This is a genomic window from Sphingomonas sp. PvP055, assembly GCF_040546365.1.
Taxonomy (GTDB): domain Bacteria; phylum Pseudomonadota; class Alphaproteobacteria; order Sphingomonadales; family Sphingomonadaceae; genus Sphingomonas; species Sphingomonas echinoides_A.
In genome coordinates this window covers 57672-112473 of sequence record NZ_JBEPNS010000002.1, presented here as the reverse complement: position 1 = coordinate 112473, position 54802 = coordinate 57672, and the positions used below count along the sequence as shown (strand labels likewise).

The 54802-nt window shown below is 63.6% G+C and carries 59 protein-coding genes and 1 riboswitch (1 of these 60 running past the window's edge); of the genes, 26 read left to right on the top strand and 33 right to left on the bottom strand.

The window, feature by feature from the left end; all coding sequences use genetic code 11:
• From ABIC16_RS19255 to ABIC16_RS19220, 8 genes are all read left to right on the top strand, one after another.
• Window positions 1-675 carry the 3' portion of a TrbJ/VirB5 family protein gene (locus ABIC16_RS19255; RefSeq protein WP_354292474.1) on the top strand. Its footprint begins 51 nt before the window's first position, so only the last 675 of its 726 coding nucleotides appear in the window; the start codon falls outside the window, past its left edge; it ends in the stop codon at window positions 673-675.
• A 2-nt stretch (window positions 676-677) separates the two neighbouring features.
• Window positions 678-950 carry a hypothetical protein gene (locus ABIC16_RS19250; protein WP_037533493.1) on the top strand — a complete coding sequence of 91 codons (273 nt, stop codon included), beginning with the start codon at window positions 678-680 and terminating at the stop codon, window positions 948-950.
• A gap of 70 nt (window positions 951-1020) precedes the next feature.
• On the top strand, window positions 1021-2061 hold the full coding sequence (locus ABIC16_RS19245) for a TrbL/VirB6 family protein (RefSeq protein WP_209570608.1): 1041 nt from the start codon (window positions 1021-1023) through the stop codon (window positions 2059-2061).
• A 437-nt stretch (window positions 2062-2498) separates the two neighbouring features.
• Window positions 2499-3176 carry a VirB8 family type IV secretion system protein gene (locus ABIC16_RS19240; protein ID WP_354292473.1) on the top strand — a complete coding sequence of 226 codons (678 nt, stop codon included), beginning with the start codon at window positions 2499-2501 and terminating at the stop codon, window positions 3174-3176.
• Between the two features lies 1 nt (window position 3177).
• Window positions 3178-4185, top strand: coding sequence for a TrbG/VirB9 family P-type conjugative transfer protein (locus ABIC16_RS19235; protein WP_354292472.1), 1008 nt, complete (start codon window positions 3178-3180; stop codon window positions 4183-4185).
• Window position 4186: 1 nt separating this feature from the next.
• On the top strand, window positions 4187-5497 hold the full coding sequence (gene virB10, locus ABIC16_RS19230) for a type IV secretion system protein VirB10 (protein WP_107959494.1): 1311 nt from the start codon (window positions 4187-4189) through the stop codon (window positions 5495-5497).
• Between the two features lie 4 nt (window positions 5498-5501).
• Window positions 5502-6524, top strand: a complete 1023-nt coding sequence (virB11, locus tag ABIC16_RS19225) for a P-type DNA transfer ATPase VirB11 (RefSeq protein WP_354292471.1) — start codon at window positions 5502-5504, stop codon at window positions 6522-6524.
• A 13-nt stretch (window positions 6525-6537) separates the two neighbouring features.
• Window positions 6538-8460 carry a type IV secretory system conjugative DNA transfer family protein gene (locus tag ABIC16_RS19220; RefSeq protein ID WP_354292470.1) on the top strand — a complete coding sequence of 641 codons (1923 nt, stop codon included), beginning with the start codon at window positions 6538-6540 and terminating at the stop codon, window positions 8458-8460.
• A gap of 398 nt (window positions 8461-8858) precedes the next feature.
• Here the strand turns inward: ABIC16_RS19220 and ABIC16_RS19215 are convergent, their stop codons facing one another.
• From ABIC16_RS19215 to ABIC16_RS19190, 6 genes are all read right to left on the bottom strand, one after another.
• Window positions 8859-9527 carry an SDR family NAD(P)-dependent oxidoreductase gene (locus ABIC16_RS19215; RefSeq protein WP_354292469.1) on the bottom strand — a complete coding sequence of 223 codons (669 nt, stop codon included), beginning with the start codon at window positions 9525-9527 and terminating at the stop codon, window positions 8859-8861.
• A gap of 32 nt (window positions 9528-9559) precedes the next feature.
• Complete coding sequence (locus ABIC16_RS19210) at window positions 9560-10276, bottom strand: SDR family oxidoreductase (RefSeq protein ID WP_354292468.1); 717 nt, start codon at window positions 10274-10276, stop codon at window positions 9560-9562.
• A 54-nt stretch (window positions 10277-10330) separates the two neighbouring features.
• A complete protein-coding gene (locus ABIC16_RS19205) occupies window positions 10331-11005 on the bottom strand; it encodes a peroxiredoxin-like family protein (RefSeq protein WP_354292467.1) in 675 nt (224 codons plus the stop codon).
• Between the two features lie 102 nt (window positions 11006-11107).
• Window positions 11108-12205, bottom strand: a complete 1098-nt coding sequence (locus tag ABIC16_RS19200; RefSeq protein WP_354292466.1) for an alkene reductase — start codon at window positions 12203-12205, stop codon at window positions 11108-11110.
• 22 nt (window positions 12206-12227) lie between these two features.
• Window positions 12228-12848: a glutathione S-transferase family protein gene (locus ABIC16_RS19195; RefSeq protein WP_354292465.1), complete on the bottom strand. Its 621-nt coding sequence runs from the start codon at window positions 12846-12848 to the stop codon at window positions 12228-12230.
• Entirely contained in the window at window positions 12841-12996 is a 156-nt protein-coding gene (locus tag ABIC16_RS19190) for a hypothetical protein (RefSeq protein ID WP_354292464.1), read from the bottom strand. Before ABIC16_RS19190 ends, ABIC16_RS19195 begins: the two co-directional genes overlap by 8 nt.
• 117 nt (window positions 12997-13113) lie before the next feature.
• Here ABIC16_RS19190 and ABIC16_RS19185 point away from each other — a divergent pair, with 117 nt between their 5' ends.
• From ABIC16_RS19185 to ABIC16_RS19170, 4 genes are all read left to right on the top strand, one after another.
• Window positions 13114-14010 (top strand): LysR family transcriptional regulator, encoded by an 897-nt coding sequence (locus tag ABIC16_RS19185; RefSeq protein WP_354292463.1) that lies wholly within the window; start codon window positions 13114-13116, stop codon window positions 14008-14010.
• 97 nt (window positions 14011-14107) lie between these two features.
• Window positions 14108-14878 (top strand): enoyl-CoA hydratase/isomerase family protein, encoded by a 771-nt coding sequence (locus tag ABIC16_RS19180; RefSeq protein WP_354292462.1) that lies wholly within the window; start codon window positions 14108-14110, stop codon window positions 14876-14878.
• A 57-nt stretch (window positions 14879-14935) separates the two neighbouring features.
• Window positions 14936-15529, top strand: coding sequence for an alpha/beta fold hydrolase (locus ABIC16_RS19175; RefSeq protein WP_354292461.1), 594 nt, complete (start codon window positions 14936-14938; stop codon window positions 15527-15529).
• Entirely contained in the window at window positions 15450-15791 is a 342-nt protein-coding gene (locus ABIC16_RS19170) for an alpha/beta fold hydrolase (protein WP_354292460.1), read from the top strand. The genes ABIC16_RS19175 and ABIC16_RS19170 overlap by 80 nt, the downstream gene beginning before the upstream one ends.
• A gap of 283 nt (window positions 15792-16074) precedes the next feature.
• On the opposite strand, the gene ABIC16_RS19165 is transcribed toward ABIC16_RS19170, so the two are convergent.
• Both ABIC16_RS19165 and ABIC16_RS19160 read right to left on the bottom strand, forming a co-directional pair.
• Window positions 16075-16953: a hypothetical protein gene (locus ABIC16_RS19165; RefSeq protein ID WP_354292459.1), complete on the bottom strand. Its 879-nt coding sequence runs from the start codon at window positions 16951-16953 to the stop codon at window positions 16075-16077.
• Window positions 16950-18944 carry a relaxase/mobilization nuclease domain-containing protein gene (locus ABIC16_RS19160; RefSeq protein WP_354292458.1) on the bottom strand — a complete coding sequence of 665 codons (1995 nt, stop codon included), beginning with the start codon at window positions 18942-18944 and terminating at the stop codon, window positions 16950-16952. The genes ABIC16_RS19165 and ABIC16_RS19160 overlap by 4 nt, the downstream gene beginning before the upstream one ends.
• Window positions 18945-19253: 309 nt before the next feature.
• Here ABIC16_RS19160 and ABIC16_RS19155 point away from each other — a divergent pair, with 309 nt between their 5' ends.
• Window positions 19254-19514: a hypothetical protein gene (locus ABIC16_RS19155; protein ID WP_354292457.1), complete on the top strand. Its 261-nt coding sequence runs from the start codon at window positions 19254-19256 to the stop codon at window positions 19512-19514.
• An 82-nt stretch (window positions 19515-19596) separates the two neighbouring features.
• The gene (locus ABIC16_RS19150; RefSeq protein WP_502958364.1) at window positions 19597-19968 is read left to right on the top strand and encodes a VOC family protein; all 372 of its coding nucleotides are present in this window, start codon (window positions 19597-19599) and stop codon (window positions 19966-19968) included.
• Window positions 19969-20409: 441 nt separating this feature from the next.
• On the opposite strand, the gene ABIC16_RS19145 is transcribed toward ABIC16_RS19150, so the two are convergent.
• From ABIC16_RS19145 to ABIC16_RS19135, 3 genes are all read right to left on the bottom strand, one after another.
• Window positions 20410-20775, bottom strand: coding sequence for a hypothetical protein (locus ABIC16_RS19145; protein ID WP_354292456.1), 366 nt, complete (start codon window positions 20773-20775; stop codon window positions 20410-20412).
• Complete coding sequence (locus ABIC16_RS19140) at window positions 20772-21509, bottom strand: nucleotide-binding protein (RefSeq protein WP_354292455.1); 738 nt, start codon at window positions 21507-21509, stop codon at window positions 20772-20774. Before ABIC16_RS19140 ends, ABIC16_RS19145 begins: the two co-directional genes overlap by 4 nt.
• A gap of 1277 nt (window positions 21510-22786) precedes the next feature.
• On the bottom strand, window positions 22787-23179 hold the full coding sequence (locus ABIC16_RS19135) for a DUF3768 domain-containing protein (RefSeq protein WP_354292454.1): 393 nt from the start codon (window positions 23177-23179) through the stop codon (window positions 22787-22789).
• A gap of 248 nt (window positions 23180-23427) precedes the next feature.
• Between ABIC16_RS19135 and ABIC16_RS19130 the strand changes: the two genes are divergently transcribed.
• Window positions 23428-23754 (top strand): hypothetical protein, encoded by a 327-nt coding sequence (locus tag ABIC16_RS19130; protein ID WP_354292453.1) that lies wholly within the window; start codon window positions 23428-23430, stop codon window positions 23752-23754.
• 193 nt (window positions 23755-23947) lie between these two features.
• Here the strand turns inward: ABIC16_RS19130 and ABIC16_RS19125 are convergent, their stop codons facing one another.
• Window positions 23948-24112: a hypothetical protein gene (locus ABIC16_RS19125; RefSeq protein ID WP_354292452.1), complete on the bottom strand. Its 165-nt coding sequence runs from the start codon at window positions 24110-24112 to the stop codon at window positions 23948-23950.
• Between the two features lie 547 nt (window positions 24113-24659).
• On the opposite strand from ABIC16_RS19125, the gene ABIC16_RS19120 reads away from it, so the two are divergent.
• Both ABIC16_RS19120 and ABIC16_RS19115 read left to right on the top strand, forming a co-directional pair.
• Window positions 24660-24818, top strand: coding sequence for a hypothetical protein (locus ABIC16_RS19120; protein ID WP_354292451.1), 159 nt, complete (start codon window positions 24660-24662; stop codon window positions 24816-24818).
• The gene (locus ABIC16_RS19115) at window positions 24815-25066 is read left to right on the top strand and encodes a hypothetical protein (protein ID WP_354292450.1); all 252 of its coding nucleotides are present in this window, start codon (window positions 24815-24817) and stop codon (window positions 25064-25066) included. Before ABIC16_RS19120 ends, ABIC16_RS19115 begins: the two co-directional genes overlap by 4 nt.
• A 94-nt stretch (window positions 25067-25160) precedes the next feature.
• On the opposite strand, the gene ABIC16_RS19110 is transcribed toward ABIC16_RS19115, so the two are convergent.
• From ABIC16_RS19110 to ABIC16_RS19065, 10 genes are all read right to left on the bottom strand, one after another.
• Window positions 25161-25571 (bottom strand): single-stranded DNA-binding protein, encoded by a 411-nt coding sequence (locus tag ABIC16_RS19110; protein ID WP_131534417.1) that lies wholly within the window; start codon window positions 25569-25571, stop codon window positions 25161-25163.
• 815 nt (window positions 25572-26386) lie between these two features.
• Window positions 26387-26572 (bottom strand): hypothetical protein, encoded by a 186-nt coding sequence (locus ABIC16_RS19105; protein WP_354292449.1) that lies wholly within the window; start codon window positions 26570-26572, stop codon window positions 26387-26389.
• Between the two features lie 189 nt (window positions 26573-26761).
• Window positions 26762-27721 (bottom strand): DUF2493 domain-containing protein, encoded by a 960-nt coding sequence (locus ABIC16_RS19100; RefSeq protein ID WP_354292585.1) that lies wholly within the window; start codon window positions 27719-27721, stop codon window positions 26762-26764.
• Window positions 27722-27947: 226 nt separating this feature from the next.
• Complete coding sequence (locus tag ABIC16_RS19095) at window positions 27948-28094, bottom strand: hypothetical protein (RefSeq protein ID WP_354292448.1); 147 nt, start codon at window positions 28092-28094, stop codon at window positions 27948-27950.
• Window positions 28091-28282: a hypothetical protein gene (locus ABIC16_RS19090; RefSeq protein WP_354292447.1), complete on the bottom strand. Its 192-nt coding sequence runs from the start codon at window positions 28280-28282 to the stop codon at window positions 28091-28093. Before ABIC16_RS19090 ends, ABIC16_RS19095 begins: the two co-directional genes overlap by 4 nt.
• Before the next feature lie 206 nt (window positions 28283-28488).
• A complete protein-coding gene (locus ABIC16_RS19085) occupies window positions 28489-28647 on the bottom strand; it encodes a hypothetical protein (RefSeq protein WP_354292446.1) in 159 nt (52 codons plus the stop codon).
• A 50-nt stretch (window positions 28648-28697) separates the two neighbouring features.
• Window positions 28698-29510 (bottom strand): hypothetical protein, encoded by an 813-nt coding sequence (locus ABIC16_RS19080; protein WP_354292445.1) that lies wholly within the window; start codon window positions 29508-29510, stop codon window positions 28698-28700.
• Window positions 29511-29678, bottom strand: a complete 168-nt coding sequence (locus ABIC16_RS19075) for an adenine nucleotide alpha hydrolase family protein (protein ID WP_354292444.1) — start codon at window positions 29676-29678, stop codon at window positions 29511-29513.
• Window positions 29671-30282, bottom strand: a complete 612-nt coding sequence (locus tag ABIC16_RS19070) for a DUF6927 domain-containing protein (RefSeq protein ID WP_354292443.1) — start codon at window positions 30280-30282, stop codon at window positions 29671-29673. The genes ABIC16_RS19075 and ABIC16_RS19070 overlap by 8 nt, the downstream gene beginning before the upstream one ends.
• A 24-nt stretch (window positions 30283-30306) precedes the next feature.
• Window positions 30307-30942 (bottom strand): hypothetical protein, encoded by a 636-nt coding sequence (locus tag ABIC16_RS19065; RefSeq protein WP_354292442.1) that lies wholly within the window; start codon window positions 30940-30942, stop codon window positions 30307-30309.
• Window positions 30943-31071: 129 nt separating this feature from the next.
• Between ABIC16_RS19065 and ABIC16_RS19060 the strand changes: the two genes are divergently transcribed.
• Window positions 31072-31305: a hypothetical protein gene (locus ABIC16_RS19060; protein ID WP_354292441.1), complete on the top strand. Its 234-nt coding sequence runs from the start codon at window positions 31072-31074 to the stop codon at window positions 31303-31305.
• 1 nt (window position 31306) lies between these two features.
• On the opposite strand, the gene ABIC16_RS19055 is transcribed toward ABIC16_RS19060, so the two are convergent.
• The 11 genes from ABIC16_RS19055 to ABIC16_RS19005 form a co-directional block, all read right to left on the bottom strand.
• Window positions 31307-32278: a phosphoadenosine phosphosulfate reductase domain-containing protein gene (locus tag ABIC16_RS19055; RefSeq protein ID WP_354292440.1), complete on the bottom strand. Its 972-nt coding sequence runs from the start codon at window positions 32276-32278 to the stop codon at window positions 31307-31309.
• A complete protein-coding gene (locus ABIC16_RS19050) occupies window positions 32275-33198 on the bottom strand; it encodes an ArdC family protein (RefSeq protein ID WP_354292439.1) in 924 nt (307 codons plus the stop codon). Before ABIC16_RS19050 ends, ABIC16_RS19055 begins: the two co-directional genes overlap by 4 nt.
• Before the next feature lie 140 nt (window positions 33199-33338).
• On the bottom strand, window positions 33339-35402 hold the full coding sequence (locus ABIC16_RS19045) for a ParB/RepB/Spo0J family partition protein (protein WP_354292438.1): 2064 nt from the start codon (window positions 35400-35402) through the stop codon (window positions 33339-33341).
• Between the two features lie 125 nt (window positions 35403-35527).
• Window positions 35528-39748: a strawberry notch-like NTP hydrolase domain-containing protein gene (locus ABIC16_RS19040; RefSeq protein ID WP_354292437.1), complete on the bottom strand. Its 4221-nt coding sequence runs from the start codon at window positions 39746-39748 to the stop codon at window positions 35528-35530.
• A 176-nt stretch (window positions 39749-39924) separates the two neighbouring features.
• On the bottom strand, window positions 39925-40827 hold the full coding sequence (locus tag ABIC16_RS19035; protein ID WP_354292436.1) for a replication initiator protein A: 903 nt from the start codon (window positions 40825-40827) through the stop codon (window positions 39925-39927).
• 265 nt (window positions 40828-41092) lie between these two features.
• Window positions 41093-42427 carry a plasmid replication protein RepC gene (gene repC / locus ABIC16_RS19030; RefSeq protein ID WP_354292435.1) on the bottom strand — a complete coding sequence of 445 codons (1335 nt, stop codon included), beginning with the start codon at window positions 42425-42427 and terminating at the stop codon, window positions 41093-41095.
• Window positions 42428-43106: 679 nt separating this feature from the next.
• The gene (locus ABIC16_RS19025) at window positions 43107-43577 is read right to left on the bottom strand and encodes a MarR family transcriptional regulator (protein WP_354292434.1); all 471 of its coding nucleotides are present in this window, start codon (window positions 43575-43577) and stop codon (window positions 43107-43109) included.
• Window positions 43547-43936 (bottom strand): hypothetical protein, encoded by a 390-nt coding sequence (locus tag ABIC16_RS19020; protein ID WP_354292433.1) that lies wholly within the window; start codon window positions 43934-43936, stop codon window positions 43547-43549. Before ABIC16_RS19020 ends, ABIC16_RS19025 begins: the two co-directional genes overlap by 31 nt.
• A 118-nt stretch (window positions 43937-44054) precedes the next feature.
• Window positions 44055-44420 (bottom strand): hypothetical protein, encoded by a 366-nt coding sequence (locus ABIC16_RS19015; RefSeq protein ID WP_354292432.1) that lies wholly within the window; start codon window positions 44418-44420, stop codon window positions 44055-44057.
• 27 nt (window positions 44421-44447) lie between these two features.
• Complete coding sequence (locus ABIC16_RS19010) at window positions 44448-44939, bottom strand: helix-turn-helix domain-containing protein (protein WP_107959464.1); 492 nt, start codon at window positions 44937-44939, stop codon at window positions 44448-44450.
• A 230-nt stretch (window positions 44940-45169) separates the two neighbouring features.
• Window positions 45170-45481, bottom strand: coding sequence for a hypothetical protein (locus tag ABIC16_RS19005; protein WP_245337151.1), 312 nt, complete (start codon window positions 45479-45481; stop codon window positions 45170-45172).
• A 752-nt stretch (window positions 45482-46233) separates the two neighbouring features.
• On the opposite strand from ABIC16_RS19005, the gene ABIC16_RS19000 reads away from it, so the two are divergent.
• The 8 genes from ABIC16_RS19000 (at window position 46234) to ABIC16_RS18965 (ending at window position 54330) form a co-directional block, all read left to right on the top strand.
• On the top strand, window positions 46234-46587 hold the full coding sequence (locus ABIC16_RS19000) for a hypothetical protein (RefSeq protein WP_502958363.1): 354 nt from the start codon (window positions 46234-46236) through the stop codon (window positions 46585-46587).
• A 178-nt stretch (window positions 46588-46765) separates the two neighbouring features.
• Window positions 46766-47242 carry a copper chaperone PCu(A)C gene (locus ABIC16_RS18995; protein ID WP_354292430.1) on the top strand — a complete coding sequence of 159 codons (477 nt, stop codon included), beginning with the start codon at window positions 46766-46768 and terminating at the stop codon, window positions 47240-47242.
• Complete coding sequence (locus ABIC16_RS18990; RefSeq protein ID WP_354292429.1) at window positions 47242-47865, top strand: SCO family protein; 624 nt, start codon at window positions 47242-47244, stop codon at window positions 47863-47865. The genes ABIC16_RS18995 and ABIC16_RS18990 overlap by 1 nt, the downstream gene beginning before the upstream one ends.
• A complete protein-coding gene (locus ABIC16_RS18985; RefSeq protein WP_354292428.1) occupies window positions 47858-48295 on the top strand; it encodes a copper uptake system-associated protein in 438 nt (145 codons plus the stop codon). Before ABIC16_RS18990 ends, ABIC16_RS18985 begins: the two co-directional genes overlap by 8 nt.
• Window positions 48292-50439, top strand: a complete 2148-nt coding sequence (locus tag ABIC16_RS18980) for a TonB-dependent siderophore receptor (RefSeq protein ID WP_354292427.1) — start codon at window positions 48292-48294, stop codon at window positions 50437-50439. The genes ABIC16_RS18985 and ABIC16_RS18980 overlap by 4 nt, the downstream gene beginning before the upstream one ends.
• Window positions 50436-51275, top strand: coding sequence for a DJ-1/PfpI family protein (locus ABIC16_RS18975; protein WP_354292426.1), 840 nt, complete (start codon window positions 50436-50438; stop codon window positions 51273-51275). Before ABIC16_RS18980 ends, ABIC16_RS18975 begins: the two co-directional genes overlap by 4 nt.
• On the top strand, window positions 51272-53443 hold the full coding sequence (locus ABIC16_RS18970) for a TonB-dependent siderophore receptor (protein ID WP_354292425.1): 2172 nt from the start codon (window positions 51272-51274) through the stop codon (window positions 53441-53443). The genes ABIC16_RS18975 and ABIC16_RS18970 overlap by 4 nt, the downstream gene beginning before the upstream one ends.
• Window positions 53401-54330, top strand: coding sequence for an alpha/beta hydrolase (locus tag ABIC16_RS18965; RefSeq protein ID WP_354292424.1), 930 nt, complete (start codon window positions 53401-53403; stop codon window positions 54328-54330). Before ABIC16_RS18970 ends, ABIC16_RS18965 begins: the two co-directional genes overlap by 43 nt.
• 82 nt (window positions 54331-54412) lie before the next feature.
• A riboswitch (cobalamin riboswitch) is annotated at window positions 54413-54653 on the top strand.
• Window positions 54654-54802 lie beyond the last annotated feature (149 nt).

Here is a 54802-nt window from a genome sequence, read left to right as displayed (position 1 = left end):
GCGTTTACGTCGCCGGCCGCTGCACAGGGCATCCCTGTGTTCGACACCTCTACCTATGTGCAAGCGCTCGCCCAGGTCCAGAACACGATCAAAATGATCCAGCAGGGCGAGCAGCAGATCCAGACGGCGACGACAACGCTCAGCTCGCTTCAGAAGCTGACCAACGTCAACGCGCTCGCCCCGCAATTGCTCAACGCGCAGGTGCGCAACATCCTGCCCAACACGACAATCGACGCCTCGACGTTGCTCAGTGGCGACCTGTCGAAGATTGGTTCGCTCGGTTCGCTCGCATCAAGCATCCAGTCTCGTTACGCGCTGCCGGCAACGTCGTCCTCCGACGCAGACCTAGCCTACAACCAGGCGCTCAAGGATGCGACCAGCTCATCGGCCGCCACGGCCGCGCTGGGCGAGAATACGCTCAGCATCGCCCAGACCCGGATGCAAGGCCTCGACCAGCTCCGCGAGCAACTGTCGTATGCCAAAGATCCCAAGGACGTGATGGACCTCCAAGCCCGAATCTCGGTCGAACAGGCACAGCTGCAAAACGATATGCTCAAGATGCAGGCGATCCAGATGGCGCAGGCCGGTCAGGCGAACATGCAGATCAGCGCAGCGCAAGTGGCGGCCGGTCGCGATGAAGCAGCATTCTTCAGTGCCAACACGATCAGGAAGTGATCATGCGCAAGATACTATCCCTCTGCTCGTTGCTCGTCGTCTGCGGATGCCAACAGAACGTCGTGGTGCCTACCGCCAAGGAGCTGATCGCCAGTCCTCAACTCCTCTCGCAGTGGCAGGCGAAGTGCGATGCGGGGGAGTACAGCCATCTCCCTGCGGATCAGAAGGCCAAGATGTGCGCGACGACCGGAGACGCGACCATCTCGGTCGCTCAGACCAAGGCCGGCAACGAAGAGGCGGACTTCTTCAAACAGAACACGATCCGCAAGAAGTAGATTTAATCGCTGCGCCTTGAATCGCCGAAGATCGGAACCTTACTCAATGGCTGCCGGCCCACCCAACATCATGACGCTGTTCACGACGATGTATTCGTATGTGGAGACCGCCATAGCGACCTCGGTTGCGAGCTTCGGGGCGGGGCTCGTCAGTTTCGTTGCAGCGCCTTTGGCCCTGGCGGCGATCATCTACTTCCTGTTGCTCGGCTTTGCCGTGCTACGAGGGGCTATCCAGGCTCCACTTCGCGAGCTTGTATTCCAAGCCGGCAAGGTCGGGTTCGCCCTCGCGGCTGCCAGTGCGGTTGGCTATTCGGCGTTTGTGGTGAACGTGGTCACCAACTTGCCGAGCGAAATCATCGCGGCTGGATCGGGCACGCCCGTCACCAACCCGGGAACCACCTTCGATACCTATGTCGCCGATACCGGCAAGCTCTCGGAAAAGTTGGTCAATGCGAACCTGAAAGTTCAATCGCAAGAGCAAAAGGGCATCACAGACTTTCGCACACCCGTGATCCAGCTCAGCGCCACCCTGATCACCTATCTGTGCGTTGCCGTCCTCTACATCTTCGCGTTTATGTCGGCGTCGATCGGCTTTTGCATCGTCATTTTTGCCAAACTGTCGGTTGCGATCTGCGTCGCGCTCGCGCCGCTTGCGCTGGCGTGTCTGCTTTTCAACTCCTCCCGCTGGCTATTCGACGGCTGGCTAAAGCAGACCGTCAATTTCATCCTGCTGATGGTCGTCATGGCGATCATGACCAAGTTCATCACCGGCCTCCAGGAAGCCGCCATGGACGGCATCATGGGATCGATCCCCGAAGACGGCTCCTCCTTCGTCATGGCGCAGAACGGCTACATCGTTCTGAAAGCTGCCGTAATGCTCGTAGCGACGATCGCCTGCGCGGCGATCTACATCGTCGGCACGATCTTCTTCTTTCAATCGCCGGCCATCGCCGCGGGTATCTCGGGGGGTGCGTCCTCTGGCGGCCATGGCTTCCTGCAGACCGGGGCGAACATGCTGACCAACCGGCTGATGTTCCGGCGCGCGACGCAGGCGAACCGTCCCCCGCCAGGAGGGGGCGCCACGGGCGGCTCGGCCTCTCGGTCCACTTGAGGGCCGCTGGCGCGTCCAAGACCATGAACCACGGAACCGCCGGGCGCGGGACCTTACGAACGGAGACGTCATGAAAAGGCTGACCATCGTGGCGATCGGCACGCTTGTGCTTGGCGGCTGCACCGGGACTCATATCAGACCTGTCTCGGTGTGCGACGGCAAACACCGGCGTCCCGCCAACCTCTACAGGTCGATCCTGCCGAGCTTGCCGGTGCCACTGCCGGCGTCACAGCAGGGCGCAGGGCAGTCGATGGTGGCGCCGCCATCACGCGAGCTAGCACCGGCGCCTCTTCCCGCACCGACCCCTACGCCCGGTGCCGGAGGTACGCCTGCCGCCCCAATCGGACCTGGGGCCATGAATATCCCGCGATCGGCGCCACGCACGTCCGCGCAGGACGTCGCGCCGACCTACTCCTCCTGCTGAAGGGATCGACGCCATGGGCGCGGTGAAGGCCGAAGATAAAGAGAAATACTACGAGACATCGAGGACGTGGGAATATGACCGTATGCGTGCGGCGATCCAGTCCAAGCGGCTCGCCTGGGGCGTTGCGGCGGCTGCGTGCACGCTCGCTGTGGCGTCAGTTGCGGCAGTCGCGATGCTTAGCCCGCTGAAGACCGTCGAGCCCTATGTCATCAGGGTCGACAAGAGCTCGGGCGAGACGCAGGTCGTGACCGCGCTCAAGGGGCCGCAGCCGCGCACCTATGAGGATGCGGTCAACCGCTACTTCATCTCGCAATATGTGCGGTTGCGCGAAGGCTGGCTCAACGATGCCGCGCGCGAGAACGCCTATACGGTCATGCTCACCAGCGATTCCGCCGAGAGCGCTCGTTACCTGAACAGCGTTCAGGCCAACAACAAGAACGCGCCTTCCAACATTTACGGCGGCAAGGGCTTCGTCTCGATCTCGATCCGGACGATCAGTTTCCTCAGTCCTACCGTGGCGCAGGTCCGCTTCACGAAGATCATCACCTTCGGGCAGAACACGCCGATCGCGCAAAATTGGAACGCGATACTGACCTTCAGATACACGACGGCGCCGGAGCATGAGAAAGATCGGAATCTCAATCCGCTCGGCTTCCAGGTCGTGAACTATCGTTCAGACCCGGAGGCGTGACATGAGCGATCAGCCGAATACGTCGGACAGTGGCGACCATGTCCCCGTCCCCTTCCTGCCAGCGCTGCGCCAGAAGTTGGGTCTTCGTCTGTCACCGCCGGCAACGGCGTTGGTGCTGACAGAGGATGGCGCCAGGAATCGCTTCTGGCGCGGGGTCGGGGCGGTGTGGCACCGCCTCGTCGCGTTCTCGGTTCTGGGTGCCGTGGCAGTCACGCTCGCGCCACAGCCTGCGTTCGCGTCGGAAACCCCCGTCCCCGGGGCCAAGGACGCCCGCGTTCGCAACGTCAACTACGATCCGGATCAGGTGGTGACGATCGTCGGCAGTTTCCGGCATGCGATCGAGATCCAGTTCGGGCCTGGCGAAACGGTAACGCAGGCCGCCCTGGGCGATACCGTCTCCTGGCAGATCGCGCCCGTGGGAAACATCGTCTTCCTCAAACCCCGCGAGAAGGCTGGCGGCACCAACCTGATCGTCGTCACCAACGCCGGCGGCGTGCCGCGCACCTATCATTTCAACCTCGCGCTGGGAACGGGCGCCACGATGTACGGCGTGCGGTTCCGCTATCCGCGCGAGGAACGGGCGATGGCGGCGCTGCAGGTGCAGATTGCCCAGGCCCAGGGCGCCAAGGCGATCGAGACGACCATCACCACCGCCGCGCTCGACCATGCCGTGATCGAGGGCACCCGGAATATGAATTATACCGTGCAGGGCGACGTCGCACTGCAACCCACCGAGATCTCTGACAACGGCGAGTTCACCGTGCTGCGCTATCCGGGCCACGCCGACATTCCCTCGATCTTCGCGGTCGACGTCGACGGGACCGAGACGATCGTCCCCTACGATGTTCGCGAGGATTTCGTCGTGATCCATGCGGTCTACCGTCAGCTGCGCCTCAGGCGCGGGGCGACGGTGCTGTGCATCTACAACGAGACGCCGCTGCGGAACGATCGCGGCGATCGAACGGGCACCGTCTCCAACGTCGTCGAACGTAAAGTGAAGGGGCAGTAACATGGTCGGGACCGTGATTGACCGCGGGGGCGATGTCGCTGCCGACACCGTTGCGCCAGGCGAGGTCGATAACCCGGTCGCGCGTAGCGGCGGGTGGGGCAACCTCGCCTTCATCGGTGCGGGGATCGGACTGCTCGGTGCCATAGGCGGCATCGTGATAGGCTATGGTGCGTTTCACCAATCGGCCAGTACCGCGGCTGCCGCGCAGCCCGCGAAGGCCAGTGACCGTGCCGTGGACGACGTGATGGGATCGCCGAACGCGCAGCGAGCGGCGCTCGCGGGTCAGCTCGGCCAGCCCGACGCGGCGCAAACCGACATCTTCGGGCGGCCGATCGCCGCAGCCCCGGGGCCGCAGGTCGCCGATGCCAACGGAAATCCGGTGCCGGCAACGAGCGGGACAACCTCCCCAACGGCGAACGGACAGCAATCTCCCGAGCAGCGACGTGCCGAGCAGGCACGCGCCATGGCCGATGCGGCGCGGCGGTCGCCGATCATGGCCTTTGGCAACACCGGGCTGGCCTCGGCCGCCCTTCCCGCCTCCGCGCCCGGTGCGGACGCACAACAGGGGACCGACCTCGATGACCGGACGCGCGGCGGCGGACAATCCACCGTCGCGCGACGGGGCCTCGGTGCCAGTGGCTTCGGAGCGCGGGGTGAAGAAAGTCCAGCCGAGGCGGGCAAGGGCTCGACCGACTTCAGCGATCAGCTCGGCCATGCCGCGATCCAGACGGTCCGGGCAACGATGGTCGCGGACCGCAACCTTTTGCTGAGTGCCGGCACGGTCATCCCCTGCACGCTCCAAACGGCGATCAACTCGACGCAGGCCGGCTTCGTGTCCTGCGTCATCAATCACGACGTCTATTCCGAAAACGGCCGCATCGTCCTGCTCGACAAGGGGACCAAGGTGCTGGGGCAATATTCCGGTGGCATCACGCAGGGGCAAGCGCGCCTGTTCGTACTGTGGACGCGCGCCCTGACGCCGCGTGGCGTCGCCATCGACCTCGGGTCGCCGGCAGCGGATAGCCTTGGCCGGGCCGGGTTGCCAGGCGGCGTCGATACCCAGTTCTGGGCACGTTTCGGCGTCGGGCTCGTCATCTCGGTGCTGGAGGATGCCTCGCAGATCGCCGGTCGGGCGGTTGCCAATGAGGGGAGCAACACCACGCAGGTTCCCGGGCAAACCGGACAGACCGTCCTGCAGCAGACCATGAACATCAAACCGATCCTGAAAAAGAACCAGGGCGACACCGCGGCGATCTTCGTCGCGAAGGACTTCGATTTCCGCTCGGTCTATGACGTGGGATTGAGGCGTTAAGGCCGTGGCATCCAGTCCGACGTCGCTGATCTACGAGCATAATGCCGAGCCGATCCGACGGCACCTTCTGCGCGACGATGTGACCGAATTGGTCATCAACGAGCCGGGGATAATCGGCCTCGAGACTCGGAATGGCTGGGAGTGGCATGAGGAGCCCGCACTCGACAATGCGGCCCTCATGACGCTGGCGAAGCTGATCGCGGGGCTGACCAAGCAGGACATCAATTCCGAATATCCGATATGCTCCTCGGTCCTGCCGGGCGGCGAGCGCGCGCAGGTCGTCGTTCCCCCGGCGGTCGAGCAAGGCTTCATCTCGATCACGATCCGCAAAGCGTCGGGCGTGACGATGAACATCGACGATTTCGAGCGTGCCGGCCTGTTCAGCGAAGTCCGCGCGCAAGGCCTGTACGAGGAGGTCGACCCCGATCTGCTACGACTGCGCGAGGCGGGCGACTGGCGCGCCTTCTTCAAGCTGGCGGTCGAAGCCCGCAAGAACATCCTCATTTCCGGCGCGACGGGCTCCGGCAAGACGAGCTTCTCTAAGGGTCTCATCAAGCTGATCCCGGACTATGAGCGGATCCTGACGATCGAGGACACGCGCGAGCTCGTCGTACCCCAGCGCAACCACGTCCACATGATGTACGCCAAGGATGGGAAGAGCCTCCAGAAGGCGGGCGCCAAGGAGTTGCTGGAATCGGCGCTGCGGATGCGGCCCGATCGCATCCTTCTGCAGGAATTGCGGGACGGCACCGCCTTCTTCTACCTCCGCAACGTCAACAGCGGTCATCCCGGTTCGATCACTACTGTCCATGCCAATACGGCCGAGGGCGCGCTCGAGCAGCTGACGCTGCTGGTGAAGGAGTCAGAGGGCGGCAACGATCTCGACCGTCACGACATTCGGGCGCTGCTGCGCTCCCTGGTCGATATCGTCGTGCAGATGCATCGCCTGCCACCCGGTGAGGGCCAGCCGGCGCGCTATCGCATGACCGAAGTATGGTTCGATCCGGCGAGCAAGCCGACCGACTGAAGGGGGTGCCGGCATGAACGGAAAATGGGTGCGAAGCGACGAAGGGTCGCAGCCGGGCGCGATCGCGTTCCTCGGCGTTATCGGCATGTTCGTCAGCGCCGCGATCGGCGCCGTCGCCGTCCTGTGGCGTGCCCACCTCCTCAACGCCCATACCCCGTGGCGCAAGGTGCCGGCCGCGCTTTGGGCGCTGAAGGGCTATCCGATCGTCTATGAGCCGTTCCTGATTGGCTTCGGGATCGGCCTCGTCCTGACGGTCGTCATCATCGTCTCAACGCTGTTCACGCGGCAAAAGCTCCACGGCGAGGCGCGCTTCGCGCGGGTCGGCGAGGTCCGCAACGGCAAGATGCTCGCCTCGGCCGGCATCGTGCTGGGCAAGTTCGGCGGCAAGGTGATGCGCTTTGGCGGACCCGAGCATGTGATGCTGGAAGCCCCGACACGCGCAGGCAAGGGAGTGGGCGTCATCATCCCGAACTTGCTCGACTGGCTCGATTCTCTCGTGGTGCTCGACATCAAGCAGGAAAATTATGATAACACGGCGGGGTATCGGCTGAAGGTGCTCGGGCAGCAGGTGCTGCTCTTCAACCCGCTCGATCCCACGGGCCGCACCGTGAGGTGGAACCCGCTGAGCTACATCAACCGGCATGATCCGGTGGAGGTCATCAATGAGCTCCAGAAGATCGCGGCAATGCTCTATCCAGATCCACTCACGGGCGAGAAGTTCTGGGCCGAGGGCGCACGAACCGCGTTCCTCGGCATCACCGCCTATATCGCGGCGACCGTCGACGATGGGGAGGACGCCCTCCCCTTCACGCTCGGCGAGGTGTACCGCCAGTTCGCGGCCAGCGATGCCCAGCGGCGTTTTCCGAAGATCATCGCCGATCGTAAGAGGGCCGGAAAGCCCCTGTCGGAAGGCTGCGTCTCGGCAATCAAGGATTATACCGGCTCGTCGGCGAACACGTTCTCCGGATTGCGCCAGTCGGTTACGTCCAAGATCAACGGCTGGCTGAACCCATATGTCGATGCGGCGACCTCAGAGAGCGATTTCGATCTCAGTGACTTTCGGGACAAGCGGATCTCGCTCTATCTCGGCGTGTCGCCGGATGACCTGGAGCGGGTTGCGCCGATCTACGGCCTGCTCTTCCAGCAACTCATCGACCGCAACGTCCGCGAGCTGCCGAAGGGCGACAAGCATCAGATCAAGGTGCTGCTCGCCCTGGACGAGTTCGCGAGCCTCGGCAAATGCACCGTGCTCGCAAACGCCTTCAGCTATGTCGCCGGCTACGGGTTGCGGATGCTGCCGGCGTTTCAGTCGCTCGAACAGATTCAAGGGGTCTATGGGGACAAGGTGGCGGCCGACATCGAGCGAAACTGCGCGGTGCGGCTTGTTCTTCGTCCGGCCGGTTTGGCCGAGGCGAAGAAGATTTCGGACCAGCTCGGCAGTTACACGTTCAAGGCGCGCTCGCGCTCGATGGGAACGTGGGGTGGAGGCGGCGGCTCCACCTCGGACTCCGATCAGCACCGGCCGCTGATGCTCCCTCAGGAAGTCGAGTTGCTGCCGGAGGACGATCTGATCGTTTTCCGGCGAGGCATGTACGCGACCTATGGAAAGAAGGTCCGTTACTATGCCGAGAAAAAGCTCTCGGCGCGGACTAAGATACCGGCCCCGGAGATGCCCCAGATCCGCGTGGACCCAGCCATCGCTGCCAATAGCCTTCGCGTGATCGAGGCCACTCAGGCCCCCGATGACATCATTCCCGCCTGGTCGGCGCCAAGCGCCGTGCCGACGTCGGGATCCGTCGCAACCGACGGAGCAACTGCAACGGGTCGGCGTGGATTGAACCAGGCCGCGATCAGCGCTGCCTTGGCCGTTCCGACAAACGAGCGTGTCGCCAAGCTCTTTGAAGGCGTCCTCATGGTGCGAGGCAGGCCTGCATAACCAATGCGAAGGCCTTCTCATCGATTTTTAAAGTGGGAACGAGCGAGGTTGCCTCGAAGGGCGTTAAATGGGACAAATCGGCCGGTCCTTGCGGCCCAACTGTATGACGGCTTCCGGCGCATAACCTGCCGGTCGCCTCCGGACCCATTCCCGGTCGTTCGGTAGATCGTCGTGACACCCCGACATTTCGGTAAAACGCAATCGGGAATAGGTTTTGGGAAAGCGGCCCACTCGGAGGCATCGGAAGACCAATCTGCCGCCGGTGCCCCGCTGAGCCTTCGTTTTCGAGAATGCAGAAATGTCCGAAGGCGAGCGCTTCCGGTCGCATCGCGACATGGGCTACCGGCCCTCTTCTTGTCAGCAACGGCTGTTGGTTTGATTACCAGGGCAAGTTTTTGTTAAAGCGGTCGACGTAGCGCAGGCCCGGCTTGCCTTGGTTGGCATCGATCATATCGACGACAAGCGGGATGCTCTCCTCGACCGATAGCGTCGCCTCGTCTCCGCCCATTTTCGGTCCGCACCCAGCCCGGAGCGACGAGCAGGAGCGCGCGGGTGCCATCAGGCCGGTGCGCGGCATAGCTCTTCATCAGCATGTTGAGCGCCGCCTTGCTGGAGGAGTAAAGCGGCCAGAAGCCGGTGCTGCCAGCAATACTGCCGAGTTCAGACGTCATGATTGCGATCACGCCCTTGTCGGTCACCAGTCCGTCCAGCAGCTCGATCGTGCGCACAGGGGCGAGCGCATTGGTCAGCATCATGTCGACGAAGTCCTGCTCCTCGACATCGACTGGCGTTTTGTCATTGGACCGTGCGATGCCAGCGTTGACGAACACCACGTCGAGCTTCCGATCCTGAAGCCGCGTACCCAGCGCGCGGACGGAGTCCACGTCGAGGATGTCTGCGCTCTCGATCACAAGTGCGTCCGCGAAGCGGGCTGCGAGCACATCCAGACCGGAGGACGTACCGCGGGCGGTCGCGATAACGCGCCAACCACGGTTTAGCCATTCTTCGGCGAGCGCGAGGCCAAGCCCGCGCGAGGCGCCGACGATCAGAGCAGTCTGCTGAGGCATGATATTCTCCAGAATTTTGGGAAGAAGATTGATTAGAACGCCGCCTTGCCGATTGAGGCACCTCCGTCGACATGGATCGTTTGACCGGTGATGAAGCCGGCGTCCTCCGACAGTAGGAAGGCAATGGCGGCCGCGATCTCATCAGGCGCACCTAAACGGCCGACGGGTACGCCGGCGAGGTAGCGGCGCTCACCTTCGCTGCCTACCGGGTTGTTTGCGCGGAACAGTTCGGTCTCGGTCGGCCCCGGCGACACCGCGTTCACCGTGATGCCCGTCGTCGCGAGTTCAAGTGCCCAACTCCGGCTGAAGCTGACCAATGCAGCCTTGGCAGCGGCATAGGCCGTGCGCTCGACCGAGCCGAGGACGGTCAGGCTGGAGATATTGATGATCCGCCCCCAGCCTCGCGCGCTCATGCCCGGAAGCAGAGCCTGCACCGTTTGTAGCGCTGGATGCAGGTTGACCCGCATTACCTCCTCCAATGCGGTCAGCTCGACCGCGCCGAGCCGCTGCGGGCGAACGAGGCCGACGTTGTTGACCACGCCGTCAAAGGAGAAGCGAGTAACCAAGTCGGCAAGCACTGCATCGGTGGCAGATGTGTCGGCCAGATCCACTGGAACGAGCGTCCCGGGGAAGTCTGGCGCAGATTTGCGGGCGAGACCGACAACATGATGTCCGTCACGGCTGAGCCGTTGTGCGAGAGCAAGACCAATACCCTTGCTAGCGCCGGTGATGAGGAAGGTTCGAGACATGGACAGCCTAAAGAAAATAGCCCCAGTCGCAGGAGTGGCCGGGGCTGAAGGAGGTCAGGCGGCGACAGCAGTGGCGCGGCGCAGCGCCGGCAGCATGTCATCGGGCTCGGGTCGACGGGTGTAGTCCGGGTTCACCTCGGCGTAGAGGATAGTCCCGTCCTGCGCGATCACGAAGCGGCCGGGCATTGGCAGCGTCCAGCTCGGGTCGCCGTTGAAGGTCGGCAGATCATTCTTGAGACCCTTGTAAAGGTCGACCAGATAGTCGGGCATCTCGAAACGCAGACCGAACGCTGCCGCCACATCGTTGTGCGTGTCGGAGAGGATCGGAAAGCCGAGCTCGTTCTGGCGTACCGACTTGCGACTGTTCACCGACGTTTGCGGCGAGATCGCGATCAGGCTGGCACCCAGCTTTTCGAACTCAGGCAGCACGGCCTGAAGCGCTTGGAGTTCCATATTGCAATAGGGGCACCAAACGCCGCGATAGAAGCTAACCACCAGCGGCCCGTTGCCGAGGAGATCGGCTGACGAGACCGCCTGACCATCGGGATCGTTGAGGGTGAAGGCGGGAGCCTTGTCGCCGGCCTTCAGCGCGCGGGCGGCGGCCCCGCTGGCGATCAGCTCAGCCGTCGCGCGGTGCATCGTCTGAATGACCGAAAGCGGCACATTGTAGGGCGGTTTGCCCGCTTCAAAATCGGCTTTGAAGGCGTCGAGTTTGGACTGAAGGGTCATGGCGTGTCTCCTGTGATCGGTTGCGAAAGGAAGATGAGCCCTTCCGGCCTGACGAGGCAGTCGCGCCCTGCGACTATCCGTCATTCCATGCCGGAATGGGGGTCAGGCGGCTGCGCGACCGTGAAAGGGGTAGTCGGTGTAACCCCGCGCATCACCGCCGTAGAACGTGTCGCGATCATAGGGCGTGAGAGGGAGGCCGAGGCGTAGCCGCTCTGGAAGATCGGGGTTGGCGATGAAGGCACGCCCGAACGCCACGGCATCCGCTTCACCAGCCTGAAGAAGTGCCTCCGCGCTTGTTCCGTCGAAGCCACCGGCAGCGATCATCGTGCCGCGGAAGATTGGGCGCAGGTGCCGCACCGCGATTGGCTCGGCATCCGCGATCAGCTCGGTGCCCTTGATCCGCGGCTCGACAACATGGAGATAGGCGATGCCCAGCCCATCCAGCCTGTCGGCTACATAGCCGAAGGTTGCCTTCGGATCGCTGTCGAACATCGAACCATATGTGCCGCTGGGGGTCAGCCGCACACCGACCCGGTCAGCGCCGAAGGCGTGGATCGCGGCCTGCGTCACCTCCAGTAGGAAGCGCGCCCGGTTCTCGATACCGCCACCATAGTCGTCGGTGCGCTTGTTTGTGCCGTCCTGGAGGAATTGATCGGGAAGATAGCCATTGGCGCCGTGGATCTCGACGCCGTCGAACCCTGCTTCTCGGGCTCTGGCTGCGCCGGCGCCGAACTCGGCGATGATGCCGGGGATTTCGTCGCGCTGTAACGCGCGCGGCATCGAGAACGGCACCGGTCCGTGGCTCGCATAGCCATAGCCTTCGGCCGCGATCGCCGATGGCGCGACCGGCGTCGCGCCACCCGGCTGAATGTCGGGATGGGACTGGCGACCGACGTGCCAGAGCTGCATCACGATCTGGCCGCCCTTCTCGTGAATGGCGTCGGTGATCGCCCGCCAGCCTTCAATCTGAGCATCGTCATAAATGCCGGGCGCACCGGCATAGCCATAGCCTTGGCGAGAGATCGGGGTGGCCTCCGAGATGATAAGGCCGCCTCGCGAAGCCCGCTGGGTGTAATAGTCGCGCATCAGCGTGTTCGGTCGATCGCCGGGGTCGGACCGCATGCGGGTGAGCGGCGCCATGACGACACGGTGGCCGAGCGACAGAGCGCCGGCCTGAACCGGGGAGAACAATTTAGACACGGGGAGACTCCGAAATTGAGGATCAGGCCTGCGGGACGAGCGTGTTCACGTGGGCGATGGCCCGCTGGACGGCAGGACGGGCTTCGACTTCGGCGTACCAGCGGGCAGCGTTAGGGGCGTCGTCGAAGCCGACCCCGGCGAACTTGCGCCGCCACAGCCAGCCAAAATGCGCGATGTCGGCGATAGTGAAGGTGTCCCCAGCGACAAACCGATGCTTTGCGAGCATGTCGTCGAGCACCCCCAGCGTGCGCTTCGCTTCGGTCGAGAAGCGCTCGATTGCGAGCGGCTGCGGCTCGGCTGCCTGGCGCTGGAAAAAGCCTGCGTGCCCGAACGCCGGACCGAGACCCGAAGCATGGAAGAAGAGCTGCTCGAACACGCGGGCGCGGGTCTCGCCCGACGTTGGCAGCAGCTTGCCTGTTTTCTCCGCGAGATAGACGAGGATCGCGGCCGATTCCGTCAGCACCAGATCGCCATCGACCATTACCGGAACCTTGGCATTCGGGTTCAGCGCCACAAAGTCGGGCGTCTTCTGTTCGCCCTTGCGGACGTTGATGCCGTGGAGGGCATAGTCGAGACCCAGCTCTTCCAGCGCGATCGGCACCTTGATGCTGTTGGGCGTGGCGAAGGCATAGACGTCAAGCATGGTGGTGTTCCTTTGAAGGCAGCCGTGTCCGCACGATGGGTGAGGCGAGCGCGATAAGCGCCGGAACCAGACTGCCGGTGATCTGAAAGGCGTAGAGCCCGTCGAGGACGGACGGGGCGGTGGTGGTCCGCATCAGCCAGGTCATCATCTTCGAACTCCCGCTCGCTTCCGGCTCTTTTCCGAAGGCATGAACAGGAGATGCTCCCTTGCGGCTCGACACGGCAGCCGGCCTGAAGCAATAATGCTCATTCCAAGGAGGAATGGCATGGACCGCTATCAAGCAATGGCGACGCTCGTGCGGGTGGTGGAAACGGGTTCGTTCTCGGCTGCCGCGCGACAGCTCCACGTCGGTCAACCGGCGGTGTCGAAAACGATCGCGCAACTGGAGAACCGGCTACAGGTCAGTCTGCTGATCCGCTCCACGCACGGCCTCATGCCGACCGAGGCAGGACAACGCTTCTATGAGCGCGCCAAAGCGGCAATCCAGGAAGCCGACGAGGCTGAATTGGCAGCCCGTGGCGCCGGCGCGGGCCTGTCAGGGTGTCTGCGGGTGTCGGCCGCGACGACCTTCGCGCGTCTGCATATCGTGCCGCTGCTCCCGCGCTTCCTCGAACAGCACTCCGAGCTGGAGATCGATGTGATCCTCGACGATCGCGTGATCGACCTGGTTGCCGAAGGCGTCGACGTTTCGCTGCGCATGGGTGCGCTACCGGACTCCACCGCCGTCGCGCGCAAGTTGGCGACCGGCGGGCGTTCGGTGCTGGCGACCCCAGCCTATCTCGCGCGCGCCGGCGAGCCGCAGAGCCCCGCCGATCTCGCCGGACACGAGGCGGTGATCTACAGCCAGCTTCCCAACGTCTGGTCGTTCACGCGTGATGGCGCAGAGGCGTCGGTCGCGGTACATGGCCGCGTCCGGGTGAGTGCAGCCGAGGGCTTACGAGCCGCGGTACTGGCCGACATGGGACTGACGATCGCGTCGGACTGGATGTTCAGTCCCGAGCTGGCGAGCGGCGCCATTCGCCGCATGCTGGATGGCTGGACGTTGCCGCCACTCGATCTGTGGGCGGTTTTCCCTGCAGGACGTATGGCCAGCGCCAAGGCGCGCGCATTCGCGACCTTCGTGGAAGCGACAATGGCCGGTGGCCATTCCGAAATGGCATAAGCCTTATCGCCTCGCGCTATCGTCCGTCCTCGCCGAGAACCCCCTAGCTGATCCTCACGCCGCCGCTTCCGGTCGGCCCAGACGTGAGGATCCCACCATGGCCAAGTTCGACACCTACCGCGACGCCTTCACCAACGCCCGCTTGACCCGCAAGGACAACGGCGTGCTCGAAGTCGCGCTGCACACCGATGGCGGCAAGCTCGTCTTCAACGGCCATACGCATGAGCAGTTCGTCGATCTGTTCCACCAGATCGGCGAGGATCGCGACAACCGTGCGGTGATCCTGACCGGCTCGGGCGACGCCTTCATGGACGCGATCGACCCCGAGGGTTTCGACTTCTTCACGCCCCAGGGCTATGACAAGATCCTGCGCGAAGGCCGCAAGGTGCTCTCGAACATCCTCGACATCGAGGTGCCGATGATCGCGGCGCTGAACGGCCCGGTGCTGCTCCACAGCGAATATGCGCTGCTCGCCGACATCGTGCTCGCGACCCCCGAGACCGTGTTCCAGGACAAGCCGCACTTCGAGTTCGGCATCGTGCCCGGCGACGGCGTCCATGTGCTGTGGCCGCATGCAATCGGTTCGATCCGCGGTCGCTACTTCCTGCTTACCCGCCAGGTGCTCGATGCCGAGACGGCCAAGGACTACGGCGTGGTCAACGAGATCGTGCCGGCAAACGGCCTGCTTGCCCGCGCTCACGAGATCGCGGACGGCATTGCAGCCCTCCCGCCGCTGACCTCCCGCTATACCCGGATCGCGCTCACCCAGCAGCTCCGCCGGCTGGTCGATGAAGGGGCTGGCTACGGTCTCGCTCTCGAAGGCATCAGCGCCGCAGACGTCGCGCGCAGCATGGCCGCGCAGGGCTGAAGGAGGACGCCGCCCGGCCATCGGCCGGAGCGGCGGATCTCAACCGAGGACACGTTCATGACTTCCATCCGCTACCGCACCGTCGACGTCGACGGGCATGCAATCTTCTACCGCGAGGCTGGTGATCTCACGAAGCCGACGCTGCTGCTGCTCCATGGCTTTCCATCATCGAGCCACATGTTCCGCGACCTGATCCCGCTCTTGGCCGATCGCTTCCACCTCGTCGCGCCCGACCTGCCGGGGTTCGGCCTCTCCGAGATCAAGCCGCGCAATACCTTCACCTACAGCTTCGACGCGCTCGCCCGGGTGATCGGGCGCTTCACCGAGGTGATCGGTCTCGACCACTATGCGCTCTACATCTTCGACTATGGAGCTCCAACCGGCTTCCGCCTCGCCATGGCGAACCCGGAACGTGTCACCGCGATCGTGTCGCAGAACGGCAATGCCTATGAGGAAGGGCTGAGCACGGGCTGGAACCCGATCCAGCGTTACTGGCGCGAACCGAGTGATGCCAACCGTCAGGCGCTCCGGGAACTACTCACGCCAGCCTCGATCCGCTGGCAGTACGAGCATGGTGTTGCCGATCCCGGCCGCCGTTTCGCCAGATGGCAGCGCGCTCGACGCCTCGTACATCGCTCGGCCCGAAGTTGACGAGATACAGCTCGACCTGTTCGGCGATTATACCAGCAACGTAGCGCTTTATCCTGCTTTTCAGGCCTATTTCCGTGAGCACCGGCCGCCCCTGCTGGCGATTTGGGGCAGGAACGATCCTTTTTTCCTTCCCGCAGGCGCCGAAGCCTACCGTCGCGACCTGCCCGATGCGGACGTTCGTTTCCTCGACACCGGCCACTTCGCCCTGGAGACCCATGTGGTGGCGATTGCCGAAGCGATCGCAGGCTTCCTGCTGCACTGATGGGCGATGGCTTCTCTTTGCGCCGCTCACGCGAGTTGAGAAGCTGCCATCAACCCCGTTTTTACCATCGTTTTCGGGACAGCTGACGCATAGCAAGGGTCAGCTGTCCGCTGCGTGGCTCCTGATAGCTGTCGGGCAGAAAATTCCCCGATGTCGGCCATTCCTCGGGCGCTGGAAAATCCTTCATTGGACGGCGGCTTCTGGCAGATCCGGACGTTCATTTCACCGCAGATAAACGGCGATACCTGGTCGGAAGCCGCCGATCCACTCTACCGGACGCCGTCTAACGGTCCTTGCCGGGCTCGACCGCAGTCGCACGTTCGTTGCTGTAAACCGGGCCACTGTCGCCGATGCTCGGCCGATCGCCTGCCTCGATGCGGGTTGCTAGATCGCTGTGAAGCGAGACGAGCTCGGGTGGAAAATCCACACCAGCCGCAGATCCCAGCCTGCGCTCCGCATCGTCGAAGATATCTACGGCGCCCGCCAGCTCGGGTTCGCCGTAAAGTGCTGCGCTTTCCCCTGCTCGCCATAGCTCGGCAAGTTGGTGGGACCGGATCTTGCAAGCCGAGGCCGTTCGATCGACCGCAACGGCGGTGCTTGGTGGTCCTGGCGGCTCGCCCCCCCTCCCCTTGATCTCGGCCCGCGTGATTGCTGCCAGGCGGTAGCGCAGGACCCGGGATTCCGAGGTATCCGTTGGTGAGGGCTGCTGCTGATGGTTCAGGAGAGAAATAAGCTCCACGGTGGTGATGGACGACGCGGCGTTGCGCCAGTCCGTCAAAGCCCGCTCCTCCGATGCCAAATCCGCAGGCTGAGTCAGGATAAAGCGCTCGAGAAGTGGATCGCTGGCTACTGCGACCGGCAGGGGTGCTCGGTTGCCGTTAGCGGCGGCATGGGCGAAGCCGATCGCCGTCGCAATCGTACCGAGCTGCGTCTTCATGATCTCGCGATCGTCGATCGATCGCCTCAGGATCATCTCGAGGATCGGCGTTAGATCCGTCACCGCAGCCTGGCCCGCATCGATCGTGTCGAGCCTGTGCACGATCTCTCTGTGTGTCGCCTCGATGCGCTGGCCGCTTTCGGTCAGCGCATCGAGCTGCTCCTGCATGAGCGTCAACGCGTCCAGAACGCCTGCCAGAGCAACGCTTACCTGGTCCGTGCTCATCGTTCTGGCCCACCCCTATCCGGCGAACGCGCGCGGTCCAGAGTTGCGCGATCACGATCCAATATCTCGCGAAGGACCTTCTCCGACTTGCTTGGCGTCGGTGCCGTGGCCTGCCGTTCGGCCTCGTCCATAAGCGAGCGAAGGCGTTCGGATACCCCCGAAGGTCGGCGTTCATGCGGCGTGTCTTCGGCTCGGTCGGGGCTCTCCCGGAGTGCTTGCTTGGCCTCCAGCTTTCCACGCATGACGCGAGAACGTTCCAGTGCTGTTGCGATCGGATCAGGCCCGGGATCCGCAACAGCGGGGCGCGTCAGAGCATCAACGATCGCGTCGCGCCTGCGGGACGGTGAACCGGCACGCATCGCCCGGGCCGAGTTGGGCTCTGGCGGCGGCAATGCTGCGACGAACCGTTCGAGGCTCTGTGCGACCACCTGATCGGCAAGGGAATGCGAAGCCGACAGCTCCGCGACGGATCTCATATAGGTCGCGCGAACGATGGCCTGCCGACTTGCAAGAACGGCCTCGACCGGGTCGGAGATACCCTGATCGCGGAGGCGCATGGCGCGATCCGCCCGGCTCCTATCGAGCCGCGGAACCTGCCCCTTGTCGCGCATCTTTTGTACCGCAATGTGCTCATGCGCGGGGTCAATACCGCGCGCCCTGGTCGGCGTGGCGTTGGCCTCGATGCCGCGTTCGCGAAGCTTCTCGGCGAAGCGTTGCCGCCATCGAAACAGATCATCTCGGTCCGGATGAAAGCGGCGCCCGTCAAAGTCGCGACGCGCGATCGTGAGGTGAACGTGCGGATGGTCGCGATCGACGTGAAGGCCGGCAACCCACGACCGGTTCGCAAACTCTTCGCGTGCGAAGTCCAGGGCCGCCGCTTTCAAACGGTCCGGATCGGTCCCCGTCGGCATTGAGAGGATCATGGATATCGACGTCGCACCTTTTCGTCTGGCGTCCCCGTCCATCTCGAAGTTATGCCAATCCTTCGCGAGGATCTGCATGTCGCGTCCATCCCGCAGAACGATCCCCTCGCTGGTTTCAAGCCCGAGTTCCTCGCCCGGACCGTGCCCCAGCCGACTGATGTAGGCGAAGTTGGCAAGGACGTGTCCGCCGCCATGCTGACGCCCCGTGATCCGCACCATGACCTCTGGAACTCGACGTGATGTGCGATCCGCAGTCATCACTGCACGGCCGTTTATCCGGGCCTGCGATCCGCCCCCGAAAGCGTGCTTCGCCTGCGCACTGGCACGCGACGTGGCCAAAGATGATGCGGTCTTCGGGAACATCGATGCGACGGCAAGGCCGAGCATCGTGCCCCCGGTACTCGGGCCCTTTGCGCTGCCGCCTCCAGTCCCGAGGCGGTACTTCTTCGGTGGCGCGAAGACGCCCGCCATGGAGTCCATCGTCCCGGAAGAGAAGCGGAAGCTCACGCTGCTGAACCTCGGTAGGTTTCGGTCCAGTACCCGACCTCTGCCCCGATCGCGACCGAGAGGGACAGCCGGGTCGTAAACAGCAGCGGCGTTCAGCTCTTCACATTTTTCGATGAAGGGACCGGCGATGCGGGCGATATCGAGCGAGCTTTCGGGCTGGTTGGCGGCGTTCATCGCATGGACCGCCTGGTTGATGTTTCGGCCGATCAGAAGCACCTGCTTGCGCAATTTGACGATCTCAGCCTGGGTGGCCGGAGCCAGCCTCAACACGCCCGCCTTGTCCCAAAGCTGCCAGCGAAGCGTGCGTTTGATCCATTCGTTTCGCGTCATCTTCATCGGCGCCGCTACGGTGTCGATGCCTTCGATCTCGCTCCGGTCGAGCCGCACGGTGACGCGAACGAGGTCGTCGGGATGCCCCCTGCCCTGAATTGGCAGCACCGGGATGTCATCGTTCTCCGGGGCCAGCACGGCGTTGGCCAGCACGCTTGCCATCCAGCTGCTGCGGTTCTGCCCGTTCGCTGCGGCAACGCGGTCGATCTCGGCGACCAACTCGTCCTTCAACCGTAGGCCTACATTCATCCCAAAAGCCCCGTGCAGCGGCGCCCCACAAGCCAATGTTAAATATTGGTGCCGTGAAGCATATCCTGCCATCCCTAGTAATTGGCTATCCTCATGGAAACAACAATCTCTTTGGAGCTAAATCACTCCAAACGCGGAGGTGAAAAGGGATTGACTGTGCGCTTTCGACAAGTAGCTTTCGGTCTTGTGGTGGCGGTGCAAGGCGTTTGCACGATTAGGCACGGCTAACTGCTATTCTCTGGATTGCCCGCAACCTCCTAATTTGTTCTCTATTGGAACCGGATTCGAAGAATGGCCCGAACGAGAAACGCCGTCGATCTCGCAACAATCGAGGCTCGGCGGGAAGCTTTAAAAGCGGAACTTGCTCATCTGGACGAACAGGCAAAGGCGGCGGAGCAGACGGCTCGGGACGCTGGTCGTCCGGTTCTAACCGTAGCGCTCGAGCGCGTTAAAATTGCAGCGATCGACAAAGCGGATGCCCGGGCAATCGCGACGGCTATCTCGAAACACGGCGGCAAAGCGGTGGCAAGCCAGCTTGCGTCGCTTGGCTAGGCTTCCCGATCCACCATCCAGACGGGAAGCCGGCGTTGGCTTGGCATCCAGATTAGGGCAGCTTCGTCGGATGCGTCAACGCTTGAACCTGACCGCTCTCCTTGTCGACGAATATGACACCGCGCTCTCCTTCTTCGTTCAGAAGCTTGGCTTCGAACTGCGTGAAGATACCGTGCTGACTGATGACAAGCGGTGGGTGGTGGTCGCGCCGCATGGTGCGGCGAACGGACTGTTACTAGCGCGAGCGGTTGGCGACCGGCAACGTGAGGCGATCGGCGATCAAAGCGGCGGTCGCGTGTTCCTGTTTCTCGAAACAGACGACTTTGCCCGTGACCACCTCGCTTACACTCAGCGGGGCATCCGTTTTGTTGAAGCGCCTCGCCATGAACCATATGGCACGGTGGCGGTCTTCGAAGACCTCTACGGGAAACCGATGGGATTTGATCGAACCTAGCGTGGGCAAGGGATGACCTCCGATCCGCCATTCTATGCGGTAAGGGCATTGGCTGGGATCGAACGCAGCGGTTCCCCAATCTTGGCAGCCACGGCCTGTCTGGGTGTTGCGCCGACGGAGGCTGACGGCCGGCGCTCGCTTCAGCGCGGCCGAGCAGGATACCCGAAAGCAGATTGACGGCGCCAGATCAGGCTGCCCCCCCTCCCCTGCAGACCGGCCATAGCTAGCGCCGTGTTGGCGGCCGGGGCTCGCCCGTGCGCCGCGGCACACGGGCGCGGCTCGTATGGTGTTTCGGGCGCCGTCTCGGTCGTGCCAAGCGGGGTATCACGCCCTATCCATCGATCGTAGGGCCACCTTTAACGAGGTTCTGTGGCGCGCGGGCGGTCAACCATGATTGCGTTGCGTCGCCGCGCTAACGGCCATGCAGGGCTCCTGCCCTACCTATTGATCATCGCCATCGATCTCGCGTTCGTAAAGCAAAAGCGCCGCATCAGCAACGACGTCGGCGAGCACGCGTTTGCGTGCCGGATCCGCGTCACGAAGAGCATAGAGTCGCGCAGCGGTCTCGGGATCTACCCTCACGTTGATCGCGATATTGCGATTGCCGGTTACGCGTGGCGGCCGTTGGAATGTCCCGGCTTGGGGACGCTCTTGAGGCACGGGCGCCGCTACAGGCGGGGCAGCAACAGCTGGGACAGCCGGACGCGACGGAAAGCCCGCCCCGTCGCTTATCTCGCGTAGCTTGGCTGGATCCTTGTTCGGGGGCGTATCATCGAACTCCGAGAGATCGAGCCGGGACCGGGTCATGCTGCCTCCTTAACGGTACGCGCCTTACGCAGCCTTGCGATCACCGCTGCCGCGTAGGCCTCGGCGTTCTCGAGCGCTGCCTTCATGTTACCGACGCCTTTGTCGTTGATGGTGCGAAGCGTTCCACCAGCGGCGAACATCGCGCGATAGGCCTCGCGATTGTAGATCATGACCGGAAGGACTGGAATTTCAGCATCGTTGAACTGCTCCGCGATGTCCTTCTGATTGTTCGAGCGCAGCGCCGGCGGGATTTGGCTGAACAGGATCGCATAATCGATCTCTGTCCTGGTACCGCGCGCCGTCTGCTTGACGAGCTTGATAGCGCGGGCGGCCTGGGTGGCATCCAGATGCGACCCCTTGCAAGGAATGATCACCAGATCGCTTTGCGCGATTGCGAACGTGACGGTCGCGGTCGCCGCGCCTTCGAGGTCAACGAGTGTGAAGCGCGCCTCCGACGCGCCCCTCTCGATTTCATCGATGATCGCGTTTTCGTCGCGGCACCCGACGACAGTTATCGCATCCGGTCGTCCCGGTAACTGGCCCCAGTCGACCAGCGGAAGGTTCGGGTCAGCATCGATCAGGCGTACGGTACCCCCCGCCTCCGCCAACTCTCCGGCGAGCAACAATGTCGCGGTGGTCTTACCCACCCCGCCTTTCGGCGACACGAAGCTGATGACTGGCATACTGCTCTCCCGTTGCGACCAGGTTGCTACCATGTAGCAGCCAGCGTTCATGAAGCCGCTATATCGCAACGTAGCAGCTCGCGTCTAGCGACTTTGACGCAATCTGACAGCGAGCAGCTTGCGGTATGATTGCGATTTAATCGCAACTAGCCCGCGAGTAGGTAGCGAGTTTATCGCGAGCCGACTGCAGCTTAGATGCGAGAATGTTGCGTTTAGGAAACGACGTGCTCGCGATCTGGTTGGTAGCCGGTTGCGGCTTGCTACCAACCAGCGATACGCGCCCTTGCGATACCGTCGCGGCGCAGTTGTAAAGGCGTTAGAGGCACTGCCACCAACCGTGTATGAACATGCTACGTGATAGCTATCGGGTTGCTACCCAACCGCAATCCGCGATCAGGTCGCTACAATGTAGCTAGCTCGTTGCTACCAAAAGGCTACCAGATGAGGAAACAATCCCCCTCAGTTCGCGTGTCGCCAAAGCGCAAAATGTCGAAATCGATCGTGAAGTACCCACGGCCCGATCTCGTTCGACACGACCTGCACCACACCGGATATAACGACGCTCAAGACGAAGAGCCGATCCTCTAATCGGTCGACCGAGGCCGCCCGGACGATGTTCATTCCTCCCAGAGCGGCTTGAGCTTGCGGGTCCGCTTTACTGTGGGGAGGGGTGCCCGCTCGGGCATCCCGTGTGCTGCAATCTCCGCTTGGACGCTTGCAAATTCAGCGAGCCAAGCCTGGGTGCGTGCGTTTTGGACGTGCATGTGAACCTCCGTCTGTTCGTTGAGACGGATGCCGACTGACGATCGGGTGGGGTCAGGGTCACAGGACCGCGCAGCGGCCGCGCAAGCGGGGCGTGGGGGTGCCGATTTTGTCGTGGTCGAAGCGAAGCGAAGGCCGCGTCAAAATTGGGGGAACCGCGCATCCTTGACGCTGGCTCCGCCCGGTCGTCACAATGGACAGAGTCGACGACAGAGCCTTTCCGACGTTGGCAGGGCACGGGAGGCGCCGACCCACGCGACGGTCTTGCCTCCCACCGCGCACCAGTCACCCTTCCCGGACAACCGTCGTTGCCCGGATAGCGACCGTCAGCTGGTCGCTATCAAATTTCGCGGCAAGGTCGCGGGCATTGAGGCACTCGATCTCATCAGGAAGAATACCGCTTCATGACGGACGTTGCCACGAGCGAAGCCGATCTCGCGTTTCCGTCGCGCGCGCTCGGTTGCGCTCATCGCAGGGCGTTGAGTGGGGAGGGGGGTCTCGACATTCGTGATCCGATCCTCTCGGCAGAACGAAGAGCCCCGACGCCATCGCGCCGGGGCGGTGCGTCATCGTTCGTCGACGCGCATGATCGTCAGGACGCGCGTGGTTTTGAAGGGATCGGCCGGATCCTCTGAGCCCGCGCTCAGGTCGTGATTGTTATAGTCGATCTTCCAGTAGCAATCGGTGCCCTCGAACAGGAACCGGCCCAGGTCGTGCTCGCCGTAGGGGTCGATTGCGTCGTCGAAAGCGTCAAAGTAGCGAACCGCTCGGAGCAGCTCCGCCCGCTTGCGGAAGTTCCGGAAGAGGCTGACGTCGCCAATCAGGTCTGCGATCCCGCCGGTCATCACGACACGGTTGTTGCCCGGGGCGGTGAGATGTTCGCGCAGCCAGTCGTTGAGGCGGGCGATCTCCGCTACGCCACCCTTGGCGTGGTTCGATTGGGGCATTTGCTCGGCCATGATGGTCTCCTGCCATTGACCCCGACGATCGGGGCCTTTCGACAGGCGACAGGACGGCCGGGGCATAGGTCGCTCGCGCACCCAAAGGGTCGAAACGGAGTTGAGAAGCCCGCTGGCGGGCTTGCGCGGGGGAGCGCCCTGGCCAGGACGTGGAAGCCCGAAATGCCGCACGGATCGTCGAGCTGGAAAAGACATCACGTCGAGGCTGATGCTGGACGACCACGCTGATCGCGGCGTATCGTTCGATCATGGAAACGGCTGCCAACATCGTTGCCCTGTGGCCCCGCTGGATGGACAGCGCTGGCGATATGCTCCGGATGAAGGCGTTGGTCCGGACCCGGTGCTGCAAATGCGCGACGCTGATGCGGGCCGAGCTGGAAGCCATCGTGGCACGCCACGGCTCTGACTATTCGCTCGTCGACAAGCTGGAGCGCTGCCGAATGGTCGAGTGCGAAGGGTCTACATTCTATCTGGCGTCGCGAACCTATGGCCGGGAATGGGTGACGCTCCTGCGCGACCCGCGGCTGATGAAGGTGTTCGAGGAACTGCCGCCTGTCCGGACGGCATGGAGCTGATTGCCCGCGCCTGGAAGCGGTAGGGTCTGACTTTGAATTCGCACCAATGACTTGCGTAAAAGCCGCAGATGCGTTGCATACCGGTGCCCCAACGATGCTTGCGCAGCAGGGCCGGGGCGGGCTCGATGCCCGCTCCGGCGCCTTCACGGTTGACGAGCGGGGAGGGGAGGGGGGCCTGAGCCCCCCGGACGGCTCAGGCGAAAGGGTCGTATTCGTTGACGATCGTGAGCGAGCCGTCGTGATCTTCGGCGGTGATGACGGCGTACCCCGTGCCGACAGCGATGACCATGGTTGCCACCATCAAGGTTCTTGCGAGGCCCATGGCGTTTTTGCGGGCGATCCAGATATCGTTGAACATGTCCGAGGCTCCTGTGAAGCCGGCGGGGTTCATCCCCGCTCGACAGGCGCCCGACAGGACGGGGAAAGGCCGCGATCACTTTTTTCGCTTGCGAAAAAAGCCGTAGCGAAGCGCCCGGACCCCTTGCGGGTTGATCGTACAAGGCCTTGAGCCGGCCCAAGGATTGCGCCTCAAGAGCGAGGTGAAGCCCGCCTTCCCGGAACGTCGTGCTCAGCGCTGGTTTGCCAGTAACGCACCCCCTTGCAGGCGCGGTGGACACCTGCCCAGTCCGTGCCCCCTCTCTGCGCTCCAATGTCGACGGGCACAGTGCGCTGCTCGGCGGTGCAGCCCCGGCCGGGCCAAGATGGAAGGAAGTTGCCGCTTTCCGGAAAGACGTTTCCGCGCTGCGCGTCCGTCAGTCGATCGTAACCCGAACGGGCCGAGACCGGCTACGGGCTCGGTAGAGCGAAGCGGAATAGAGCGACGGTCCCGGCTTCGCCGGGAGACGCCAACTCGTCTCGAGACACCAACACAGGCTACCCGGCTTCATGATAAGGCTTTAGACTGAATGGCGATCCCTACCGTCCCCTATGCATTGGTAGTCGACGACGATCCGCTCATTCTCAGGCATGCGTGCGACATTCCGGAGGGAGCGGGTTTTCGCTTTCACGAAGAGGGTACGGGTGAAGAGGCCAAGACCTCCTGGGCGATCATACCGATGGTGTGACGCTCCTGTTTTCAAACGTGGCGATGCCCGGCGACAGCGACGGGTGCGTGCTAACCCATTACTTTGCCGAGCATTGGCCCTGGATCGAGATCGTGATCGCAAGCGGCAACGTGACGCCATGTCCGGGGGACATGCCCGGCAAAGCGACGTGCATCGGCAAGCCTTTCGACGATCGCATGCTCCAGCAACGTCTCACGGAGACGCTGCCGGACAACAAGCAACTCGAGCAGCTCAAGCACGCGGCTTAGCTGTGTCTTCGTGAACTTGTGACCTTGCGGTCCTGATTGCCGGTGAACGCGAGAAGAGGCCCGGAGCGGGAGCTCCGGGCCCGTACTGCCTCCCTCAGAAGGGTACGTCATCCGCCTCATCGTCCTGCGCGGCGCCTTGGCGTTCCTGGCGGTTCTTGCCGTAGGAGAGGAAGGTCACTTCGTCGGCGATGATCTCGACACCGTAGCGCTCGATGTTCTGATCGTCGGTCCAGCGGGTGTAGTGGATGCGGCCCCGGACCATGACCTTCTGGCCCTTCTCGACATACTGCGCGACGGTCTTGCCGACGCCGTTGAAGCAGGTGATCCGGTGCCATTCGGTGTCCTCGACCCGGCGACCTTCGCCATCCTTCATGGTCTTGCCGTCCTGGTCGCGCTTGGGGCGCGAGGTGGCGAGGGAGAAGTTGGTGATCTTGGTGCCGCCCTGGGTGGTGCGTACTTCAGGCGTGGCGCCGACGTTGCCGGCGAGGATGACGAGGTTCTGCATTTCGAGGTTCCTTTTTTGCTAGCCGGGGGGTCCGTCCCCTCGACTGAACACCAAAAAAGACGGCCAGGACGCCCTCTCCACCGGAAGCGCGAAGACGCGCAGGGGAACCCCGATCGAAGGGGTGGTGCGGGCAGCCGTGGCACACGGCAACTCGGCCCGAACGATCGCGGGTTGGAGGGGGTGGACGGCCGGATTAGGTCGTTCAGGAAAGAGAGGGGATGGACCCCCACCGGCGGGCAACGGACATGGAACCGTGAAGCAGGACGCCCTTGTCGCGTTGCTCGTCCGGCAGTGCCACTATGCCTTGATCCCGCTATCCGGGCGGACCTGACACCCTCCCTCGCTGGTGCTCGCGCCCTGCGCCGGTGTCTGTCGTGAAGGATGATGGTCGCGGCGTGGACCTTGGTACCGTCTTTCGCCGTCACGGCGCGCGCGCGTCGTGCGTGTCGAGATGACGATGGGGGGGTCGTGCTGCGCAGCGCCCCGCCCGGACGGCAGGAACCGAACGCGGCTGTCGTGATTCCGGCAGCGCATCCCCCGTAGCATAGAGCGGCGAAGCCGGCGCAGAGACCAACGCGGTGAGGTGGCGTGTGGCCTCAACGAGAGGCACACGGCGCGGGGCAGACTCCGGCCTCGCCCCACGGAACCGCTCCGCGTCGGAATCGCGATGCGGGCACGGTAAGCCCCCGTCAGTCGATCGTCACCCGAATGGGCCAAGACCGGCTAAGGGGTTCGGTGAAGCGAAGCGGAATAGCGCGCTGGTCGCGACACTATTGGCCCCGAACCTTCGCGAGCTTGCCCTTAGGAACCAGTCATCACCGCTCGGCTGTTCGCCCTGGGAAGCCTGCACGACCGATCATGACCTCGACAGCGCGATCCGCGTCGTCGTCATGCAGGCGGGGGCCGGAGCCGGCGACGGTGACGGTGACGGTGACGGTGACGGTGACGGTGACGAAAAGCCTCTTGCCGCTCGCGCGAGGAGCGCTGCGATTGTCCGTCATGACGACGTGGCAGGTATCGCCGTCAGACGAAGCGCGAAACGCGAAACGCGAAGCGACCGCAATGCGCAGCCGTCTGTTACGGGTTGGGCGAGGTATCGGTTTGCTCCCAGATGGGGTGGAAGTGAGTGGAATCTGCGGGGAGGCGGCAAAGGGCGAGGCCGCTGGCTTTGCCAGCGGCCTCGCCGAAGCTCAGGCGACCTCTCGGTCGCGCTGAGCGTTCTGAGCTGCGGGCGGGGTCCCCAGCGGACCGCGACGATCGACCACGCGGATGCCGGCCTTCTTGGCGTCGATGACCAGACGCTCGGTCACGCCGTTACCCTGGAAGGCGATGACGTAGCGGGGCTTCAGCGAGAGCATCTGCTCGTTGCGACGGAAGCCGGCACGATCACCCAGCTTGCGATCGAGACCGAAGCGGACTTGCTGAATGCCGTTTTGCTCGGCCCACGACGCCGCGATGCGCTCGATCCCCTTCATGTCGCCGCCATGGACGAGATACATGTCGCCGACACGCTCCCGAACCGCACCCAGGGTACGCAGCAGATTGTCGCCAAACGCCTTCATATCCTCCTCGGTCCGGAAGGTCAGCCGTCCCCCGGCAAACACTACGGGCGTGCCCTGTGCAGTGTTGGCGTCGCGGACCCGCTCGCGGCGAGCCTGAAGGAAGGCGCGTCCGTCAACGATTGCCGACGTAACCCCGAGCGAAATGCGGTTGCCGGTCGACGGGATCCAGGAACGGCCGGTTTCGCGGATATAGTGTGCCGCTGCGGTGTCGCGCATGTGTTCGTAGCAGGTGGCGGCTTCCTCGATCTTCTTCGCAAGGTCGATCTTGTCCTCGAGGTTAGCGGTGTTGATCTCCGAACCGTCCTGCTCGGCCAGGAGGAACCTGATCTCGTCGGTGAGACGGTCGATCGTCGCGTGCTTCTTGGCCGCGGCCCGGTGGAAGAGGTTGACCAGGCCCCAGCCCATCTCCTCAATGTCGCGTTCGAGCGACGTATTCTGGAGGGTTGCGAACAGGTCGCTCCAGATGGCGGTGGTGGTCTGCTCCAGTGCTTCGGTCGAGGGCGGGCACATGCCCGAAACGTCTTCGGCTCGGGGTTCGAGGTGTCCAAGCTCCAGAGCGGAAAGTGCGGCAGCGAGGGAAGTGGTCATGGGGTCAAGCCCTTCATCTGATCGAGGCCGGCGGCCTATCCGCCGGGTGCGCACCTCCTGGGCGGCCGAATAAGAGACGCCCGCACCGGAGCGTAGCGGAGGGAAACCGCAAAAACCGGGGTGGTGCGGGCAGCCGCACAGCGGCAACTCGGCCCGGATTTTTGCGGTTGCGGGGGTCTCGCGGCCGCCCATGTGCCGCATCTCTCTGGCGGAAGGCTACGGCAAGTCAGGTGGCGTCGGGCGCAGACGTGACCACGCTTGCTGCTACGGTTGACGTGGGGCTCAACCCGAACGTCGCGATGTCGTTGAGAAGCGCCTGCCACGTTGCACACAAGCGGACCATCGCCGCTGGGGTGATCCGTGGGCGCTTCATCGGCGCCGATCGCATCGACCATGATGCACAAGCTGGTCGACCAGATCCTCGCTCCGGGTCGCGGCATAGCCCGCGCACGCCGCAGCTTGCGAGAACAGGTCCGGGACGGGCAGGGCGGAGGTCGCGCCGCCATCGAGGACAAGGCGAGAAGGATCGACGTCCGCACCTTCAGCGACAAGCGCGGACATACGTGGGATGCTCCGTATCGAGGCTCTTCCACCCGTCGGTCGTATGCGATGCATCGACAAGCGGAGCGGCAGGCGCTGACGACGTATTCCGCCTCGACAGTGATTTCCGCACGGTAATGGGCAGAGTATTCGAAAGGGGTCGGTGAAGGTCTTCATGAGACCGGACTTCTGAAGGTTGGCAAAATTGGAGACCCAAGCGGTTCGGGTCATTCGTAGCGGGGACGCTCGGCCGGAAAGGCGAGAGGGGGCCAGCCTTCGTGGGCGTCGGCCCCGAAGCGATCAGCGGAGAGGACGCTGCTGATCTCGCGCGCGTGATCGCCGACGTTCCAATCGCGATTGGGATGCGCCTGAAACTCCAGCGCCATCGTCCACTCGTGGTCCTTGTGACCCTGGGCAAAGGTGACGCCACAGGCGGTCAGTGCCGGTTCGGTGCAGAGTTCGCCGGAATCTCAGTACGATGGTGATGGTCTTTGGCCAGCGCGTCGGACGCGCGATGAAAGTCGTCGAGCCAGCGCCCTATCGGGACGCGTTGCTCAGGGAGAAGTGCGGCCTGCGCGGCCTGAAAATCGAGTAGCGCCAAGGGCGCCGTCTCGATGATGCGGTCGACTTCGGCCGATGATAGGAGGCCGCGTTCGCGGATGAACTCGGTGATGCTGCCGGGACGCGGCGTCGCACCGCGACGGCCAAGCACCGGCTTGCGCCACAGGCCCTCGACATTGCGAAGGCGAGGCTTGGCTCGCGCTTCCATCAACACAATGATGCGCAGCTCCTCGGTTGAAAGCTCCAGCACCTCGTCGGGCTTGATGCTGCCACAAAAATAGCAGCTCGATTTGGGCGGGACGGGGAGTCCGGCGCGCGCGATGCGCGCCTCGCAGTCGGCGCGCGACCATTCCCATTCCCGCAAGGGGTAGCGGTAGGCGTAGCGAGGATCCTCGCACCCGACCGCATGATGGTAACGCTGCGTGTCGCGTCCCGAGGCGTCGTAGCCGATCAGCTTTACCACGCGCCCGCCTGCGTCCCAGCAGCGGCGCGCGGGTTCCCACTGGGCGGTCCAGGCATCTTGCGGGGCCGCCTTCCATTTCTGGCTGCACGACCCGCCACCAAATACCACGGAGGGCAGGGTGGCGTTGGTCAGCATGTTCTCGGCGATGCCCGCATAGGGCGGCCAGTGTTTGAAGTTGCGGGGCTGGTAGCGGACGATCTCGGATGCGATGCCGCGTTCCGACATTCAGGCCCGGAACACGGGGATGAACGCATAGGTCGCCGATTTTTCGGCGCCGGGATCGGCGAAGAGAACCATGTCGACGGGCTCGCCGCGTTCGGCGAACTCGACGATCATGGCGGTGGAGTCGACGCCGGCCCCCCAGGCCGCGATGACGGGCGGGCGATCAACCATTGGTCGTATCCCGGACGATGATCGCCGCATGAACGAGGCGGTATGCCCGCTTTCGAAATCCCGGGATGCGGCAGATCGCGCGGCTTTCCGGGTCGCGGAACAGCGGCGTCTTGCCCTTGGGATTGGCGACCACCTCGAAGCGACTGCGGTCGCTACCGTCGCTGAAGCGCATGGGCTCATCGAAGATGATCGTCTGCCCAGGCTTCGGGGTCGGCTTGGCCCGATCGAGCTTCTTCGCGAGCAGATTGGCGCGGCACCGCGCGCGCCAGGCCAGGGCATATTCGCTGTCCGTAGCGGTCAGCTCGTCGAGGATCGCGGCCGGACACTCGCTCTCGTTCGGCCCGACCGTTTCATCCATATCCTTGTACCCGAACGTGCAGCCGTCGCGCGCACCGGTGCTGGTCTTGGTGAGGCAAACGATGCCGAACACGATCCGTTCGGCATCGTCCGCGAGGCGCTCGCAAGCGGCGTAATAGGTCGATCCGACCATGGAGGACGCCAGCACGGTCAGGCGATGCGTGTCGCGCTGGTAAGTGAACTGGTTGTCGAGATAGGAGCGCGGGGTGGCGTAGTCGCCCATATCGCGCATGAAGAGCCAGCCCATGATAAGTCTCCGATAACGTGAGGATCAGGCGGCAGCGGCGAGGCGCCGAGCGCCAGCGTCGCCAACCGTCGCGGTGAGCCGGCGCTGGAACGCCTTCGCGTCCAGTAACTCGGCGATTGGCGCGCGCTGAACGGGGCCGGCGTGTTCGCCGCCCCGGCAGCGGTTGAAGGTGATCTGGCTGTCGGGGAGGATGCTGTGCGGCCGCACCCGGATCGATAGATCGGCGTGGCGCAGCTCGGTCGTGCCATCGTCCGCGATCCCGCCCATGTCCGTGTCGATACGGAGGTCATGCGCCTCGAGGCCGATCGCCTCGGCAAGCGAAGCGAGCGCGAGGCGTGCCTGTCGATGGAAGGTCCGTTTCGCCGCGCCATCGCTGGCGACGGTGTTGCCGGCGATGGCGAGCAGCGCGGATCCGGCAATGACGGTGCCCCGATCTTCCGCACAGCGCAGGCGCAGTTCGTTGGTGCTGGGCGCACCAAATTCGGCGACGGACGCCAGGTTGCGGATCAGCAGCAGGATCGACGCATCGCGGTCGATCGGCTTGCCGGCACGCTGGCAGTCGTCAACGCCCGCGTTCAGGGCATGGAGCGCAGCGGGCAGGGTGCCCAGCGCGTCAGGGGATAGCGCCTCGTTGTGGCGGTAATGGGTGTCGTAGAGCATGACCGAACCTCCTGAGCGCCAGGGCGCGCTCAAAAGGCCGAAGGCTTCCTCTCCTCCCCCTAGAACATAACGGGAATCGCGATTATATCTGGTCGGTTCACTTTAAGGGAGTTTGCGATGACTGACGCTATGGTTGTCTTCACGATGTTCAGCGTTGCAATGGGCGCTGCAATCGTTGGGATCAACAATGAGCCCGCTATCGCGGCGGGGCGCATTCCCGATCTGCATCGCAAGTTTAAAATCGATCTGCGTTCGCCTTCGGCAATAGCGAGCGGTAAGGCAGCCGAGCTGGCGACCAAGATGGCAGCCGCAATGGCGATCGTCTCGATCCTCGTCCTCTTCGTTAAGCACCTTTCCGCCTGAGCTACACCGGGCCTGCATGGTCGCAAAAGGCGCCAGCAGGGAGCGTCCAGCGATCCGTCAGGATCGAGAGACGCCAGACCGGGTCATCGGCTTGCGCCAATTCGTCGGGATGGAGCGTCGCAGCCGGGAACGCCGTGCCGCGATCAGCGAGCTGCGTGACGGTGAGCGTGCGATGGATCGTCTTCCCGCTCGCGGCTTCGCGAGCCGCGGCCCGTCGGAAGGCGGCAGGGAAGACGAGCCGGAGCGTCGCCCATTGGTCGGGCGAGCCGAAGATGCAGGCTCGGCAGGACAGGCGGCCCCAACTCAGGACGTAGGCCGGGTGGGGACGGATCCGCGCTTGCGCTATCGCGTCCCAGGTCAGGCGCTCGGTCCAGTCAAGGACCGGGCGCCAATGATCGACCGCACGCGCGAGGGTCGATGTGCGATGCGGCTCGAGCGTCGCATAGCGCGCACGCGAGGGACTTTCCTCGGCGCGCTCGCCGGTGATGACCAGCGTGCGGCCGTCGAGGAAGCGCGGCTGATTCCGGATCGCGGCCGCGAGAACGTCGATCTTCAGCGCGGGGCTGCACCAGCGCACCCAAAGATCGGGAGACGTCTGGGGAAATATCCCGCGCGTGCCGGCTGGGCCGTTGCCCCCGGCACGGCCAATGCCGGTCGGCGTCTCGAACAGGACGGGTGCGGTCGGCGCGTTGTCGCGCGCCAGCTCGCGGGCGAAGCCGCCCTCGCGCCACGAGACGTAGAGCGCGATGCCGAACTGCTCGGCGATCGCGCGGACATAGGCGGGGGTGCACGGCCAATCCATGAAGGTCGGGCCGTGGCCATCGACATCATGGTGATGCAGCTCGATCGCGTGTGCCGGGACGCCGCGGCCGAGGAGGTGGAGCAGGGCGGCAAGGCTGTCCTTGCCGCCACTGAACGCCACGATGAAGCGCCGGTAGGCGCCGAGGTCGGGGAGGGCGGCCGGAGCGGTCATGCTGCTTCACGGATCTGTTCCTCGGGTTCGGCCGAGGCGTCGAGGCCGGTTGCGCGGAGCAGATAGCCGGCTGCTGCTTCTGCCTTTGCCGCGGCGGTCATGATCGCGCGGCTGTCCTTGCGCAACACCTTCAACCACGAGCCGATATAGGCGGCGTGGTCGTCCATATGCGACGTCGGCAGACCGAGATCGGCACCGAGCAGCGCTGAGGTCATCTCGGCGCAAAGCTCCTCGAACGCGTAGGCGTCGTCGCCGAAGCGCTTGCCGAACGTGCGATCGAGCCGGTCGGGATGGCCGGTCCAGTGGCCAGCCTCATGGGCGAGCGTCGCCGCGAAATAGGCGCGCGTCGAGAATAGCTCGAAGCGCGGCATGGTGATGCTGTCGGCAGTGCGGTCGTAGAACGCGCGATCGCCACGTGTGTGGACGGTTGCCGGCAGCGCATCGAGGAAGCGCTGCGCGCGCTCGGGGAGCGCGTCGGCCGGGGGCACGATGCTGACCGGGCTCGGGTAGAAGTCGGGAGACAGCCCGTCGATCTGGTCGCAATTGAACACGGCGTAGGAGCGCAGCACGCGCCGCATCTCGTCGGTCGTGTCGCCGGTGGTGACGGATTCGACAGTTTTGCTGTAGGATTTATAGAAGATCGCGATCTGCGAGCGCTCGCCCTCGCGGACCTGACCGCCAAGGGCCTGCGCCTGCTTGTAGGTCATCCAGGTCCGCGAGTTGTAGCCTGCGCCCTCGGCACACAGCCACAGCCAGAAACAGTTGATGCCCTTGTAGGGGTCGCCGGTTGCGCGCAGCGGACGGCCGCCAAGGCCGGGGCGCCACGGCTTCACCCAGGGACGCACTCCGGATTCGAGCTTGTCGATGATGGTGTTGGTCATGATGTCGGCAGGCGAGGGCTTGTCGGTGGTCTGTGCCACGATCGGTCTCCTGATTGAGGTGAGGCAAACCCGCGTGAGCATCCTCCCCTCTGGGAGGGGTCGGTGCCGGGTCACAAAAAGAGGGGCGACACTCCGCAAAGAGTGCCGCCCCCAGGTGCCTCGAACTGTGCAAGCCGGTGTCAGGCCGCTTGGCTCAAATCCTCCCCTTCTTCGTGATCGATCACTGCGTCCTCACCGGTATCGAGGTCGGTATCCTCGTTCTCGTCCGGATCGGTGCCGGTTTCGTTATCGGCGAAGCTCGAGCGCAACGGTGTGCGTGCCGCCTTCTCTTGTCCCTCGAAGCGCATGGCTTCCGGCAACCAGGCCGTCGCCTTCTCGCGGATCTCGGCTTCGACGATGCCCTGGCCGTTGCACAGCGAGGCACAGGTGCCGGCAAGGTCGCTCTTCTTGGCGTCCTTGTAGCGGCCGCGCAGGATCGGGCCTCCGATTTGCTCGAGCGCGTCGAGCATGACGGTCTTCTTCACCCGGCCGAAGAAGTTCTCGGCCGTCGGGCGCCACCAATTCTCGACCTGGATGTCGAGGAGGCGACCGAGATGGTCATGGAAGCCATTGCTCCGATAGCCCTCGGCGACGTTAAGCGTCGGTTCGAGAGTTCGTGCTATCGAGTATGCAACCCAAGCGCCGCGGGCCTCGTCGTCGAGCGCCCGGAAGGCGTCGAAGCGTTCGGTCATGGTCGGCAGACCCGCCCAACTCGTGTCGAGCTTCTGGCTTTGGTCGTCGATCGTCTGCGACGCCATCGATCCCTCGTCGCGGAACCCGAAGATCGGGAAGCCTGCGGCGCTCGACTTCAGGGTCGAGTGGTTCGGGATGTGCGCCTGCTCGAACACCACGTTCTGCGCCATCAGGAAGATGGTCAGGTCGAGTGCTAGTCCCGGGTCGCTGGCGACATGGGCGGCGAGGATCTGGCGGCGCTGCGTCGCCAGTTCGTCGATCAGCGTGGCGCTGAGTTTCGGACCCTGATCGCCGTCGCCGGCATCGCCTTCCCCGGCAGCGCCGCCCGACTCCTTGGGCGGTGCGTTCGGATCCACCACCGGCTTTTCGCTGAACAGGCGGGTGTGGACGCGGGGTTCGCCATCGCCCCCGATATAGACGAACGTCCCGATCTGCGCTTTCAGCGCCGGATCGATCTCGTGACGGGCGTCCTCGATGGTTTCCAGCTCGCGCTCGATCGCCTCGATACGCGCGCTCGCCGCCTCGGCTTCGACGCTGCCGTTGGGCAGTTCCTGCTCGAGCTGGTCGATCAGCGCGTCGTTTTCGGCTGACAGAACCTCGACACGCGCTGTCTCGTCCTCGGTGAGGGCGCGGGCGGGTGCGTGATACTCGTGAAGCTGGCGCTCGAGGTCGTAGGGGACGTGCGTCGCCGCGATCGGGGTGACGAACGCGAGACCTTCGGATTTCGCCAGTTCGGCCGCTGCGGCTTCGAGCTTCGAAGCGGCGAGCGTCTCGATCAGGTCGACGTCGATCCAGTTCTCATCGCCCTCCGTGGCGAACAGGTCGCCCTCGATGCGACCGCCAGCGGCGACATAGGATTCGCGCTCGACGAAACGGGCCTTGGCGTCGTTCGCCTTGACCGTGCCGTTGAGGATAGCGCGACGGATATTGTCGGGATTGTCGCCGTAGTAGGAGGTTTTCATCTGGGCGAACACGCGGGCCTGGCGATCGACGTCGGTGGTGACGGCGTAAGCCTGCGCAACGCCGAGCGTGATTTCGCCGGCTGCGAGCGCCTCTAAGACAGGCGGGGCCAGCTCGGCAAGGCGCACGCGCTGTTCGACGAACCGGGTGGTCACGCCCTGACGCTTGGCGACGTCCTCGGCGGTCATGCCCTTCTGGATCAGGAAGTTGAACGCGGTGCATTCGTCGGCCGGATTCATCGGCACGCGTTGGAAGTTCTCGGCGAGGCTTGCCTCGATCGCGTTATCGTCGTCGCTCAGCACGAGGACGGGCACGGTGTGATCAGCGGGGAGGGTGCCCTGCTCGATCAGGAGCTGGAGCGCGCGCAGGCGGCGACCGCCCGCCTTCACCGTGAACGTACCCGCCTTCTTGAGCGGGGTGACGATCAGGTTCTGCAACAGCCCCTGGGCAGCGATATTCGCGGCGAGGGTGTCGATCCCTGCGTCACGATTGGATTTGCGCACATTGTCCTTCGACAGCGTCAGGTTCTTGACCTTCACGGACTGGATCATCGGTCGTCTCCGTTTGGAAGTGGCGCGCCGCGTCCCGCGGTCACGCGAGCCTGGTCCTCCAAGCCCAAAAAGCCGAAGGCTCCCTCCCCTCCCTTTGATGACCCGGGAAGAGAGCCTCGATCGTGTCAGGCGGTGATACGGTCGATCACGGTCGCGGCAGTCGCCATGGGCACGAACATCCGCGTCTTGTGCTGGATGATCTCGGTGAAACACCCGGCCGCCTTCAGCTCAGCCAAGCGCGTGTGCGGCCAGTCGAGCAATTCGAGGCGCTGCTGGCCTGCGACCAGGCTGCGCTTCAGCCGGTATGCGCCGAGCGCGGTGATCTCGGCAGTGCCCAGGACGTGCTTGGCGGTTTCGGCCCCCGACACCGTGATGGTCGCGGCGATGCCGAAGGCGTCCGCGAGCTTGGTGACGAGCGGCGCAGGGACGATGCGGCCGAGGAAGGACTGGCCGTTATCTGTGTTGAGACGCCAGACCTGGACGTGATCGTCGGGCAGGCGGTCCCAGACCGGCAGGAGCAGGCCGGTGACGAGGTAGAGCGTATTGGTGCGGGTCTTGCCCGACATCTCCTCGACCTCGGCCTGCCAGAGCGCGGAAAACTCCGCCTCGCTCGCATCTTCCCACATCGTCTCGACGAGAAGATCCTGCCGCATCCGTTCGGTGCGCGTCGGGCGGACCAGCTCGTAGCGGCGCACGATCTCGCCATCATCGTCGGTGAGCGAGTAGGTGCTGCACCGGATCGCGGCCTTGCCCGACTTGCGGTTGACGATCGGGCGGGCGTCGTCGCTTAAGGTTCGCAAAGCGCGATCCAGCGCGAGCGGCTTGTAGCGCTCCTCGGTCTCCAATCGTAGGACCTCGGTCTCGGCGCCGCTGGTCCGGTCGCGCCGAATGACGGTGCGATCGAGGATCGTGATGCGCTCGGCATTGATGCTCTCGACGCCAAGATCGAGCGTGCCCGCCTCCTTGGCCGCCTCGATCCGGGCCTCGATCAGCCCGAGATATTTGTCGAAGATCGCGTTCTGCATGGCGATGCGCAGCGCGAGGATGCGGTTCAGCCAGCGCTGGATCGGGGGCATCTCCTCCTTAAGCCCGCCACCTTCGCCCTCCAGCTCGAGGCCGGTGAGCTTCTGGAACTCGTCCAGTGTGGTGGAGCGCAGCTTGCCATTGGCGAGCAGGCGGAACCACTGTTCGAGCGACTCCTTTGCATCGTCGCTTTCGAGGTTGTCGCGCGGGTCGAACAGGCCCTGACCGCCAGTCTGTCGCTGGCCGCGGGTGAGCGCACCCAGGCTGTCGAGCCGGCGCGCGATCGTCGAGATGAAGCGACGTTCGCCCCGGCAGTCCGTCGACACCGGCCGGAACAGCGGTGCGGTCGCCTGATGCGTCCGGTGCGTGCGACCGAGGCCTTGGATGGCAGCGTCAGCACGCCAGCCCGGCTCGAGGAGGTAATGGTTGCGGCGCGACTGGTTTTCGCACGTCAGGCTCGCATGATAGCTGCGGCCGGTGCCGCCAGCGTCGGAGAAGATCAGGATCTTCTTCTGCCCCAGCATGAAAGCATCGGTCTCGGCGAGATTGGTGCGGGGCGAGCGGCTTTCGACGCGCTGGCGGCCGTGGGTGTCCATGATGACGCGCCGGCTGCGCCCCGTCACCTCGGCAACAGCGTCGGTGCCGAAATGGCCGATGATATGATCGAGCGCGGATCCGACGATGGGCAGCGCGCAGAGCTGCTCGAGTAGATTGTCGCGCATCTCCAGCGCCTCTCGGCTGAACACGGGGCGGCCGTCCTCGTCCGACATCGGTTCGGAGCGCGTCTTGCCGGTCTCGTCGACAAAGGTTTTCATCTGCCGGACCGGGAAGGCGGCCTTGAGGTACGACATGAGAAACTCCCTCGGCGACAACTCGATATCGAGGTTCGCCCGTTCTTCGACGGTGAGCGCGGCAAGTGCCCGGTTGAGCATGGCCTCGGACGTCGAGACGAGCTGGATCACAACGCTCTCGCCGCGGGCGAGATCGGCGCGGATCGCGGGCACGAGCGAGGGCAGCTTCATGCCGATCAGGTGTTGGCAGAAGAAGCGCTGTTTGGTGGACTCGAAGATCGACAACGCGGCGGCCTTGGCGCCGCTATTATAGGTGTCGTTCGAGAAGCTGTCCGTCACGCGGGTCGCGTCCAGCGCCGCGCGAAGGTTGCTGTGGATGATCGCCCAGGCATCGGCATAGGCGTCATAAACCTCGATCTGGTCGACGGTGAGCTTGTGTTCGAGGATGTCATACTCGACACCGGCGAAGCTCAACGCACGCGAGACGTAAAGGCCCTGCATTTTCAGGTCGCGCGCGATCAGCTCCAGCGCGGCGATCCCGCCTCGGCGCAGGGAGTCGACGAAGGTCCGGCGATCGGCGAAGGCCGTGCCCGGACCCCATAGGCCAAGCCGCGTTGCATAGGCCAGATTGTTGACGTCGGATGCGCCGGTCGCGGACACGTAGAGGACTCGGGCGCGCGGCAGGAGGTTCTGGAGACGGACGCCGGCGATGCCCTGGTCGGAGCCTTGTTTGGTGCCGAAACTACCTTCGCCTCCTGCGACACCGGCCATCTCGTGCGCCTCGTCGAACACGATCATGCCGTCATAGTCGTCACCGACCCATTCGAGGATCTGCTGGAGCCGCGTGCCCTTGTCACCGCGATTGGAGCGCAGCGTCGCATAGGTGAGGAACAGCACGCCTTCGGCTGCGCCGATTTGGGTGCCCAGCTTCCACTGGTTGAGATGTTGGATGTCGAGCGCGAGACCGCCAACAGCGGTCCAGTCGCGACGCGCATCTTCGAGCAGGGTTTCGGTCTTCGATATCCAGATGTGCTTGTGGCAACCGCGAAGCCACTGGTCGAGGATGATCGCGGCGACCTGGCGGCCCTTGCCGGCGCCGGTGCCGTCACCGAGGAAGAAGCCGGTCCGATACGGACGGCCATCCTCGGATGGTGCGATCGACAGCCCCTCCTCGACGGGTTTGAACAGTCCGGGGATGTCGCGTTCGAAGGCGTCGCAGGCGTAGATCAGCGTCTCGAGCTGGGCGTCGGAGAGCGTCTTCGCATCGACGACGGCGTGCGGCAGCGTGGGGATGTAGGTCGGCCGTGGCGCTGTGATCGAGCCCATGGCGATCGATTCCACCAGAGCGGTTGGATGCGCCGATGCGCAGCCGATCGCGATGCGGCTAGGCCGATAGGGCAGGTACACACCGACAGACTCGCCGGTCGGAAGTGGCTCGGCGAACACGGTATAGTCGATCGGGGTCGCGGTCTGAGACCGCGCGGCTTTTGCGGGGGGTGCGCTCAGCCGCGGTTTGCTCGCCAAGCCGCCAAGAAGCGAGCTGCGCCCGCTGGGGCGGATGATCAGCGAGGCCGTGCGCAGGCCAGGCTCGGACACAGGCGGAGCGGCCTTGGCGGTGATCGCCGCGAGCGCATCGGCGAGCGTCGCGCAGCGGATCAGCTCGGCAGGCGTGCCGGTCCCCTTTTCCAGCACGATGATCTTCACAGGTTGGCTGGTGCCATGCTTGGCATAGGCATTCGCCGGCAATTCAAGGTGCAGCGTCAGCGTACAGCCCTCGGTCGCCTTGGCCCAGGCGCGGCTCGACGGGTCGACGCGGTCGGGCAGGATGGCGGCGCAGCGGCCTCCCGTGCCGAGACGCCTCAAGGCTGCGCGAAGATGCCGGAACGCTGCTTGGCGGTCGGCGTGGCGACCGATGCTGCGCGCGAAGGGCGGATTGATGAGGACGGCCGTTGGCCGGATCGTTGGTTCGAGTAGATCGTCGATCAGCTCGGCGTCGTGGCGGGTGACAGAGACGCCGGGGAAGGCGGCGCCAAGCATCTCGGCGCGGGCCGGATCGATCTCATTAAGAACCAGGCGGGCACCGGCGCGGTGCGCGAAGGCAGCAAGCAGGCCGGTGCCTGCAGAGGGCTCGAGGACCAGATCCGTAGCCGCAATCCTGCCAGCGAGCGCAGCGAGGTAGGCGATCGGCGCCGGTGTCGAGAATTGCTGGAGCTCGATTTGCTCTTCGCTGCGAACAGTGTGTGTCGGCAGAGCGGCGACCAGTTCGGTAAGCGCAGCGACACAAGCGCCGGGATTGGCGGGGAGGTCTGCTTTTGCGAGATACATGACCTCGGCGAGCTCAAGCATGTCGTAGGCGTCGCGGAGCGACCAGCGACCGTCGGCAGACGAAGCGCCATAGGCTTGCTCCATGACCCACAGCAGCGTGCTACGCTGCAGCGATCCGTTCCTGGCGATCGTGTCGGCGACGGCCTTGGCGGCGGTGATGGACGGTTCGGTGAAATCGAGTTCGAGAGCTGCGGCTGAGGTGCGCATCGAGGGCTTCCTTCTTGTCGCCCGGTGCTCATCACCGGATCAACAAGCCGAAGGCTCCCTCTCCTCTGAACGCGTTGTGCCCGACAAACATCGCTACCGCGAAGCCATCTTCCAAAGCCGATCGGGACACGTCTGCCGCAGATAGTCGCGCAGGACGTCAGGCATATGGATCGATATCAGGCGGCCAACGCGGCTCGACTTGCTGTCAAACGATCCTTGGGCTTCATCACGACGACCGTCTCGGGCTTCCCGACCCGTCGGCCTAGTTTATCCCGCGCAGGGACCTCCGGAACAACTTCCCGCACTTCGATGGAGTAGCTGGGCATTTTATTCTCGGCTGCGATTTTTTTTAGCTGACTTTTCAACGTGCGGAGCGGTGACGTGGAGCCGATCTTCGCACCCAGCATTTCCAGAGGCATTTCATATTCTTCATCACGACAGTAGCAGTGCGCCAATTCATAAAGGCGTCGTTCGATCGGGCCGAGACGGAAATAGTCGTTGTGGTAGTCATAGATACGACTGTCACGCGAGACCGCGCGGACAAGCCAGTCACAGAGCTGGACGCGGACCGGCATGAGTTGATCGACGCCGCTCGCCGTTTCGCGAGTGGTGGCCTGCGCTTCCGCGAACCAGGAGAAGAAGCCCTTCGTCCCCACGGTGCCAGTTTTGATGTTCGTCCGGATCTGCGTGCCCTGCAGACGACCGAGCGCTTCGATGAAGCGATCGTAATCACGCTTCGACGGGCGTCCGACGCCGGTCGCCCGGAAGAAGTCGTGTGCATTGAAGGTGAAAACGTTCTGTACTTCACCTCCGGTCCGACCAATATGCTGCACCATCAACGACAAGACGTAGATCAGGACTTCTTTATCCCACATCGTCGCGATACCGCTCGAACTGGGCTTGATCTCAATTTTGACGCCGTCCATCTCGTAGGTCATGGCCTCCATCTGAGGCCGCTTCGCTAACGAGAAGAGTGGAAAGTCCATGATGCTCTGCTCGCCACGGACTTTGCCGTGCAGCGGGCTGTCGAGATAGTCGAACAGCTTACCCTGGGTGAGAGCGACTTCTCGCGAATCCATCGTCGGGGCTCCCACCAGCTTCACGTAGCAAGGCCGCTTATAACGGATCGGCCGCAAACCTGCAGTCGGATAAGCGACCGCGTTATCGATAGCACGAGCATTTGGAGCGATTTAGCCGGTAATCGGGGTGTGTTTCACATTTCGGTAGGTGCGGGCCCACCGCAAACTCGGTCGGGACTCGTGCTATCGGTAACGCCGTGAAAGCCGTTCAAAGACCAGGTGTGCAGTACGAGGTCCAGGCCTTTGAAAAAATGACGAGATCCCGTCATCGTAGTCCGGCTCCCCGGGAAACCAGCCGCGACATCAGGCTCCCGATCGGCGTTGCATCGGTCCCATCGGACATCCCCCGCATGGCGATCGCGCGGCTCGTGTCCTTGAGGCCGTGGAGCGTCCGCCCAAGGTTCAATTCGCCCTTGTCAGCTTTGCTGCTCATTCCGCGAAGATACGCGCCGGGCCGCTGAACCTCGCCGCGCCGGTATTTCTGGATGGTGGCGATGACGGAGGCAGCAGCACCGCGCTGGCCCATGATGCGACAGGCTTCCTTGAACGCGTGATTGCTGATCCCCGACTGACCCGCAAGCCGCTCCGCGGTGGCGACCATCTCGCCCCACGATCCGTCGCGGTGGAGCAGACCGGAACAGAGCTCCGGCGCGATCGACATTATGAATTCCGGATCGACACCGTGTTTCTCGAGATCGTCGTCGACGGCAGTTTGAGGTTGAGAGGGGAGGGCGTCCCCATTTTCACTACTCTCTTTCGCCAAGCGACTACCGGTATCTGCTTTAGCAGGTTGCAGTTGGATTGTAGTTGTAGAGTGGATGTCCTCAGGTCCATCCCAGCATGAACTATCATCCTGATCGTTACCCGCGTTGGAGACGGCAATCTTGGACGAAACAGCCCCGGCAAGACGACGCGCACGCTCTTCAATCTGCTCCACACAGGCCGTCAGAAGGCCGGCGTCGCGGACGCACCGCATCTGGTCGGTGGCCATCAACGCCAAAGCAAGATCGTCACCCGCCTTCAATTCGTGAAGATCGGCATCGAATGCCGTTTGGGCCAGAGCCCTGATATTCCTGCGGGCAGCGGCAAGGCGTTTGCGGAGCACTGTCAGTGCCGCGTCCTCTGCGGCTCCCTTGGCCGCGCGGGCAGCAAATTCTTGAAGCCTGGTCCCGATCGGAGCGAGCACGATGCCGTAGCCCCACGTGATGAAGCCGTCGGCCCCGCGGCGTCCACCACGATGACCGTTAGGACTATCCCGAAAGCTGATCAGACCGAAGGCCTGTGCCTGATTCAAGAGCTTTTGAACCTGTCGGACGGTTACGCCCAGCTTTTGCGCGAGCAGGTCGTTCGACGGCCAAACGACAGGGATTTGTCCACCCTGCCAGTCCTGCGGCTTCGTCCAGGCAAACAGGAGATCGATGACGGAGACCACGCGCAGTGGGACGCCCATGTAAGGAGCCGCCCTTTTGAGCGCCGCAAGCGCGTTGGAAGGTGCCATTCCGGTCTCGAGCCCGCAAAATTCATCGACAAGCTTCGTCGCCTTGGCGGCATGCTCGTCAAACCGGCGTAGTCCCCGGCCGGGGCTTTGGGCAGCAGCCATCGTTCGTTCTCCCTGGGAGGGGAGCCCGTGCAGACAAAGCGACTCCGTGGCGCCACGGTCGGCGCTTTGGGGTAGCAATATGAAAGGGAGCCAGCTAAGTGAGGGTTCTCATATCCGCCCTAGCAGGCGTCCCGAAAAGCCCGGCCTCGTGCCGGGTTTTTCATGTCCGCACAGCGTCCCCCTTGATCGTTGTGGCGCCCGCCCGGGTGGACGGCGGCGGTCAGCGTTGAGCCGATCCACAACGTCGATTGTTAGGCATCGCTGGCGGGTCGGTCGTGCGCGATGAATCGTGCTATCGGTAACGGGATGGGCAATAATCACGTGCTATCGGTAACGAAGCATCGATCTCCGCTCGTGCTATCGATAACGCCGTGCTGCCAAGGCACGTGCTATCGGTAACGCCGTCGCGCTCTCGCTCGTGCTTTCGGTAACGGCGTGAGAATCGTGCGATTCGGCTGTCTTACGTGACATGTAGCGCAGAAGAAGAGCATCCTCCTCCGCGAAGCGCCGGATAGGCGTGGCGGGGAAATGGCAGTTGAGCCGGCGAGGAATTGCAAGTTTAGGCTCGAAATTGGCTGCCGCCGTCTGTCCTAGCGGTAGATCGGATGGGACTTTTTCGATCGTTCGATATGTCACTGGTGACCGAAAGAACGGAGTCGAGCGTGACCCGTAGAAGTCGTCAGCCCGATCTCCGATCCTGTATTCGGGACTCGGCGATCTGAAGATCGAGCCACTGCTCCGAAGCAGCAAGAAGGGGAGTGAGCGTGCCGACGATCAGCCGGCGTCCGTCGTCGGGATCCGTTTGTCTGACTATGTATCCAAGCGCTTCGAGATGCTCGATGTGGCGCAAAGCGGTGGTCGTCGAGCCTCCGCTCAGCTTACAAAGCTGGGACACAGCGATGCGGCGCCGCTCGCACGTGGCCACGTAAAGCTCCAGGATCATGTCCCAGCTCGGATCATAGAAGCGGACCCCGTTGAAGTGGGTCGCCCGCCGACGCCGGCCGACCAACACCGCCCTGGCCTCGGCAAGCCTGCGCTCGGACAGGTCTCTCGCGTCTGGCGGCATAGACAGCAAAGTGTCCTCGATCGCCTTGCGCGGCAGCCGCACCACGACGTCGATCAGTTCGTCTCCTTCAGATGCTGCACCCATAATCGTCTTGATCCGTTTCGGATGTAGGGCTCGGCGTTCGCCGGCAAGCGGAACGTGCCAAGCGCAAGCGCGCCAAGCGCGAGGTAGGCGTAAATCCCGAGCCCGGTGTGGTAGGCAAAGAGCGGCACGCGTGGCAGCAGGGCGCCGAAGATGCTCATGAAGAGATCGGCTACAGCAAAGCCTGCTGCCCAGATCGGCCAGAAGCGGATTGTCGATATGCCCAGCCAGAAGAATCCGGCGGCGACGCCCGCATCAATCACCAGGATCGATACCTCACCTGGAGCCCAGCCTTCGCTTGCCGCGATCAATCGAATAGCCGTTGTCGTGGCGAACCCCGCCATGTTGATGAAAGCGCCCAATCGCTCGGGCCTGCCTCCTCGGAGTGCTGCGAAAAGCAGCACGCCGACCATGACGACGTTGAAGATGACCGCGAGGATTATCTGGGCGCTCATAGGATTTCTCCCGGCCCGCCGGCTGCTACCCCTGCGGTGACGTAACCTCGACAATCGGCGGAAAGTCGATCTCCTCGAGCGAAGCAGATGAAGGCTTCGGCAAATTCTCGCCCCAGCTTGTCTCCGTCAGACCCAGTTGGCGACCGACCTTCTCGACAAAAAGATGCGCTCGCATTGCCATCTGATCCTGGCCGTCGACGAGGGCCGCCAGCGCCGCGACCGTCGCCTTCACCGTGCGCTGCGTCATCGCGGCGGATAGGCTGTGCGCCTCCGTCGCCTCGAGCGTGGTGAGCAAAAATTGCGCCGTATCGCGTGCGGCTAGATTGATCGATCGCTCCGCTCTGCGCAGCTCGTCCGCGACGATCCGGCTTGTGTTCGAAAGGGATTGCATAAGGGCTCCTTGGGCACCGCGCGCCCATCACAGTGGTTTCAGCCCGAGCAGGAGAAGCAGCGTTACAATCGCCATGCCGGCCGCAGTTAGGCCCAAGGGGGTCACGATCGAGATGATCGCGGTCCAGAAGGCAACCTGCTTCCAGGTGAGCATATTCGCTGCCGCCCCAGCGGTCGGCAATGGGAGGGGAAGCGGGAAAGTTGGTGGCGCGGAAGGTAGGTCGTTTGCAGGGGGTAAGGCCTCTACCCCTCCGTCGTGCTCCCCCAGGAGCCGCGCGGCATCAAAACGGGTCGGCACACCGAGGATATTATTGGCCTTTAACAGCTGCTTATCGACCGCCCGGTGGCTGCTACCCGTGGCCGCCGCGATCTCCTTCGAGTTGCGGTTCTGAAGCACAAGGCGGAGATAAGACCGTTGTCGATCGGTCAGGCGGGCAATGCGATCCGGTGCGCTTACATCGGGCGTCGGGGGTGGGGGCGTCTGTTCGGCAGGACGTCTGCCCGGTTCGTTGGTCAGCATGCTCTGGAGAAACCTCGGAATGCGAAATGATTCGGCTCCATATCGGGGGTAACTCCTGACGGGCTCCGTTTATCAAATCCACTTCACAGGGTTCAGGCGTCGCGCGAACGCGACGAAGAGGTGACGTTCCAGCGCCCACAACGCTTCGCCGATCACTCACTTCCGAAAAAGGCCGAAGTCAGAAACACTCAGCGATCAGCTTCGACCGCAACCCGGCATGAGCGATGGCCCTAGTGGACGGACGGGAATTTGCCGACGGTTGCGGCAGTGTCGTTCAAGCGAGATGCCCAAAAGGAAAGGATCTGTCCCTCGGCAGGGCGATCTTCGGCTGTATGCGCGGCAAATTCGGACAGGGTGCGGGCGAGTTCGGCGCCTGAAATCACGCGTTCGCGTTCCAGTATCGTGGCCAGAAGTGCCAGCCAGTCGCCATGTGCCTGCACCAGCGCTTCGATCTGAAGCATTCCCGAACCGCTGCCGGAGAAAGCCTTTGCTGGGCTTTGAAGCCGGCGGAACCTCGTAAGCAAATTTTTGATCAAGGACATGGAGCGCGTTCCATCAACCACCCGTAGCCGGGACGGTTGAACACGCGGGAACACTGGTAACCACGCCCCACGTATTCCCCGCACCGACAAGCGGTAGCAAGGTCTTGTATTTCGCGGGCCGCCCGACGGAAATCGGGGACCCAGCATTCGACCGCACATGCGGGCCAAGGATGGTGTTCAAGCCATGCCCAAGCCAGACCGCTATGGCACAAGGCTCAGGCGAAAACACGCTGTCATTGCAAATCTAAGCAGACCCCGGCAATCTGGAAGCAGGCGTCGCGCTCGTTGCCGGACTGCTATGCCGCATGGGGAACAGGACCGCACGCCGCGCCCTTTGCAAAGTGATTTGGCGCACGTCCCGCAAGAGCCGACCGCCCGCGGCACGGACGGCCCTTAATCCTGGCGATAGGTCATGCCAGGTCTGGTGCCCAAGCGTTAACCGGGACGGGACCCAACGATGCAGATCCGGCGTCGGGCTCGAGAACGTTGCGCGGCGGCTCGGCAACTCGTTGGGTTACCGCGATCATGGGAAGGAAAAGCGGTCCGTCAGCTGTTGTTAAAGCAGGTGGCGTTGGTCGACGCCGCCTGGAGGCTATGGCCTTTTCGAAGGAGACGGTGTTTTAGGCTGGCCTATGCGGGCGGAATGTCCAAGTGACACTGCCTAACAGTCCGCGTAGTGCGGGGATGTGCAAGTCCTCCGGCGTCTCATTCTGGCCCATAGCCAAATCGCTGCGCTAATTTGCGTCGCGGCTATGGCGCTGCGCCTTGTGATTCCGACTGGCTACATGGTCTCCAACGATCATGGCCGGGTCGCCATCACACTGTGCTCGGGTGTTGTCGCGCAACAGCCGTCCATGACGATGGACATGCCCGGCATGGATCATGCGATGCCCGAACACGGGAGGTCGAAGGAGCATGGCAAGACGGAGATGCCGTGCGCCTTCTCCAGCTTGTCGGCCCAAGTCCTCGGCGGTGCCGACGTTGTCCTACTGATCGCGGCACTTGCGCTCGTCGCGGCTATGGCGCTTCACGCCGTGCCGCGGCCCCGTATTCCTGCAACGCCTTACCTGCGCCCGCCTTTGCGCGGTCCACCGCTGTTCCATTGATCTGAGTACGCCGACTTTCCGGTTCGACCGGAAAGGGTTTGTGACCGGCTTTGCCTGTCGCTCGGTGCAGCTCTCGATCGGGTAGCGATTGCCGATCCGTGCGGTGGCCTTCCGGCGCCGCGCACCACGGTTTGCTATTCCAATCGAGCGGTTGCGTCGTCTCGTTCAAGGAATATCCATGACCTACCGTGTCGCGCTGGCGTTCGTCGCCACGCTCGCCGTACCTGCGTTTGCACAGGACGCCCGCAAGGGTTCGATCACAGCTGCCGATCCCTGGTCGCGGGCTACCGCTCCTAGGGCCAGCGTCGGCGCTGGTTATCTGACGATCCGTAATGATGGTGCCCAACCGGATCGGCTTATTGCCGCCAGCTCGCCCCGTGCCGCAAAGGTCGAGATCCACACCATGTCGCTGGACAACGGCATCATGCGGATGCGGCCGCTTCCAAATGGCCTTGAAGTGCCGGCCGGTGGTGAAGCGTCGCTCGCGCCGGGCGGCAACCACATCATGCTGATCGACCTCAAGGCTCCGCTGAAGGAAGGCGAGCGAGTTCCCGCGACGCTGCGTTTCGCGCGTGCGGGCACCCTCACGATCCACTTCAAGGTTGGCGCAGCCGGCGCAGCTGGTCCGGAAGCTGGACACGGGGGGCACAACTGATGCTCGACCATCGCACCCGCGGCATTCTTCGCGGCACCGCGCTCAGCGCACTGTTGTTCGTTGGCATAAACGCGACAGTCACCGGCTGCTCGAACGAGGCCAGCATAGCAAGTCAGCAGACTGCTGCTGCGCCCCGGAAGGACGCACCTGGCGGTCCATTCCGGCTGGTCGAGACCAAGGGACAAACGGTCACCAACGAGACGCTGAAGGGCAAGCCCTATGCGATCTTCTTCGGCTTTACCCGCTGCCCCGATGTCTGCCCGACGACGATGGCGCGCATGGCGCTCCTCCATCAGAAACTCGGGGCGAAGGCGAACAAGATGAACGTCGTCTTCGTCTCGGTCGATCCCGGTCACGACAAGGCCGAGGATGTCGCGAGCTTTCTGTCGATGTTCGATACGCCCGTCATCGGCCTCACCGGCGATCCGGCTGAACTGAAACGGATGGAGAAGGCCTACAAAATCTATGTCGAGAAGGTGCCGCTTCCGAACGGCGATTACACGATCGATCACACCGCGCGCATCCTGCTATTCGACCGGAACGGGCAGTTCGTCGACACGATGGACGCCAAGTCGCCCGAACCGCAGGCAGTCGCGCAACTGCAGCGGCTGATCGATGCCTGAGCGATGGTGGTGGCCGGTCGCGGCACTGCTGCTCACAGGCTGCATCCCGAACACTGTGCTCGACGAAAGCAAGGTACGCGCGGCGACCGAAGCGCATTTCGGTAGCCCGCTTGCGCCGATCGATGTCGGCCCAATCGTGCTGAGCGGCGATCATGCGATCGCCGACTGGACGCAAGGTGACTTTGGCGGTCGGGCGCTGTTCGAGCGCGGTACTTATGGCTGGTCGCTGCTGCTGTGCAGCGGCGACTCTATCCGTCGCGCGGAAAATCTGAAGCGGGCCGGCGTGCCTGACTTAAATGCGGGATGGATCGCCGATCGGCTTGCCGCGGCCGAAGCCGGGCTGCCGCCCGAACGCCTTGCGCGCATGAAGCGCTTCGTCGGGACGGCCGCGGACCATGAGAAATATCTGAAGACCCTGGGGGGAAAATGAAAAACCTTACTCTGCTGGCGCTGCTCGCCGGCACCGTGTCGGCCTCGCCGGCACTGGCGCAAAGTGCCGAACCCGGGCGTGACGCCCGCGCCAGGGCGACAGACCAGTCGCGTCGTGACGATATCATCGTCACCGGTCGAAACTTCGTCGTCGCTAATAGCAGCGCCGCGACCAAGTCCGACGCGCCGATCATGTCCACGCCGCAGGCAATCTCGGTCGTCGACAGCGACTTCATCGACACGCTGAACCTGCGCACCGTCGCGGAAGCGTTGAACTACACCTCGGGCGTCCGCAGCCAGGCGTTCGGCAGCGATACGCGGATCGACTATTACCAGCTCCGCGGTTTCGCCAATTCCAACTTTTTCAAGGACGGGCTCGTCCTTTATAATTCCGGTGCCTTCCTGTCCTGGACGACGCCCGCGGAGGGGATCGAACGGCTGGAGGTTCTCAAGGGGCCGTCCTCGGTCCTGTATGGCAGCGGCAGCGCAGGCGGCCTCGTCAACATTGTTTCCAAGGCCCCGAACCGCCGCAAGATCGCCAACATCGAGGCGGGCATCGACGAATATGGCAGCGCCTATGGCTCGACCGATCTGGGCGGCGCGATCTCCGATACGCTGGCGGTCCGGGTTAATGCGCTCGTCCGCCGCGGCGATACCCAGGTTGAGCTGGCACAGGATAATCGCACGTACGGGTCGGTAGCGCTCGGCTGGACGCCGACCAGTGATGCCTCGCTGACGCTGCGTGGCAGCTACACGCGCGACAGGTCGCAGCGCCCGACCGGCTTCGTGCCCTATGCTGGCTTCGTCACGCCACTCAGCGACGGTCGGAAGATCCCGATCGACCTGTTCGTCAGCGACCCGTCCGTCGATCGCTATGACCGCGATCAATATGAGGCGGGCTACACCTTCGAGACGAAGCTCGGCGATGACCTGCGCTTCGTCTCCAACGGCCGCTATGCCAAGATCGACCTGACCTATGCCGGGCTGTTCGGGCAGTTCACCGGCAACCCCGTGCTGGCGGGCGGACGCTACTACCTCAACCGTGGCAATTCGCGGCAGGACGCCTGGCTCGACAACATCACGATCGACAATCGCCTGTCAGGGACGATCAAGACCGGTAGGCTCTCCCATGATCTGACTGCCGGGATCGACTACAGCTTCTCGCGGTCGGCCAGTTCGCAGCGTCAGGGCACAGCGCCGCGGCTCGACATTTTTGCACCCGTCTACAACGTCGCACTCCCTGCGCTGGGGGCGCCGTCAACGACACGCCAGAAGCTCGATCAGACCGGCCTCTACATACAGGACCGGATCACGCTGGGCGGGCTCGTCGCCTTGCTGTCCGCGCGGCACGACTGGATCGGCATTACCAGCACTAGTGCGACCGGGGCAGTGGCGCGGGGTGAACCGGACAAGACGACCTATCGTGCCGGCCTGAGCTACGTCACTCCCATCGGCCTCGCGCCGTACGTCAGCTACGCCACTTCGTTCACGCCAGTCATCGGCGCGGAAGCGGTGACAGGACAATATTACCGGCCCGAAAGCGGCGAGGCTTGGGAAGCGGGGATCAAATATGAGGCTCGCGGCTTCCCGCTGATCGCGTCAGCCTCGCTGTTCTCGATCGAACGCGACGGCATCCTGGTCTCAAACCCCGTCACGGGCTTTCCGACCAACCAGAGCCAGCTCGGTCTGGTCCGCTCGCGCGGCGGGGAGATCGAGGTGCAGGCGCGGCCCGTGCCGACGCTCAACATCACCGCCGCCCTTACCGCGTTCAAAATCCAGAACCGGGAGGGTGCCGCATCGACGCTCGGCAAGGCGCCGACCGGCACGCCAGGGTTCAGCGCCTCGGCTTTCATCGACTACACCTTGCCGGTGGAAAGTGTCCTTCCGGGGTTCGGTCTGGGAGGGGGCATCCGCCACATCGGCCGAAGCTGGGCCGACACCATCAATACGTTGGCGGTCCCGGCCGCGACGGTATTTGATGCAGCGGTCCACTACGATCTCGGCGCCTTCCGGCTCGCTGGCAACGTCTCGAACCTACTCGACAAGAAATATGTCGGCGCCTGCCCATCGGCCGGCACTTGCTACGCGGCCAACCTGCGCCGTGCGACCATCAGCCTTGCTTACCGCCTTGGAGAAAACCGATGACCAATCTCTCTTCGCCGTTCGATCGGCGTCAGATGCTGGCGCTTGCCGCCCTTGGCGGTACCGCAGCAGCGCTGCCTGCATCCGCCCAAACGCCGACCGATCCTGGAGCGCAGCACATGCGCGACATGATGGCGATCCCGGCAGATGCGCCGAAGATCGCGATGCTGGTCTACCCCAAGATGGTCGTACTCGACCTGATCGGGCCCATGACCGTGTTCAACATGCTACGCTGCAACGTCCAGCTTGTCTGGAAGGACAAGGTGCCGGTCCCGACCGATGTCCGCATTCCCATTGCGGCGACCCACACCTTCGACGAGGTGCCGCCACAAATCGACGTGCTGTTCGTACCTGGTGGGCGGATGGGGACGGTCGACTGCATGAACGATCCCGCTGTCATGGCCTTTCTTGCCGATCGCGGATCACGTGCGAAGTGGGTGACGAGCGTGTGCACCGGTAGCCTGGCGCTGGCGGCCGCAGGGCTGCTCAGAGGCTTTGATGCGACCTCGCACTGGCAGGTTGCAGACCTTCTGCCACGCATGGGCGCGCGCCACGTCGACAAGCGGGTGGTGATTGACCGCAACCGCATGACCGGGGGCGGTGTCACCGCAGGCATCGATTTCGGCCTGACGCTCGCGGCACGCCTGAAGGATGAGGAAGCGGCACGACGGGTTCAGCTCCTCATGGAATACGCGCCCGAACCACCCTTTCGGAATGGTACACCAAAGGAGGCCGGTCCGAAGCGGGTCGCCGAACTGACCGGCCGCACGCCGTGGATGGACGCGCAGGTCGATACCGCAGTTGCAGCTGCCGCCAAGCGGTTAGGGATCGCAGCATGATCGGGCGGCATTCATTCGCTTCTGCGAGCCTCACCGTCATCGCTGTCCTTTGGTTTGCTTCGTCCGCTGCAGCACAAAACGTCGCGGACGAGACACCGCAGACGCGCAGCTGGGCGGGGAGCGACATCGTCGTGACCGGCCAGCGTCAGACTTACGCCGACCCGGAGACGACCGCAGCGACCCGAACCGCCACGCCGCTTATCCAGGTGCCACAGTCGGTCCAGGTGCTTACGCGGACGTTGATCCAGGAACAGGATCGTCGCACGCTCGGTGACGCACTGGTCAACGTCTCGGGTGTCACCCCAACGCGGTCGGACGAGGTGCTTTTCATCCCCCCGATCATTCGCGGCTTTCCGGCCGAAGTGTACCTCGACGGGCTGTCGGTGTTCGCCGGCAACCAGCAGGCCTACGACCCGAACAGCTTGGTAGGCATTGAGCGGATCGACGTTCTCAAGGGTCCGACCGCTACCCTTTATGGCGGGGGGATCGGCACGCCGATCGGCGGGGTCATCAATCTCCAAAGCGTCCGGCCGAACGATAAGGCAGGCGGGTATCTGGCGATGCGCGCGGGGAGTTTCTCGACCTGGAACCCCTACGGCGACATCAATGTGCCGCTGGCGGACGGGATCGCGGCGCGGATCACCGGCGAATATCAAAGCAACGGTAGCTGGATCGACAAGGTGTATGGCGAGCGCTGGTCGGTGCAACCCAGCGTCTCGTTCCAGATCGATCCTGCGACCGATCTCCTGCTCCAGGGGCAGTTCAGCCATCGCAGCAATCTCGAATATTCCGGCCTGCCTGCCGATGCCGCGCTGGCCGGCATGATCGACCGCAACGCCTTTCCCGGCTCGCCGATCGATCAGCCGCAGACGACGAACGACATTCGCATGGGGCAGGCGACGCTGCGCCACGCCTTCTCCGACCGCCTGAAGCTGACGGTCAGCGGCCGCTACTATTCGAGCAAGATCAATGAACAGGGGAGCTTCGTCTATCCGGGCCTCTTCCCTACCAAGACCGTCGCGCCGCTCTACGACGTGTTCCCGATCACCATGAGAAACCGCACGAAGGAGGCGACCGTGGATGCCAATCTGGCCGGCGATGTCGATCTGCTTGGGGGCACGCACAAGCTACTCATCGGCGTCAACTACGATTGGACCAGCTTCTATAGCGCGATGGGCTTGTTCGTTAGCGACTCCCCCTCGGGCACGATCGACCTTTCCGACCCGAGCTACGATCTGCACTACACGCCCCAGCTACCGGTCAACTCCTATACCGACGATCGCTTTACGACGTTTGCTGGCTACATCCAGGATCAGGCAACCTACGGTCCGCTGCACCTGACCGGAGGCTTGCGCGTCACCTCGCTAAAGTTCGTCGAGAACAGCAACATCGGCGTCGCCAACGACAAGACCTACACGCACGTCTCACCCCGTGCCGGCGCGACCCTCGACGTGGTGAAGGGCGTCGCCCTCTTCGCGGGCTATGCGACCGCGTTCCGTGCGCCCTTCGGCTTCATCGGCACGCAGACGCCGGTGCCGGAGACGTCGAGCAATATCGAGGGCGGCGTGAAGCTGGCGCTTACCGGCACGGGCCTCTCCGGCACGATAGCGGTGTTCAGGCAGACCCACGACAATGTCGTCACCGCCGATCCCGCCAATGTCGGCTTCTACATCCAGAGCGGACGGCAGCGCGCGCGCGGGGTCGAGGTGGACATGGTGTGGGAGCCGACACCGGCCTTCTCGCTCCTCGCCAATTACGCCTACACCGATACCCGCGACGATGGTGTGGCACCTGGCGACCGGCTCGCTCGTGTTCCGAAAAGTAGCGGGCGGGTCGCGGCTCGCTACCGGGTATTGCACGGTACGGCCAAGGGCTTGTCATTCGGTGCAGGCATCAGCGCTTTTACCTCGCGTGAGCTGACGCTGCCCAATACCCTCGCAGTACCGGGCTATGCCGCGATCGATGCGCAGGCGTATTACGACATTGGCCGGTTCACCCTTGGTGCGTCAGTGGTCAATCTGGGAAATCAACGAGCCTTCGATCCCTATTCCTACCTTGGTTATCCAGTGGTCGCGCCCAACCAGCCCCGTTCGGCCTATGTCACGCTCAAGGTGCGGATATGGCCATGGCGAAGCTGGCGAGGCGCTGGATCGCTTTGGCAAGCATAGGCGTGGCAGTCGCCCCTCTGTCGCCGGCTGCAAGCGCGCGGGCACCGGCGACCGGCGGGAAGATCATTCCCCTCTATGCAAAGGGCGGTGTTCCGTCGCTCGGTGTCCCGGAAGTGCGGGACCGGATGAAGACCGGCGAGACGATGATCTACGATGTCAGCGAACCAACGCTGGAGCTGTATCGCCCTGCACCTGGTCGCGCCAACGGCACCGCCGTGATCGTCGCGCCCGGTGGTGGCTTCGTAGCCCTCGGCTACACTTTTGGTGGCACAGACGTGGCGCAGGCACTGGCCGGCCGTGGCGTTACTGCCTTCGTGTTGAAGTACCGGACGATCCGGAGCGGTGACGGGCCGATGCGGATGCCGGATGTCCATATGAAAGAGATGGGCATCGTCATGTCGCGGGCGGAAACGGGCAGACCGATGGAGATGCCGCGCTTCGCTGGTGAGCCTCATGCGATCGAGGACGGGGCGCGCGCCATGGCGATCGTCCGGGAACGCGCGCGCGAGTGGGGCATCGATCCTCACAAGGTTGGCATGATTGGATTTTCAGCGGGCGCGTATCTTGCAGCCGATCTGGCAATCGGCGCCAAAGCGTCGCGGCCTGACTTTGTAGGCCTGATCTACGGCGGACTACGGACGCCGGTCCCGGAAGATGCGCCTCCCGCATTCATCGCCGGTGCGGCAGATGACGAGTACCAGCGGAACGATCCCGTGCTGCTCTATACTGCATGGCGGCAGGCAGGAGCTTCAGCCGAGCTGCACTTGTATGAACGAGGTAGCCACGGGTTCGATCTGCACGCGAAAGGTACGACGAGCGACCACTGGTTCAACGAGTTTGTCTGGTGGTTGCAATTCCACGGCCTCGTTAAAACCACAGCGAATTAGCCAGACCGTAACGTTCGGCTATGGCGATTGCCCAAAGGCATTGATCGGGATACATCGGCACCGCTGATCTGCTTTTGAAGCAGGCTGGCATGATCGCGTCGGTGTCCTGAGAGGGACTTAATAGGGAACGCGGTGAGGGTGGTTCGCCGCCTGAAGCCGAGGCTGTCCCTGCAACTGTAAGCGGCGAGCGCGATGCATATCGCTTCTTTCTTCATAGGAAGGGGCAGCCACTGGGCCGGACGTTACGTCATAAAGGCCTGGGAAGGCCGTGCATCGTGTGATGACCCGTGAGCCAGGAGACCTGCCGGCGTCTGGTCGCTCTTGCCTGGCCCAGGGGGTGGCCGCGGCACGGTACTCCGTCGAGCGACGACGTGTGCGGTGGGGACCGCACGGGCATGCGTGCCGGTCGCGATGGCGTCCGGCTGGCGCGGATGTCGGCCGTTCGCGGGAGGTCCCTGCCGGGTTCGCTCGA

What these genes read in the sequence shown, in the direction of transcription:
- ABIC16_RS19085 (WP_354292446.1), bottom strand. Translation starts at nt 28,647, where the DNA reads ATGGCGCTGGAGTTTCAGGCGCATCCCAATCGCGATTGGAACGTCGGC.
- ABIC16_RS19055 (WP_354292440.1), bottom strand. Translation starts at nt 32,278, where the DNA reads ATGACCGCTCCGGCCGCCCTCCCCGACCTCGGCGCCTACCGGCGCTTC.
- ABIC16_RS18985 (WP_354292428.1), top strand. Translation starts at nt 47,858, where the DNA reads ATGCCTGAGCGATGGTGGTGGCCGGTCGCGGCACTGCTGCTCACAGGC.
- ABIC16_RS19015 (WP_354292432.1), bottom strand. Translation starts at nt 44,420, where the DNA reads ATGCAATCCCTTTCGAACACAAGCCGGATCGTCGCGGACGAGCTGCGC.
- ABIC16_RS19040 (WP_354292437.1), bottom strand. Translation starts at nt 39,748, where the DNA reads ATGCGCACCTCAGCCGCAGCTCTCGAACTCGATTTCACCGAACCGTCC.
- ABIC16_RS19065 (WP_354292442.1), bottom strand. Translation starts at nt 30,942, where the DNA reads ATGCTCTACGACACCCATTACCGCCACAACGAGGCGCTATCCCCTGAC.
- ABIC16_RS19190 (WP_354292464.1), bottom strand. Translation starts at nt 12,996, where the DNA reads ATGATGACCTGGCTGATGCGGACCACCACCGCCCCGTCCGTCCTCGAC.
- ABIC16_RS18970 (WP_354292425.1), top strand. Translation starts at nt 51,272, where the DNA reads ATGATCGGGCGGCATTCATTCGCTTCTGCGAGCCTCACCGTCATCGCT.
- ABIC16_RS19185 (WP_354292463.1), top strand. Translation starts at nt 13,114, where the DNA reads ATGGACCGCTATCAAGCAATGGCGACGCTCGTGCGGGTGGTGGAAACG.
- virB10 (WP_107959494.1), top strand. Translation starts at nt 4,187, where the DNA reads ATGGTCGGGACCGTGATTGACCGCGGGGGCGATGTCGCTGCCGACACC.
- ABIC16_RS19215 (WP_354292469.1), bottom strand. Translation starts at nt 9,527, where the DNA reads ATGCCTCAGCAGACTGCTCTGATCGTCGGCGCCTCGCGCGGGCTTGGC.
- repC (WP_354292435.1), bottom strand. Translation starts at nt 42,427, where the DNA reads ATGGCTGCTGCCCAAAGCCCCGGCCGGGGACTACGCCGGTTTGACGAG.
- ABIC16_RS19075 (WP_354292444.1), bottom strand. Translation starts at nt 29,678, where the DNA reads ATGGTTGATCGCCCGCCCGTCATCGCGGCCTGGGGGGCCGGCGTCGAC.
- ABIC16_RS19235 (WP_354292472.1), top strand. Translation starts at nt 3,178, where the DNA reads ATGAGCGATCAGCCGAATACGTCGGACAGTGGCGACCATGTCCCCGTC.
- ABIC16_RS19070 (WP_354292443.1), bottom strand. Translation starts at nt 30,282, where the DNA reads ATGGGCTGGCTCTTCATGCGCGATATGGGCGACTACGCCACCCCGCGC.
- ABIC16_RS18990 (WP_354292429.1), top strand. Translation starts at nt 47,242, where the DNA reads ATGCTCGACCATCGCACCCGCGGCATTCTTCGCGGCACCGCGCTCAGC.
- ABIC16_RS19250 (WP_037533493.1), top strand. Translation starts at nt 678, where the DNA reads ATGCGCAAGATACTATCCCTCTGCTCGTTGCTCGTCGTCTGCGGATGC.
- ABIC16_RS19090 (WP_354292447.1), bottom strand. Translation starts at nt 28,282, where the DNA reads ATGTCCGCGCTTGTCGCTGAAGGTGCGGACGTCGATCCTTCTCGCCTT.
- ABIC16_RS18965 (WP_354292424.1), top strand. Translation starts at nt 53,401, where the DNA reads ATGGCGAAGCTGGCGAGGCGCTGGATCGCTTTGGCAAGCATAGGCGTG.
- ABIC16_RS19125 (WP_354292452.1), bottom strand. Translation starts at nt 24,112, where the DNA reads ATGTTCAACGATATCTGGATCGCCCGCAAAAACGCCATGGGCCTCGCA.
- ABIC16_RS19140 (WP_354292455.1), bottom strand. Translation starts at nt 21,509, where the DNA reads ATGAACGCTGGCTGCTACATGGTAGCAACCTGGTCGCAACGGGAGAGC.
- ABIC16_RS19025 (WP_354292434.1), bottom strand. Translation starts at nt 43,577, where the DNA reads ATGGGTGCAGCATCTGAAGGAGACGAACTGATCGACGTCGTGGTGCGG.
- ABIC16_RS19205 (WP_354292467.1), bottom strand. Translation starts at nt 11,005, where the DNA reads ATGACCCTTCAGTCCAAACTCGACGCCTTCAAAGCCGATTTTGAAGCG.
- ABIC16_RS19130 (WP_354292453.1), top strand. Translation starts at nt 23,428, where the DNA reads ATGGAAACGGCTGCCAACATCGTTGCCCTGTGGCCCCGCTGGATGGAC.
- ABIC16_RS19035 (WP_354292436.1), bottom strand. Translation starts at nt 40,827, where the DNA reads ATGGATTCGCGAGAAGTCGCTCTCACCCAGGGTAAGCTGTTCGACTAT.
- ABIC16_RS19195 (WP_354292465.1), bottom strand. Translation starts at nt 12,848, where the DNA reads ATGCTTGACGTCTATGCCTTCGCCACGCCCAACAGCATCAAGGTGCCG.
- ABIC16_RS19155 (WP_354292457.1), top strand. Translation starts at nt 19,254, where the DNA reads ATGGCCCGAACGAGAAACGCCGTCGATCTCGCAACAATCGAGGCTCGG.
- ABIC16_RS19240 (WP_354292473.1), top strand. Translation starts at nt 2,499, where the DNA reads ATGGGCGCGGTGAAGGCCGAAGATAAAGAGAAATACTACGAGACATCG.
- ABIC16_RS19210 (WP_354292468.1), bottom strand. Translation starts at nt 10,276, where the DNA reads ATGTCTCGAACCTTCCTCATCACCGGCGCTAGCAAGGGTATTGGTCTT.
- ABIC16_RS19145 (WP_354292456.1), bottom strand. Translation starts at nt 20,775, where the DNA reads ATGACCCGGTCCCGGCTCGATCTCTCGGAGTTCGATGATACGCCCCCG.
- ABIC16_RS19170 (WP_354292460.1), top strand. Translation starts at nt 15,450, where the DNA reads ATGGTGTTGCCGATCCCGGCCGCCGTTTCGCCAGATGGCAGCGCGCTC.
- ABIC16_RS19165 (WP_354292459.1), bottom strand. Translation starts at nt 16,953, where the DNA reads ATGAGCACGGACCAGGTAAGCGTTGCTCTGGCAGGCGTTCTGGACGCG.
- ABIC16_RS19100 (WP_354292585.1), bottom strand. Translation starts at nt 27,721, where the DNA reads ATGACCACTTCCCTCGCTGCCGCACTTTCCGCTCTGGAGCTTGGACAC.
- ABIC16_RS18995 (WP_354292430.1), top strand. Translation starts at nt 46,766, where the DNA reads ATGACCTACCGTGTCGCGCTGGCGTTCGTCGCCACGCTCGCCGTACCT.
- ABIC16_RS19245 (WP_209570608.1), top strand. Translation starts at nt 1,021, where the DNA reads ATGACGCTGTTCACGACGATGTATTCGTATGTGGAGACCGCCATAGCG.
- ABIC16_RS19105 (WP_354292449.1), bottom strand. Translation starts at nt 26,572, where the DNA reads ATGACGGACAATCGCAGCGCTCCTCGCGCGAGCGGCAAGAGGCTTTTC.
- ABIC16_RS19080 (WP_354292445.1), bottom strand. Translation starts at nt 29,510, where the DNA reads ATGTCGGAACGCGGCATCGCATCCGAGATCGTCCGCTACCAGCCCCGC.
- ABIC16_RS19180 (WP_354292462.1), top strand. Translation starts at nt 14,108, where the DNA reads ATGGCCAAGTTCGACACCTACCGCGACGCCTTCACCAACGCCCGCTTG.
- ABIC16_RS19010 (WP_107959464.1), bottom strand. Translation starts at nt 44,939, where the DNA reads ATGCTGACCAACGAACCGGGCAGACGTCCTGCCGAACAGACGCCCCCA.
- ABIC16_RS19045 (WP_354292438.1), bottom strand. Translation starts at nt 35,402, where the DNA reads ATGATCCAGTCCGTGAAGGTCAAGAACCTGACGCTGTCGAAGGACAAT.
- ABIC16_RS19060 (WP_354292441.1), top strand. Translation starts at nt 31,072, where the DNA reads ATGGTTGTCTTCACGATGTTCAGCGTTGCAATGGGCGCTGCAATCGTT.
- ABIC16_RS19120 (WP_354292451.1), top strand. Translation starts at nt 24,660, where the DNA reads ATGGCGATCCCTACCGTCCCCTATGCATTGGTAGTCGACGACGATCCG.
- ABIC16_RS19000 (WP_502958363.1), top strand. Translation starts at nt 46,234, where the DNA reads ATGGCGCTGCGCCTTGTGATTCCGACTGGCTACATGGTCTCCAACGAT.
- ABIC16_RS18975 (WP_354292426.1), top strand. Translation starts at nt 50,436, where the DNA reads ATGACCAATCTCTCTTCGCCGTTCGATCGGCGTCAGATGCTGGCGCTT.
- ABIC16_RS19175 (WP_354292461.1), top strand. Translation starts at nt 14,936, where the DNA reads ATGACTTCCATCCGCTACCGCACCGTCGACGTCGACGGGCATGCAATC.
- ABIC16_RS18980 (WP_354292427.1), top strand. Translation starts at nt 48,292, where the DNA reads ATGAAAAACCTTACTCTGCTGGCGCTGCTCGCCGGCACCGTGTCGGCC.
- ABIC16_RS19005 (WP_245337151.1), bottom strand. Translation starts at nt 45,481, where the DNA reads ATGTCCTTGATCAAAAATTTGCTTACGAGGTTCCGCCGGCTTCAAAGC.
- ABIC16_RS19110 (WP_131534417.1), bottom strand. Translation starts at nt 25,571, where the DNA reads ATGCAGAACCTCGTCATCCTCGCCGGCAACGTCGGCGCCACGCCTGAA.
- ABIC16_RS19220 (WP_354292470.1), top strand. Translation starts at nt 6,538, where the DNA reads ATGAACGGAAAATGGGTGCGAAGCGACGAAGGGTCGCAGCCGGGCGCG.
- ABIC16_RS19135 (WP_354292454.1), bottom strand. Translation starts at nt 23,179, where the DNA reads ATGGCCGAGCAAATGCCCCAATCGAACCACGCCAAGGGTGGCGTAGCG.
- ABIC16_RS19095 (WP_354292448.1), bottom strand. Translation starts at nt 28,094, where the DNA reads ATGAAGCGCCCACGGATCACCCCAGCGGCGATGGTCCGCTTGTGTGCA.